The sequence below is a fragment of the Mesorhizobium sp. WSM4887 genome, from assembly GCF_029625865.1.
GTDB lineage: Bacteria > Pseudomonadota > Alphaproteobacteria > Rhizobiales > Rhizobiaceae > Mesorhizobium.
In genome coordinates, this window is the sequence record NZ_JARTVP010000001.1 from 747,308 (window position 1) to 802,766 (window position 55,459).

General features: G+C 63.7%; 58 protein-coding genes, 1 tRNA gene and 1 pseudogene (2 of these 60 cut by a window edge). 21 read left to right on the top strand and 39 right to left on the bottom strand.

Features of this window, described 5'->3' with window-relative positions; all coding sequences use genetic code 11:
• The 6 genes from cobM to P9230_RS03630 form a co-directional block, all read left to right on the top strand.
• Positions 1–196 carry the 3' portion of a precorrin-4 C(11)-methyltransferase gene (cobM, locus tag P9230_RS03605; protein ID WP_278117466.1) on the top strand. Its footprint begins 569 nt before the window's first position, so 196 of the gene's 765 nt are visible here — the last part of the coding sequence; its start codon lies beyond the left edge, outside the window; the stop codon is at positions 194–196.
• Positions 193–1,008: a uroporphyrinogen-III C-methyltransferase gene (gene cobA, locus P9230_RS03610; RefSeq protein ID WP_278087813.1), complete on the top strand. Its 816-nt coding sequence runs from the start codon at positions 193–195 to the stop codon at positions 1,006–1,008. Before cobM ends, cobA begins: the two co-directional genes overlap by 4 nt.
• Positions 1,005–2,321, top strand: coding sequence for a cobyrinate a,c-diamide synthase (locus P9230_RS03615; protein WP_278117468.1), 1,317 nt, complete (start codon positions 1,005–1,007; stop codon positions 2,319–2,321). Before cobA ends, P9230_RS03615 begins: the two co-directional genes overlap by 4 nt.
• Positions 2,318–3,088 carry an adenosylcobinamide-GDP ribazoletransferase gene (cobS, locus tag P9230_RS03620; RefSeq protein ID WP_095801996.1) on the top strand — a complete coding sequence of 257 codons (771 nt, stop codon included), beginning with the start codon at positions 2,318–2,320 and terminating at the stop codon, positions 3,086–3,088. The genes P9230_RS03615 and cobS overlap by 4 nt, the downstream gene beginning before the upstream one ends.
• A gap of 25 nt (positions 3,089–3,113) precedes the next feature.
• On the top strand, positions 3,114–4,139 hold the full coding sequence (cobT, locus tag P9230_RS03625; protein ID WP_095826218.1) for a nicotinate-nucleotide--dimethylbenzimidazole phosphoribosyltransferase: 1,026 nt from the start codon (positions 3,114–3,116) through the stop codon (positions 4,137–4,139).
• 92 nt (positions 4,140–4,231) lie between these two features.
• Entirely contained in the window at positions 4,232–4,624 is a 393-nt protein-coding gene (locus P9230_RS03630; RefSeq protein WP_278053081.1) for a hypothetical protein, read from the top strand.
• 48 nt (positions 4,625–4,672) lie between these two features.
• Here the strand turns inward: P9230_RS03630 and P9230_RS03635 are convergent.
• Positions 4,673–4,748: transfer RNA gene (locus P9230_RS03635), tRNA-Lys, on the bottom strand.
• Between the two features lie 105 nt (positions 4,749–4,853).
• On the bottom strand, positions 4,854–5,756 hold the full coding sequence (locus P9230_RS03640) for a PhzF family phenazine biosynthesis protein (protein ID WP_067323313.1): 903 nt from the start codon (positions 5,754–5,756) through the stop codon (positions 4,854–4,856).
• A gap of 132 nt (positions 5,757–5,888) precedes the next feature.
• Between P9230_RS03640 and P9230_RS03645 the strand changes: the two genes are divergently transcribed.
• The 3 genes from P9230_RS03645 to P9230_RS03655 are packed head-to-tail and all read left to right on the top strand — an operon-like array spanning position 5,889 to position 9,096.
• Positions 5,889–7,175 carry an efflux RND transporter periplasmic adaptor subunit gene (locus tag P9230_RS03645; RefSeq protein ID WP_278117472.1) on the top strand — a complete coding sequence of 429 codons (1,287 nt, stop codon included), beginning with the start codon at positions 5,889–5,891 and terminating at the stop codon, positions 7,173–7,175.
• Positions 7,172–7,882 (top strand): ABC transporter ATP-binding protein, encoded by a 711-nt coding sequence (locus P9230_RS03650; protein ID WP_278118328.1) that lies wholly within the window; start codon positions 7,172–7,174, stop codon positions 7,880–7,882. The genes P9230_RS03645 and P9230_RS03650 overlap by 4 nt, the downstream gene beginning before the upstream one ends.
• Complete coding sequence (locus tag P9230_RS03655) at positions 7,879–9,096, top strand: ABC transporter permease (RefSeq protein ID WP_067323304.1); 1,218 nt, start codon at positions 7,879–7,881, stop codon at positions 9,094–9,096. Before P9230_RS03650 ends, P9230_RS03655 begins: the two co-directional genes overlap by 4 nt.
• Before the next feature lie 28 nt (positions 9,097–9,124).
• Here the strand turns inward: P9230_RS03655 and P9230_RS03660 are convergent, their stop codons facing one another.
• Positions 9,125–9,844 carry a hypothetical protein gene (locus P9230_RS03660; protein ID WP_067323301.1) on the bottom strand — a complete coding sequence of 240 codons (720 nt, stop codon included), beginning with the start codon at positions 9,842–9,844 and terminating at the stop codon, positions 9,125–9,127.
• Positions 9,845–9,848: 4 nt separating this feature from the next.
• Positions 9,849–10,961: an endonuclease/exonuclease/phosphatase family protein gene (locus P9230_RS03665; protein WP_095802004.1), complete on the bottom strand. Its 1,113-nt coding sequence runs from the start codon at positions 10,959–10,961 to the stop codon at positions 9,849–9,851.
• Positions 10,962–11,123: 162 nt separating this feature from the next.
• Here P9230_RS03665 and P9230_RS03670 point away from each other — a divergent pair, with 162 nt between their 5' ends.
• Positions 11,124–11,720, top strand: a complete 597-nt coding sequence (locus P9230_RS03670) for a BA14K family protein (RefSeq protein ID WP_067323296.1) — start codon at positions 11,124–11,126, stop codon at positions 11,718–11,720.
• Positions 11,721–11,884: 164 nt separating this feature from the next.
• On the top strand, positions 11,885–12,169 hold the full coding sequence (locus P9230_RS03675; protein ID WP_067323293.1) for a PilZ domain-containing protein: 285 nt from the start codon (positions 11,885–11,887) through the stop codon (positions 12,167–12,169).
• A gap of 55 nt (positions 12,170–12,224) precedes the next feature.
• Here P9230_RS03675 and ilvC read toward each other — a convergent pair whose 3' ends face one another.
• From ilvC to P9230_RS03690, 3 genes are all read right to left on the bottom strand, one after another.
• Entirely contained in the window at positions 12,225–13,244 is a 1,020-nt protein-coding gene (gene ilvC, locus P9230_RS03680; protein ID WP_067323290.1) for a ketol-acid reductoisomerase, read from the bottom strand.
• A gap of 129 nt (positions 13,245–13,373) precedes the next feature.
• Complete coding sequence (locus tag P9230_RS03685) at positions 13,374–14,051, bottom strand: TetR/AcrR family transcriptional regulator (protein WP_278117474.1); 678 nt, start codon at positions 14,049–14,051, stop codon at positions 13,374–13,376.
• 127 nt (positions 14,052–14,178) lie between these two features.
• A complete protein-coding gene (locus P9230_RS03690; RefSeq protein ID WP_278117476.1) occupies positions 14,179–14,634 on the bottom strand; it encodes a MarR family winged helix-turn-helix transcriptional regulator in 456 nt (151 codons plus the stop codon).
• 95 nt (positions 14,635–14,729) lie between these two features.
• On the opposite strand from P9230_RS03690, the gene P9230_RS03695 reads away from it, so the two are divergent.
• Together P9230_RS03695 and P9230_RS03700 are read left to right on the top strand one after the other, a co-directional pair.
• On the top strand, positions 14,730–15,035 hold the full coding sequence (locus P9230_RS03695) for a Rieske (2Fe-2S) protein (RefSeq protein WP_278117478.1): 306 nt from the start codon (positions 14,730–14,732) through the stop codon (positions 15,033–15,035).
• A gap of 1 nt (position 15,036) precedes the next feature.
• Positions 15,037–15,756 carry a glutathione S-transferase family protein gene (locus P9230_RS03700; RefSeq protein ID WP_278117480.1) on the top strand — a complete coding sequence of 240 codons (720 nt, stop codon included), beginning with the start codon at positions 15,037–15,039 and terminating at the stop codon, positions 15,754–15,756.
• A 93-nt stretch (positions 15,757–15,849) separates the two neighbouring features.
• Here the strand turns inward: P9230_RS03700 and P9230_RS03705 are convergent, their stop codons facing one another.
• Complete coding sequence (locus tag P9230_RS03705) at positions 15,850–16,260, bottom strand: helix-turn-helix domain-containing protein (protein ID WP_066998811.1); 411 nt, start codon at positions 16,258–16,260, stop codon at positions 15,850–15,852.
• Between the two features lie 167 nt (positions 16,261–16,427).
• Between P9230_RS03705 and P9230_RS03710 the strand changes: the two genes are divergently transcribed.
• A complete protein-coding gene (locus P9230_RS03710; RefSeq protein WP_278087822.1) occupies positions 16,428–17,321 on the top strand; it encodes an SDR family oxidoreductase in 894 nt (297 codons plus the stop codon).
• Positions 17,322–17,358: 37 nt separating this feature from the next.
• Here the strand turns inward: P9230_RS03710 and P9230_RS03715 are convergent, their stop codons facing one another.
• The 4 genes from P9230_RS03715 to P9230_RS03730 all read right to left on the bottom strand — a co-directional run bounded on the left by P9230_RS03715 (position 17,359) and on the right by P9230_RS03730 (position 23,216).
• Positions 17,359–18,384, bottom strand: a complete 1,026-nt coding sequence (locus P9230_RS03715; RefSeq protein ID WP_245475182.1) for an aldehyde reductase — start codon at positions 18,382–18,384, stop codon at positions 17,359–17,361.
• 29 nt (positions 18,385–18,413) lie between these two features.
• Positions 18,414–20,330 (bottom strand): potassium transporter Kup, encoded by a 1,917-nt coding sequence (locus P9230_RS03720; protein ID WP_278117484.1) that lies wholly within the window; start codon positions 20,328–20,330, stop codon positions 18,414–18,416.
• A gap of 148 nt (positions 20,331–20,478) precedes the next feature.
• Positions 20,479–22,305 (bottom strand): potassium transporter Kup, encoded by a 1,827-nt coding sequence (locus tag P9230_RS03725; RefSeq protein WP_306462643.1) that lies wholly within the window; start codon positions 22,303–22,305, stop codon positions 20,479–20,481.
• Positions 22,306–22,475: 170 nt separating this feature from the next.
• Positions 22,476–23,216 (bottom strand): pyridoxine 5'-phosphate synthase, encoded by a 741-nt coding sequence (locus tag P9230_RS03730; RefSeq protein ID WP_095832122.1) that lies wholly within the window; start codon positions 23,214–23,216, stop codon positions 22,476–22,478.
• A 112-nt stretch (positions 23,217–23,328) separates the two neighbouring features.
• Between P9230_RS03730 and P9230_RS03735 the strand changes: the two genes are divergently transcribed.
• The gene (locus tag P9230_RS03735; protein WP_067323262.1) at positions 23,329–23,727 is read left to right on the top strand and encodes an STAS/SEC14 domain-containing protein; all 399 of its coding nucleotides are present in this window, start codon (positions 23,329–23,331) and stop codon (positions 23,725–23,727) included.
• Positions 23,728–23,832: 105 nt separating this feature from the next.
• Here the strand turns inward: P9230_RS03735 and P9230_RS03740 are convergent, their stop codons facing one another.
• The 11 genes from P9230_RS03740 to P9230_RS03790 form a co-directional block, all read right to left on the bottom strand.
• Positions 23,833–24,960, bottom strand: coding sequence for an ATP-dependent RecD-like DNA helicase (locus P9230_RS03740; protein ID WP_278117487.1), 1,128 nt, complete (start codon positions 24,958–24,960; stop codon positions 23,833–23,835).
• 143 nt (positions 24,961–25,103) lie between these two features.
• A complete protein-coding gene (locus P9230_RS03745; protein ID WP_082953815.1) occupies positions 25,104–25,454 on the bottom strand; it encodes a nitrile hydratase accessory protein in 351 nt (116 codons plus the stop codon).
• Positions 25,441–26,100 carry a nitrile hydratase subunit beta gene (gene nthB / locus P9230_RS03750; protein WP_095783766.1) on the bottom strand — a complete coding sequence of 220 codons (660 nt, stop codon included), beginning with the start codon at positions 26,098–26,100 and terminating at the stop codon, positions 25,441–25,443. Before nthB ends, P9230_RS03745 begins: the two co-directional genes overlap by 14 nt.
• Positions 26,097–26,702 (bottom strand): nitrile hydratase subunit alpha, encoded by a 606-nt coding sequence (gene nthA / locus P9230_RS03755; RefSeq protein WP_095802660.1) that lies wholly within the window; start codon positions 26,700–26,702, stop codon positions 26,097–26,099. The genes nthB and nthA overlap by 4 nt, the downstream gene beginning before the upstream one ends.
• A gap of 65 nt (positions 26,703–26,767) precedes the next feature.
• The gene (locus P9230_RS03760; protein ID WP_278117489.1) at positions 26,768–29,926 is read right to left on the bottom strand and encodes an efflux RND transporter permease subunit; all 3,159 of its coding nucleotides are present in this window, start codon (positions 29,924–29,926) and stop codon (positions 26,768–26,770) included.
• Positions 29,923–31,194, bottom strand: a complete 1,272-nt coding sequence (locus P9230_RS03765; protein WP_127245767.1) for an efflux RND transporter periplasmic adaptor subunit — start codon at positions 31,192–31,194, stop codon at positions 29,923–29,925. The genes P9230_RS03760 and P9230_RS03765 overlap by 4 nt, the downstream gene beginning before the upstream one ends.
• Before the next feature lie 192 nt (positions 31,195–31,386).
• Positions 31,387–31,983: a LysE family translocator gene (locus P9230_RS03770; RefSeq protein WP_278117491.1), complete on the bottom strand. Its 597-nt coding sequence runs from the start codon at positions 31,981–31,983 to the stop codon at positions 31,387–31,389.
• Between the two features lie 123 nt (positions 31,984–32,106).
• On the bottom strand, positions 32,107–32,679 hold the full coding sequence (gene ilvN / locus P9230_RS03775) for an acetolactate synthase small subunit (RefSeq protein WP_059185300.1): 573 nt from the start codon (positions 32,677–32,679) through the stop codon (positions 32,107–32,109).
• A 77-nt stretch (positions 32,680–32,756) separates the two neighbouring features.
• Positions 32,757–34,538: an acetolactate synthase 3 large subunit gene (locus P9230_RS03780; RefSeq protein ID WP_278117494.1), complete on the bottom strand. Its 1,782-nt coding sequence runs from the start codon at positions 34,536–34,538 to the stop codon at positions 32,757–32,759.
• A gap of 383 nt (positions 34,539–34,921) precedes the next feature.
• Positions 34,922–35,512: an HD domain-containing protein gene (locus P9230_RS03785; protein ID WP_067323236.1), complete on the bottom strand. Its 591-nt coding sequence runs from the start codon at positions 35,510–35,512 to the stop codon at positions 34,922–34,924.
• Positions 35,509–36,660, bottom strand: coding sequence for a gamma-butyrobetaine dioxygenase (locus P9230_RS03790; RefSeq protein WP_278117497.1), 1,152 nt, complete (start codon positions 36,658–36,660; stop codon positions 35,509–35,511). Before P9230_RS03790 ends, P9230_RS03785 begins: the two co-directional genes overlap by 4 nt.
• 134 nt (positions 36,661–36,794) lie before the next feature.
• Between P9230_RS03790 and P9230_RS03795 the strand changes: the two genes are divergently transcribed.
• Positions 36,795–37,655, top strand: coding sequence for a LysR family transcriptional regulator (locus P9230_RS03795; protein WP_164757270.1), 861 nt, complete (start codon positions 36,795–36,797; stop codon positions 37,653–37,655).
• Here the strand turns inward: P9230_RS03795 and P9230_RS03800 are convergent.
• Genes P9230_RS03800 through P9230_RS03810 form a run of 3 tightly spaced genes read right to left on the bottom strand, consistent with a single transcriptional unit; the run spans position 37,647 to position 39,103 of the window.
• Positions 37,647–38,186, bottom strand: a complete 540-nt coding sequence (locus tag P9230_RS03800) for a GNAT family N-acetyltransferase (RefSeq protein ID WP_278115840.1) — start codon at positions 38,184–38,186, stop codon at positions 37,647–37,649. The two genes, P9230_RS03795 and P9230_RS03800, sit on opposite strands and share 9 nt — an antisense overlap.
• A gap of 37 nt (positions 38,187–38,223) precedes the next feature.
• The gene (locus P9230_RS03805; RefSeq protein WP_127217415.1) at positions 38,224–38,532 is read right to left on the bottom strand and encodes a hypothetical protein; all 309 of its coding nucleotides are present in this window, start codon (positions 38,530–38,532) and stop codon (positions 38,224–38,226) included.
• A gap of 4 nt (positions 38,533–38,536) precedes the next feature.
• Positions 38,537–39,103 carry an XRE family transcriptional regulator gene (locus P9230_RS03810; protein ID WP_278115688.1) on the bottom strand — a complete coding sequence of 189 codons (567 nt, stop codon included), beginning with the start codon at positions 39,101–39,103 and terminating at the stop codon, positions 38,537–38,539.
• Between the two features lie 152 nt (positions 39,104–39,255).
• Between P9230_RS03810 and P9230_RS03815 the strand changes: the two genes are divergently transcribed.
• Complete coding sequence (locus tag P9230_RS03815) at positions 39,256–41,085, top strand: ATP-binding protein (protein ID WP_095802668.1); 1,830 nt, start codon at positions 39,256–39,258, stop codon at positions 41,083–41,085.
• A 208-nt stretch (positions 41,086–41,293) separates the two neighbouring features.
• On the opposite strand, the gene P9230_RS03820 is transcribed toward P9230_RS03815, so the two are convergent.
• On the bottom strand, positions 41,294–42,085 hold the full coding sequence (locus tag P9230_RS03820; protein WP_066990920.1) for a GGDEF domain-containing protein: 792 nt from the start codon (positions 42,083–42,085) through the stop codon (positions 41,294–41,296).
• 122 nt (positions 42,086–42,207) lie between these two features.
• Positions 42,208–43,152 carry a tRNA (adenosine(37)-N6)-dimethylallyltransferase MiaA gene (gene miaA / locus P9230_RS03825; RefSeq protein ID WP_278118330.1) on the bottom strand — a complete coding sequence of 315 codons (945 nt, stop codon included), beginning with the start codon at positions 43,150–43,152 and terminating at the stop codon, positions 42,208–42,210.
• Between miaA and serB the strand changes: the two genes are divergently transcribed.
• Positions 43,142–44,029, top strand: a complete 888-nt coding sequence (gene serB / locus P9230_RS03830) for a phosphoserine phosphatase SerB (RefSeq protein WP_127241927.1) — start codon at positions 43,142–43,144, stop codon at positions 44,027–44,029. The two genes, miaA and serB, sit on opposite strands and share 11 nt — an antisense overlap.
• Entirely contained in the window at positions 44,026–44,598 is a 573-nt protein-coding gene (locus P9230_RS03835) for a GNAT family N-acetyltransferase (protein ID WP_067323220.1), read from the top strand. Before serB ends, P9230_RS03835 begins: the two co-directional genes overlap by 4 nt.
• Before the next feature lie 41 nt (positions 44,599–44,639).
• On the opposite strand, the gene P9230_RS03840 is transcribed toward P9230_RS03835, so the two are convergent.
• The 6 genes from P9230_RS03840 to P9230_RS03865 form a co-directional block, all read right to left on the bottom strand.
• The gene (locus tag P9230_RS03840; RefSeq protein ID WP_067323217.1) at positions 44,640–46,151 is read right to left on the bottom strand and encodes a DegQ family serine endoprotease; all 1,512 of its coding nucleotides are present in this window, start codon (positions 46,149–46,151) and stop codon (positions 44,640–44,642) included.
• A gap of 143 nt (positions 46,152–46,294) precedes the next feature.
• Positions 46,295–46,480 (bottom strand): DUF2065 family protein, encoded by a 186-nt coding sequence (locus P9230_RS03845; protein WP_095783779.1) that lies wholly within the window; start codon positions 46,478–46,480, stop codon positions 46,295–46,297.
• A 6-nt stretch (positions 46,481–46,486) separates the two neighbouring features.
• Positions 46,487–47,449: a protease modulator HflC gene (locus P9230_RS03850; RefSeq protein WP_278087830.1), complete on the bottom strand. Its 963-nt coding sequence runs from the start codon at positions 47,447–47,449 to the stop codon at positions 46,487–46,489.
• Positions 47,449–48,546: an FtsH protease activity modulator HflK gene (gene hflK / locus P9230_RS03855; protein WP_095824892.1), complete on the bottom strand. Its 1,098-nt coding sequence runs from the start codon at positions 48,544–48,546 to the stop codon at positions 47,449–47,451. Before hflK ends, P9230_RS03850 begins: the two co-directional genes overlap by 1 nt.
• Positions 48,547–48,792: 246 nt before the next feature.
• On the bottom strand, positions 48,793–49,311 hold the full coding sequence (locus P9230_RS03860) for a dihydrofolate reductase (RefSeq protein ID WP_278053121.1): 519 nt from the start codon (positions 49,309–49,311) through the stop codon (positions 48,793–48,795).
• Positions 49,311–50,324: a DUF4424 domain-containing protein gene (locus P9230_RS03865; RefSeq protein ID WP_278117502.1), complete on the bottom strand. Its 1,014-nt coding sequence runs from the start codon at positions 50,322–50,324 to the stop codon at positions 49,311–49,313. Before P9230_RS03865 ends, P9230_RS03860 begins: the two co-directional genes overlap by 1 nt.
• Before the next feature lie 178 nt (positions 50,325–50,502).
• On the opposite strand from P9230_RS03865, the gene cobF reads away from it, so the two are divergent.
• Positions 50,503–51,276 (top strand): precorrin-6A synthase (deacetylating), encoded by a 774-nt coding sequence (gene cobF / locus P9230_RS03870; protein WP_278053124.1) that lies wholly within the window; start codon positions 50,503–50,505, stop codon positions 51,274–51,276.
• Between the two features lie 17 nt (positions 51,277–51,293).
• On the opposite strand, the gene P9230_RS03875 is transcribed toward cobF, so the two are convergent.
• The 4 genes from P9230_RS03875 to modA form a co-directional block, all read right to left on the bottom strand.
• Positions 51,294–51,635, bottom strand: a complete 342-nt coding sequence (locus P9230_RS03875; RefSeq protein WP_066990897.1) for a winged helix-turn-helix domain-containing protein — start codon at positions 51,633–51,635, stop codon at positions 51,294–51,296.
• A gap of 84 nt (positions 51,636–51,719) precedes the next feature.
• Entirely contained in the window at positions 51,720–52,832 is a 1,113-nt protein-coding gene (modC, locus tag P9230_RS03880; RefSeq protein ID WP_067323206.1) for a molybdenum ABC transporter ATP-binding protein, read from the bottom strand.
• A complete protein-coding gene (gene modB / locus P9230_RS03885) occupies positions 52,829–53,533 on the bottom strand; it encodes a molybdate ABC transporter permease subunit (protein WP_067323203.1) in 705 nt (234 codons plus the stop codon). The genes modC and modB overlap by 4 nt, the downstream gene beginning before the upstream one ends.
• Positions 53,534–53,552: 19 nt before the next feature.
• Positions 53,553–54,347: a molybdate ABC transporter substrate-binding protein gene (gene modA, locus P9230_RS03890; RefSeq protein ID WP_095802675.1), complete on the bottom strand. Its 795-nt coding sequence runs from the start codon at positions 54,345–54,347 to the stop codon at positions 53,553–53,555.
• 165 nt (positions 54,348–54,512) lie between these two features.
• Here modA and P9230_RS03895 point away from each other — a divergent pair.
• Positions 54,513–54,711 (top strand): annotated as a pseudogene (locus tag P9230_RS03895) (TOBE domain-containing protein).
• Positions 54,712–54,744: 33 nt separating this feature from the next.
• On the opposite strand, the gene P9230_RS03900 reads toward P9230_RS03895, so the two are convergent.
• Positions 54,745–55,459 carry the 3' portion of a thymidylate synthase gene (locus tag P9230_RS03900; RefSeq protein ID WP_067323197.1) on the bottom strand. Its footprint extends 80 nt past the window's final position, so 715 of the gene's 795 nt are visible here — the last part of the coding sequence; its start codon lies off the right edge, out of view; the stop codon is at positions 54,745–54,747.

A 55,459-nucleotide genomic window follows, 5' to 3' on the forward strand; every position in this document is an offset into this window, starting at 1 on the left:
CTTCCGCGCTTCCTGGCCGGACGAGAGCATTCTGACCGGCACGCTGGGCACGATCGAGGCGCAGCTTGCGCAAAATCCGATGGAGCGCACGGCGATCATCTTCGTCGGCAGCGCATTGGCCGCGCAGGATTTCGGCGAGAGCTCACTTTACGACGCCCACTACCAGCGGCGTTTTCGCGGACGGGACGGCTTGTGAACGCCAGCACCAACAGAAACGGACGGGCAACGGTGGAGCAGGCGCTGGCGCGGCTGAACTTCAAGCCGCGCGCGCTGGAGCCCGGCCATGTCTGGCTGGCCGGCGCCGGCCCCGGCGATCCCGGCTGCCTGACGCTCGAAGTGCTGGCGGCACTCGGGCAGTGCGATGCGCTGGTCTATGACGCGCTGGTCTCGCCCGATGTCGTCGCGGTTGCTGCAGGCGCGGAGCTCTTCTACGCCGGTAAACGCGGCGGCCAGCCCTCGATGAAGCAGGACGACATCAACGCCCTGCTCGTGCGGCTGGCGCGCGAGGGTCGCCGCGTCGTGCGGCTCAAGGGCGGCGATCCCTATATTTTCGGCCGCGGCGGCGAAGAGGCGTTGTCGCTGGCACGGGAAAACATACCATTTCGGGTGCTCTCCGGCCTCACCTCCGGTCTCAGCGCATTGGCCGCCACCGCCATCCCTGCCACCATGCGCGGCATCAACAAGGCGGTCATCCTTGCCACGGGCCATGCCGCCGGCACCGATGACGACATCGACTGGGACGCAATCGCGCGCACCGGCCAGCCGGTCGTCATCTATATGGGCATGGCCAATCTGCCGGTGATAGCGGCAAAGCTGCTCAGCGGTGGCCTCGCGCCGTCGACGCCTGCCGCCGTGATCGTCGCAGCGACCACGCCGCAGGAGCGCATCGTTGTCGCCACGCTCGCCACAATCGCCGAGGAGGCCGCTGCCGCCGGGCTCGCCTCCCCGGCGCTGATCGTCGTCGGCGGTATCGTCGCCATGCGCGCGGCACTGGCGGGCGGGGCATGACGGCGCGCGCGATCATCATCGGCGCGCCGCGCTCCGGCTCGGGCAAGACCAGCGTCACCATAGGCCTGTTGCGCGCGCTTGCCCGGCGCGGGCTGAAGGTGCGCGGCGCGAAGTCCGGACCGGACTATATCGATCCCGGCTTCCATACCGCCGCCACCGGCCTCTCCGGCGTCAATCTCGACAGCTGGGCGATGCCGCCTTCCCTGCTCAACGCGCTGGCGAACCAGGCAGCGTGTGGTGCCGAGTACGTCATTCTCGAAAGCGCGATGGGCCTTTTCGACGGCATTCCCGCGCCGGAAGGCCGTTCGGGTTCGGCCGCCGATCTCGCCCGGCTCTATGGCCTGCCGGTGCTTCTGGTGCTCGACGTTTCCGGTCAGTCGACCACGGCCGCCGCCGTCGCCAAGGGTTTTGCCACCTACGATCCGGATGTGCGCATGGCCGGCGTCGTGCTCAACCGCCTCGGCAGCGAGCGCCATCGCCGGCTGGCGGGCGACGCGATCGAGGCCATCGGCCTGCCGGTGGTCGGCGCCATCATGCGCGATCCGACGCTCAACCTGCCGGAGCGGCATCTCGGCCTCGTCCAAGCAGGGGAGCACGAGAACCTCATGGCGCATCTCGACCGGCTTGCCGACATGGTCGAGAAGTCGCTCGATATCGACGCCATTCTCGCGCTGGCGAGCCCGCTCGAACCCACGGCCGGCGACTTCGGCGAGGCGTTACAGCCGCCAAGCCAGCGCATTGCACTGGCCGAGGACGCCGCCTTCACCTTCCTCTACCCGCATGTCGCCTCATGCTGGCGAAACGCTGGCGCCGAGATCGTGCCCTTCTCACCGCTTGCCGACGAAGCGCCGAGCCAAGATTGCGATGTCTGCTGGCTGCCAGGCGGTTATCCAGAACTGCATGCCGGCAAGCTTGCGGCCGCTGGCAACTTCCGTGCGGGAATGGCCCTTTTCGCCGCGACCAAGCCAGTGCATGGCGAGTGCGGCGGCTTCATGGTGCTGGGCGAGGTGCTGGAGGATGCGGACGGCGAGAGCCATAAAATGCTTGGCCTGCTTGGCCATTCGACCAGCTTCGCCAGGCGCAAGATGAACCTCGGCTATCGCGAGGCGCGGCTGCGCGCCGGGTGTCCGCTTGGCAGCGAAGGCATGCTCATCCGCGGCCATGAGTTCCACTATGCGCAGATCGCCGCCACAGGCAATGACGAGCCGCTGGCGGACCTCGCCGACGGCCAGGGCAATCCGCTGGGCGCGTCGGGTTACCGGCGCGGCCATGTCAGCGGCACTTTCTTCCATGCCATTGCGAGGGGCGCATGAGCGGCGGCCTTTCCGAGCCTCGGCGATTGCTCGACGACATAGGCCTCAGCCTTGTCTTCTTGACGCGGCTGAGGCTGCCGTCGAGCGATTTCGGCGGCCGCAGCCTAGCCGAAGCGATCTGGGCGGCACCCTTTGCCGGTCTCGCCGTCGCCGTCATCGGCGCGCTTGTCTACGCCATCGTTGGCGCCCTGGGCCTTGCCGCCGGTCCGGCTGCGGCGCTCGCGCTTGCAGCGACGATGCTTGTCACCGGCTGCCTGCACGAGGACGGGCTCTCCGATATCGCCGATGGACTCGGCGGCGGCCGGACGCGCGAGAAGAAGCTGGAGATCATGCGCGACAGCCGCATCGGCGCCTATGGCGCCGCGGCGCTCGGCATCTCGCTGCTCATCCGCTGGAGCGCGCTTTCGGAACTGGCCGGCCCTGGCCACATCTTCCTGGCGCTTTTGGCAGCGCACGCCGCCTCGCGCGGCCTGTTCGGCGCCTTCATGCATCTTCTGCCGCCGGCGCGCTCCGATGGGCTGTCGGCCGACGCGGGCTCGGTCACTGCCGAAACCGCCGTCGTTGGTGCCGCGCTCGGAGCCGTGGCGCTGTTGGCGCTCGGCCTCGGCGGCGCAATTGCCGCGGTGATCCTGCTTGGCCTGCTGTTTGCCGCCTTTCGTGCGCTCTGCCTCAGCCAGATCGGCGGCCAGACCGGCGATACGATCGGAGCGCTGCAGCAGCTCGGCGAGATCGCCGTGCTGCTTGTCGCTTCCGCTTGCCTTTCCTGATTCTTCTTTCGGAGACCTTACCCTCATGTCCCCTCAAACAACGTCGTTCAAATCGCTCGAAGACCTTCGCGCCGCCTGCCTCGATCTGTCCGCCGGCAGCGATACGGCCGCCGCCGCCGTTGCCCGTCGCCAGGACACGCTGACCAAGCCGCAGGGCAGCCTTGGCCGTTTGGAAACGATCGCCGCCTGGTTGGCCCGCTGGCAGGGCCGCGACATGCCGAAGCTCGACGCGGTCAAAGTCTTCGTGTTTGCCGGCAATCACGGCGTCACCGCGCAGGGCGTTTCGGCCTATCCTTCGGAAGTCACGGTGCAGATGGTGGCGAACTTTGCCGGCGGCGGTGCTGCCATCAACCAGCTCGCCCGCGTCGCCGGCGCCAGGCTCGACGTCATCCCGCTCGATCTCGATCATCCGACAGGCGATTTCACGCAAGCGCCGGCGATGGACGAGCAGACCTTCCTCGCCGCGGTCTCGGCCGGCTACGACGCCGTGACCAACGATCTCGACCTCGTCTGTTTCGGCGAGATGGGCATCGGCAACACCACGCCGGCAGCAGCGATCTCGGCCGCTCTTTTCGGCGGCGGCGCGGAAAAATGGACCGGCCGCGGCACCGGCGTCGATGATGCCGGATTGATCCGCAAGATCACCGCCATAGAGGCGGGCCTCAAGCGCCATGCCGATTCGCTTTCCGACCCGCTGAAGATCGCCGCCGCCCTTGGCGGACGCGAGCTTGCGGCGATCTTCGGCGCCACGCTGGCCGCGCGCAAGAACAACGTGCCGGTGTTGCTCGACGGCTTCGTCTGCACCGCCGCCGTCGCGCCGCTGGCAAGGCTGCACCCGACCGGGCTGGCGCACACCGTCGCCGCCCATGTCTCGGCCGAAGCCGGTCATCGCCGCCTGCTCGAAGCGCTGGGCCTGCCGCCGCTGCTCGACCTCGGCATGCGGCTCGGCGAAGGCTCCGGCGCCTGCCTTGCCGTCAACATCGTCCGCTCGGCGCTGGAGTGTCATACGAGAATGGCGAGTTTCGCGGAAGCCGGCGTTTCGGAAAAATAATCTTCCTTCAAAATTTCAACGCTGTTGAAATGACGAAATAACGTCGTCTTGATTGATTCGTGCGACAGAGATGTTTCACGGGAGATCGAACGATGTATTTGAAGGGCCTAATATTTGTTACGTTTCTTGCTGGGATGGCACTGCCGGCCCTTGCCCAAGATCAATATGTTCGCCCGCTTCGCCCCGGCGAAGACGGATCTGCCAGAATCCAATCGTCGATTTCGATGACCCTTCCGGTCAAGGACGACGAGGACGCAGCCGCCCAGCAGCAGGCCGCACTTCGCTCTTTCTACAAGGTCGCGGCCGTCAGTTGCGCCATGGTGGCCGAGACTGTCGCCGACACCTGCGAAATCACCGGCATGACAACTAACGTCAATGCCCGGGACCGCAATGTCGGCGGCTATGGCGGATCGCAGGTTACGGTGACCGGCCAGATCACGATGAAGGTCAAGTTCAAGGCCAGCTTGAACAGGACAGCGCAGTAGGACTGGTGCCCATCTCGCTTGTTTTCTGGCCGCTTTATGGAAAGACTTTGGTGGGTGTGCACAGGATCGAACTGTGGACCCGCTGATTAAGAGTCAGCTGCTCTACCAACTGAGCTACACACCCACACCGCCGGGAAATCCAGCGTCGGCGGCGCATATAGCCGCCGGTTTGAACGATGTCCAGCCCTGCCGGATCATTTCCAGACAAATCGCCGAATTGCCGCAGGTGTCACACAAAAATCTGGCCTTCCGCCACTTTGATCGCATGGCCTCCGATGCGCGCGGAGGCCAGTTTTCCGCCGTCGACATTGAGCTCGAGCCGGATGCGCGAGGGTCTCCCCATTTCCAGCCCCTGCTCGATCCAAAGCTGCGAGATCCCGTCGGTTGGACCGTCGAAATGCATGATGGCGCCGGCAAAGGCCGCCGCCGCGGAGCCGGTCGCCGGATCTTCGTAGGAGGGATTGCCCGGCACGATCATGCGCACATGGAAGGCGCTGTCGTGATGCACCGTCTCGCGGCAATAGACGTACGGGCTGGCGAAGGCCCATTCGCTCTTGCGCGGCGCGAGTTCGGACCATGCCTGGTTGTCCAGCCTGACTTTTGCGGCGGCTTCGAGGCCGGCAACCGGAATGGTGACGTAGGGCACGCCGGCCGACCAGAAGGAGACGCGGTGATTCTCGAAGCCGAGCTCATGCGGGCCAAGGCCAAGCGCGGCGCCGATCATTTCCGGTTCGGCGGCGAGTTCCAGCCGCTCAGGCAGTTTCGCCAAGTCGAATTCGGCGAAGGTAGCGCCATCATGCTTGCTGACCGCGCAACGCACGGGGCCGATGTTCTCCTCCAGCACAAAGATGCCAGTCGCTTCGCCAGCCTGCTCCGCAAGCGCGATAGCCGACCCAACCGTCGGATGGCCCGCGAACGGCATCTCATAATCGGGCGTGAAGATGCGTATACGGTTGCGATGCTTGGGATTTTCGGGCGGCAGCACGAACACCGTCTCGGACAGGTTGAATTCGCGCGCGATCGTTTGCATGGCGGCCGTATCCAGCCCCTCGCTGTCGAGCACCACCGCCAGCGGATTCCCGGCCAGCCGCTCGGTCGTAAACACGTCGTAAAGCAAGTAGTCGCGCGTCATTTGGAAAACCTTCCGCCTCGTCCCGAATTTCTGCTCGATCCCAACATGAGGGAAATTTAATTTGAAATTCGAACGTCAAGGCATGATTTGTTCACGGATAGGGACATCAATTTGTCGTTATAGGGGTCCGTGGTGGACCAGCTTGTCAATCCGCCAAACGCAGAAACCGACACTTCCATCGAAACGGCCCTCGGGCTCGACCGCAAAGGCGTGAGCCGCAAGCGCCGCCGCTTCCGGCTCTACGCGCTGCTGGCGCTGGCTGTCGTGGCGGCCGCGATCGCCGGCTACCGCTGGAACGCCGTCTCGCCGCCCCGGATCGAATACACGACCGCGCCGGCGACGATTGCCGACCTGACCGTCAAGGTGTCGGCGACCGGCACGCTGCAGCCGCTGACGCAGGTCGACATCTCCAGCGAGCTTTCCGGCATCGTCCGCGCCGTCGCCGTCAACGAGAACCAGCAGGTCAAGAAGGGCGACGTGCTCGCGACGCTCGACACCGCCAAGCTCGAAGTCCAGATCGAGCGCGCCACCGCCTCGGCAAAGGCGGCGGCGGCCGCCGTCGAGGATGCCAAGGTCACGCTGCAGGAAAACCAGAACGCGGTGGTCCGCGCGAGCGCCCTCACCAAGCGCGGCATGGCGACGGATCAATCGCTTGAGGCCGCGACCGCGACACGCGATCGCTCCAAGGCCGCGCTCGACAGCGCCGAGGCCAATCTCGCCATCGCCGAAGCTGATCTGAAGGCCCAGCAGACCGACCTTGCCAAGAGCACCATCTACGCGCCGATCGACGGCATCGTGCTCACGCGCTCCGTCGATCCGGGGCAGACGGTCGCTTCTTCGCTGCAGGCGCCGGTGCTGTTCGTCATCGCTGCCGACTTGCGGAACATGGAGCTGCAGGCGGCGGTGGACGAGGCCGATATCGGCCAGGTCAAGCCCGGCCAGCATGCCCGCTTCACCGTCGATGCTTTCCCGGACCGTCCCTTCGACGCCGAGATCCGCGACATCTCCTATGCCTCCGTCACCACCGACGGCGTCGTCACTTACAATGCACGGCTGGAAGTCGACAACGGCGAACTTCTGCTCAGGCCAGGCATGACCGCCACGGTCGCGGTGGTGACCCGGCAGGCCAAGGGCGTGCTCACCGTGCCGGCCACAGCCTTCCGTTACCGCCCGGCGCAACAGGCGGCCCGCGGCTGGAGCCTGCGCGACCTCTTTACCGGCCGCATGGGGCGCCCCAACCGGCAGCGCGAGGCGATGAAAGCGCCGATCGACGGGTCGCGCACGCTCTATGTGCTGGACAACGGACGGCCGCATGCCCTCAACGTCAGGATCGGCTCGACCGACGGTGAACTGACCGAGATCACGTCCGGCCTCGAGGAAGGCGCGGAGGTCATCACCGGCTCGCAGCAACGGAGCTGACCGTGTCCGCTCCCCTGCTCATCACCTTCGACAGTGTATGGAAGAGCTATGGCGAGGGCGAAGCGTGCGTGCACGCACTTGCCGGCGTCGATCTTGCCATCCGCAGAAGTGAGTTCGTCGCCATCATGGGACAGTCCGGCTCGGGCAAGTCGACGGCGATGAACATCATCGGCTGTCTCGACACGCCGACGGCCGGAACCTACCGCTTCATGGGCGTCGATGCCGGCCGGCTCGACCGCAACCGCCGCGCCCTGCTGCGCAACCTTTATGTCGGCTTCGTCTTCCAGGGCTACAATCTCCTGCCCCGCACCACGGCGGCGGAAAATGTCGAGCTGCCGCTGATCTATCGCGGCGTTTCCGCCCGCGAGCGCCGGGAGCTGGCCATGCAGGCGCTCGCCCAAGTCGGACTTGTCGGGCGCGAACATCACACGCCGGCCGAACTCTCGGGCGGCCAGCAACAGCGCGTGGCGATAGCGCGTGCCATCGTCACCAAACCGACTCTGCTTGTTGCCGACGAGCCCACCGGAAATCTCGACACCGCGCGCACGCACGAAATAATGGAATTGCTGACCAGGCTGAACGCCGAACTCGGCCTCACCATCGTCATGGTCACGCACGAAGCCGACGTCGCGGCATATGCCGGGCGCACGGTGCGCTTCCTCGACGGCCACGTCGCTTCAGATACAGCGAAAGCCGAGGCAGCATGATTTGGGAAACCGTCCGCCTTTCGCTGATTTCCATCCGCCGGAACGTGCTGCGCTCGTTCCTGACCCTGCTCGGCATCGTCATCGGCGTCGCCGCGGTCATCGCCATGCTCACCATCGGCTCCGGCACCACCGAGAAGGTCAAGGCCGACATCTCGAAACTCGGCAGCAACCTGCTCGTCGTCCGCTCGGGCCGTCCGGCAGGGCCTGGCGGCCCGGGCGGGCTCGACCAGGTCACCCGACCGCTGGCCACCAAGGACCTCGAAGCACTGGTTGCCCATCTCAGCGGCGCACGCGCCATCGCACCGGCGTCGCAAAAACAGGTGCGGGTCATCTTCGGCACGGAGAGCCTGACGTCGGGCGTTACCGGCACCGACAGCGCCTATCTCGACGCGCGCGACTGGAAGCTGGTGTCGGGCCGTCCCTTCAGCGATTCCGAGACGCGCGCCGGCGCCGGCGTCTGCCTGATCGGCGAGACGGTGCGGCAGCAGTTCTTCGGCGCCGGCGATCCGGAGGGCGAGACGATCCGCGTCAACCGCACCTCCTGCCGGATCATCGGCCTGCTCGAGCCGAAGGGTTACACCGGCTTTGGCCAGGATCAGGACAATGTCGTGCTGATGCCGCTGGCCGCCTACCAGCGGCGCATCGCCGGCAACCGCGACATCGACTCGATCTACATCGCCGCCGACGACAGGACGCCGACCACCGAACTGCAGCCGCGCGTCGAGGACATCCTGCGCGACACGCGCCGCATCACGCCGGACCGCGATGCCGATTTCTCGATCCGCGACATGACCCAGATCGCCGACGCCATGGCCAGCGCCACCACCACCATGACCGGCATGCTGGGTGCCGTCGCCGGCGTCAGCCTTCTGGTCGGCGGCATCGGCATCATGAACATCATGCTGGTATCGGTCACTGAGCGCACGCGCGAGATCGGCATCAGGCTGGCGATCGGTGCGCACGAAAAACACATCCTGATCCAGTTCCTGGTCGAGGCGACGGTGCTGTCGCTGCTTGGCGGCATCATCGGCATCCTGATCGGACTGGCGCTCGCAGGCCTGGCCTCGGTGACGCTGACGATACCCTTCGCGCCGAGCCCGGCGGTCATCCTGCTCGCCGTCGGTTTTTCGGCGCTGATCGGCATGGTGTTCGGCTTCTTCCCGGCACTGCGCGGCGCGAGGCTCGATCCGATCGAGGCGCTAAGGCACGAGTGAACCGCCGCGTCGTCGGCCCGTGATCGAGTCAGACCAGCTCGTTGGCGAAATGCCACTTGATCAGCGGCCTCATATGGCCCATCAAGCCTTCCGGCAGGTCTGCGGCGTGCCGGATGATCACCGGACCTTCGATCTCCGGCTCTTTCTCGGCGGCAACGAAGGCTCTGATGCGCCGCGCAAGCTCTTCCGCCGGCTCGGGAACGTGATAGCGGCGGAAGATCACCGTGCCGCTCGAAGTCGACAGCGCATAGTAGCGCTGTCCGCGGGCGGCGCCCGACAGATCGATCCCGGTTTCCTCGCCCACCTCGCGGATCATGTTGAAATCGATATCGACGACGCCGTCGCGGAAATCGATCGGCTCGAAGGAGCCGGCGGCGAAATAGACGCGGCCAGCGTTCACCGTGTGCGAGCCCATCCGGATCGCCACCAGCGCATTGTCGCCGGCAACCAGCACGGCGTGCGCATAGGCATGTTCGGCGCCGCTCAGCTCCCGGTTTTTGCGCCACAGCATGAAAGTCGAGTACTTCACCGCATGACAGCGACCGATGAGCCGGCTGTCGCGATAGCTCAGCGCTGAAAGCAACACCACGGTGCCGTCATATAGCGCCGGCTTCATCTCCATTTCGCGGCGCCAGTTTTCCGCGATCGCTGTCTGATTGTCGCGCTCGAACGGATGCGGGCTGGCAACGAGCCGTACGTCGACCGCGTCGACCGGCAAAATGACATTGCGCGGCAGGTCGAAGCTCACGGGCTCAGGCCATGTCCAGGTTGATCACCACCGGGCAATGGTCGGAGGCCTTCGGCCTGTCCCACCCGGCACGCGGAAAACGCTCGACTTCCTGGCCAGGCGGAAAGATGGTGCGCCAAGGCTGACCGTTGCGGATGATCTCCGGAACCGCGGTGGCGTTCTTCGCCGCCAAGGCCTTCGACAGCAGGATATAGTCCAATTGGCACAAATGCCGCTCTTGCGGGCCGCGCGTGTGATAAAAACTCCAGCGGTCCATCTCGGGCCGCCGCTCGACGACATTTTCGCAAAAGCCGCCGGCGGTCAGAACGTTGATCGAGGACTGCGCTTCGTCGACGACCTGGAAGCGATAGCCGTCGAAGCTGTCGCCTTCGATCTTCACGCGCTGCCGATAATCATTCATGTCGCCGCAGATTGCCCAGCGCTTGTCGGCCGCATGGTCCTTGCCGAAGCGGTCCTCGATGATGCGGCGCACGGCCTGCGCCTCGGCGATGCGCAGTGGCATCGTCGCCTCGCGGCCATCGAGACCGTTGCGCGGCGAGCCCATTGACTTGAAATGCACGAGGTACAGCGTAAGCGGCACGCCGCCGACCGTTATGTCGATTTCCAGGCAGTCGCGCCGGAAGACGCGTTCGGTGGCCAGGTGCCCGAACGCCGCCAGTTCCGGCGTGAACAGTCCGAACTGCTCGAACGTGACATAGGCATGGCTGGTCATGCGCACGAATTCGATCGGCTGCCCCTGCGCGGTCTCGTTGCGCATCATCACGGCGACGTCGATGCCGCGGGAGTCGTTGCCGGCGGTGGTGTATTTCTGACGGTAGCCCTGCCCGATCATCTTGAAGAGATAGCCATATTCGAAGGCCTTCAGCCCCTCGATATTGTCCACCTCCTGCATGCAGATGACGTCGGCGCGTGTCGCGGCTATGGCGAGCGCGGTAAGCTGGCGGGTGTCATCGGACTGGGCGATGGCGCGCGCCTGTTCGAGCAGCCTGTATTCTGCTTCGCTCTGGATGTCGAACAGCGCCAGCGTTCGGTCCTCGTTGAGCTGGTTGCGATAGCCGGAGAAGTCGAACCTGTTCATCAGGTTCTCGACATTGAAGGTGGCGAGGCGCAGCGACATGGCCGAGACCTTTGCCCGCAAGCAATGGCGAACACAAGAGCATACGCACGCCCGTTATGGTTGACGGAACCTTTCTGTTCATCTTCCGTTCAGATGGAAAGTTCCATCAATAGGCCTATTCCCGAGCGTTTTGGGCGTGGGGCCTTACTCGTGGAGAGTGAAATGAAACCGCTCTTGTCTTCCCTTGGATCCGGGCTTCTGGCCTTGGGTCTCTCCGCTGGGCTGACGGTGCCGTCGATTGCCGGCCCGGTCCTGCAGCCCGATATGTCGACCGTGACCAGCACGGCCGCATCCACCATCATCCCCGTTCGCGACAGCTGGGCCGGCGGCAACGACCGGCGGCAGATGTATGACTGGCGCTGGCGGCGCGGCGGTGACTGGCGCGGCCGCGATTTTAGATGGCGTGACGGCGACTTCCGCGCACGTCATTTCTCCCGCAACTGGGACGGAGATCGCAATTGGCGCTGGCGGCATCATCGCCATCATCGCCATCGCCACTTCGACAGCGGGGGCGCGGCCATCCTTGGGCTCGGCCTAGGCCTCGGTCTCGGCAGCCTCGCCTACAACAATTTCTACAATCCCTATTATTACGATCCCTATCCGCGCTACTATCAGCCGCGGCGCATTTACCGGACCGAGCGGCTTTCCAGGGCCCATGTCCAATGGTGCCACGACCGCTACCGGTCCTATCGGGCCTGGGACAACACGTTCCAGCCCTATAACGGCCCGCGCCGGCAGTGCATTTCGCCCTATATCTGAGCCCCTCGGCACGAAGCTCAACGGCGCCCGGCGGGCGCCGTTTCTTTTTGGCAAGGCGCGCCCGACGGCGACGCGATAACCTTAAATTTAGCAGATGCGTCTATCCGTGATGCGGTGCCCCATATGACGATCGCCAAGCTGCGATCCGCTAGGACGACTCCGCCATGACCGAGAACGAGTTGAGAGGCAAGCGCCGGCAACGCGTGCTGAAGGGCGCGGCGATCCTGACCGGCATCAACAATTCCGGGGTCATGTGCACGGTGCGCAACATGCATCCTGGCGGCGCCGAACTGAAGCTGCCGATCGAGGCGCATGTGCCCGACGAATTCCTGCTTTACGTGACGAAGGACCGGATTGGCTACAAGGCGATCGTCCGCTGGCGCCGCGACGACCGCATCGGCGTGGAATTCGCGGGCACCGAGCCGAAGCCGCATTGGCATTACGGCTGAGCGTGAGAGAAGCCGGCGGATCGCTCCGCCGGCTTTCACGCATGAATAGACCGAATTAGTTTTTCGCCTTGTCGACCAGCTTGTTCTTGGCGATCCACGGCATCATCGCGCGCAGCTTCGCGCCAACCTCTTCGATCTGATGACTGTCGTTGTTGCGGCGGATGCCCTTGAAGCGCGACAGGCCGGCGCGATATTCCTGCATCCATTCCGAGGTGAATTTTCCGGTCTGGATATCCTTCAGGATGCGCTTCATCTCGGCCTTGGTGTCGGCCGTGATGATACGCGGACCGGAGACATATTCGCCCCATTCGGCGGTATTCGAGATCGAGTAGTTCATGTTGGCGATGCCGCCCTCATAGATGAGGTCGACGATCAGCTTCACCTCGTGCAGACACTCGAAGTAGGCCATCTCCGGCGCGTAGCCGGCTTCCACCAGCGTCTCGAAGCCGGCGCGGATCAGCTCGACCAGGCCGCCGCACAGCACCACCTGCTCGCCGAACAGATCGGTCTCGCATTCCTCGCGGAAATTGGTCTCGATGATGCCGGAACGGCCGCCGCCGACGCCGCAGGCATAGGAGAGCGCCAGGTCGAGCGCATTGCCCGAGGCGTCCTGGTTGACGGCAACCAGGCACGGCACGCCGCCGCCCTTCTGATATTCGCCGCGCACGGTATGGCCGGGGCCCTTCGGCGCGATCATGACCACGTCGACCGAAGCCTTCGGCTCGATCAGGCCGAAATGCACATTGAGGCCGTGCGCGAAGGCGATGGCGGCGCCGTCGCGGATGTTCGGCGCGATCTCTGATCTGTAGATGTCGGCCTGCAATTCGTCGGGCGTTGCCATCATCATCAGGTCTGCCCACTTGGCGGCATCCGCCACGCTCATCACCTTCAGTCCGTCGGCCTCGACCTTGTTGGCGGTCGCCGAGCCGGCCTTCAGGCCGATGGCGATCTCCTTGACGCCGGAATCCTTGAGGTTGAGCGCATGCGCCCGGCCCTGGCTGCCATAGCCGATGATGGCGACCTTCTTACCCTTGATCAGATTGAGATCGGCGTCACGATCGTAATAGACACGCATTTCGTCTTCCTTCCCGTTTTGAAGATCAGAGCATGATGCCGAAAAGTGTGAAGCGGTTTTCGGACGACATCATGCTCTATCTCTTGGATTTGGAGCCGGATTCAGATTTCAGGTCGACTTGACCTGAAATCATCCGGCTCCGGGGCCTTGCGGCCGGTTGTTTGCTCTCCCGGTCCTTGAGCCGTAAAGAGCGAGAAACTGCTGCGTCGCGCGGGCGGCATCGCCGCCGATCGTCGCCTCGGTCAATTGCAGCCGGTCGCCGAGCAGAAGCCGCATCTGCACGTCGCGGCCGACCAGCCCGAAAAACGTCCGGAACGCCGTCTCGGCGTCCTCTAAGTCGAGCAGCCCGGCCTCGCGTCCCGCTTCGAGCACGGGCTTCAGACGCCTGGCCAGCGCGAAACGCCCATTCTGCAGCACGATCGCGCCAAGGTCATCCTTCCCTGAGCCGGCATGGCCGACCGCGACACGGTTGAGCGCGATAGACGTATCGCTGGAGATGACCCTCAGCCAGTCGGAAGCGAAGCGTTCGAGGCTTGCGGTCAGCCAAGCGAGGTCGAGGCCTTTGCGGTCGACCGGCGCCACGCGCACTTTCGAGGCCTGCCATTGCACTGTCGCCGTCAGCAGCCCGTCGCGGTCGCCGAACCATTTGTAGAGTGTTTCCTTGGAGCAGCTTGCCCGCCGCGCCACCGCGGTCATGGTCAGGTTGTCGCCCTCTTCGACCAGTAGGCGAAGTGCTGCGTCCAGAACGGCCTGCTGCCGCTCGGTGAGCGTTTCGCTGCTGTCGGTGTCGGCGGCGGCTTGCAACACGTTTCACCAGTTCCCGGTCGCTCAATAATGCGTACCGTACGTTACGGTTCGGCTTATTGCGCATTCGGGTTTCCAACGCAAGGGGCTGCGGCGAAAAAATCTGACGGTACCCACAAACACTCGTGAGCTAATCGCCGGCCGGTGGCTCGCGCAACCGCCCGAGCAGTGCAGCCAGCGTTTCCAGCTCCTTGGCGGAAAGCTTGTCGCCCATCAGTTCGGCTATGGACGCGCCATAGACCGCCCAGATGCGGCGGCGCATCTCCCGGCCGCTTGGCGTGATGCGCACTGTCTGGCCACGGCCGTCATCCGAGACAGGCAGCTTTTCCAGCAGGCCATCCGCTTCCAGCCGGGCCAGCAGTCGCGACACGCTGTACTGCGCCAACAGAACGCGATCGATCAGCTCGAACGGCCGCAAGCCGCCCTCGCCCGCCTCGGCAAGCTCGTGCAGCACGTCGTACCAGGCGAGCGGCGGCAAGCCGCCGGCTTTCAGGGCATACTCGGTCTTTTCGACCAGCTGGCGCGACACGCGCATCAGGCGGCCCCAGGCTTTGACGGCCTCGGGCGGAGGAGATTTTCTCGTCATCGAGGAACTTTATTCGATAGATGCAATTGCATCAAGCTTGACGGTCGATGCAAATGCATTCATATAGATGCAATTGCATCGATAAGGAGTTCCCGATGAAACATGAGATCTGTAAAGTGGCCGACATCCCGCAGACCGGCAGCCTGATCGCGCCTTTCTTCGGCCGCGAGGTCCACGTCTGGCGCAGCGGCGAGCGTGTCCGTGCCGCAGCCAATGCCTGCCTGCATTTCGGCGGGCCACTCGACTGCAAGGACGGCGCCTTCATCTGCCAGTGGCACGGCGCCCGCTTCGACATGCAAAGCGGCGAGCGCCTCATAGGCCCGGCGCCGAAGGGCTCGCGCCTGATGTTCCTGTCGACCCGCGTCGAGGACGGCGCGCTGAACTATGTCTGGGGAGAATAAGATGACGGCCAAACTCACCCTCGTCAGCCATCACCTTTGCCCCTACGTCCAGCGTGCGGCAATTGCCCTCGCCGAGAAAGGCGTGCCGTTCGAGCGCGTCAATGTCGACCTTGCCAGCAAGCCCGACTGGTTCAAGGCTATCTCGCCGCTCGGCAAAGTACCGCTGCTCCGCGTTCGAAACGGCAGCAAGGAGGAGATCATTTTCGAATCCGCAGTCATCCTCGAATTCCTCGAGGAGACGCAGGCCAATCCGTTGCATCCGGCCGATCCGCTCATGCGGGCCAGGCACCGCTCCTGGGTCGAATTCGGTTCGGCCATCCTCAACGCCATCGGGCGCTTCTATTCCGCCGCCGATGAGGCCTGCTTCCTCAAGGAAAGCAGCGGCTTGTCGGAACTGTTTGAGCGTGTCGAGGCAGAACTGTCGGCAAGGCGGAGCGGTCCGTGGTTCGCCGGGAAGCGCTTCTCGCTGGTCGACGCCGTCTACGGGCCGATCTTCCGCTACTTCGACACGTTCGACGAGATCGGCGCTTGCGGCATCCTGGACGGTAAGCCTCTCGTCCAGGCCTGGCGCAAGGCGTTGAGCGACCGGCAATCGGTGAAGGAGGCTGTCAGTCCGGACTATCCGCTGCGGCTGCACGCCTTCCTGCGGGCAAAGGCATCCTATCTGTCGCGAATGATCCGGCTGCAGGCCATTGCGATTCCGCAAGCCCGATCGGCCTGAACGGGTCGATCACCGTTCCCGCGACCATGGCGGCGAGCAACTGCGGCACCGGCGCAAGCGGCGCTTTGACGCTTGTATCGGGGAAGGAAAGGCTCAGGCCTGCGCGGCATCGAAGGCGACGCGCGCCTCACGAACGGCATCGTGGTTGAGTTCGGCCCATTGGATCAGCATCTGCAACGGCGCGAACATCGAGCGGCCGAGATCGGTGAGGCTGTATTCAACGCTCGGCGGCTTGGTCGGAAAGACTTCGCGATGCACATAGCCGTCGCGCTGCAGGTCGTAGAGCGTCTGCGTCAGCATACGCTGCGAAATGTCGGGCACCAGGCGGCGCAACTCCCCGAACCGGTACGGCTTCTCGGCCAAAGCCATGACCAGCAGCGAGCTCCATTTGCCGCTGATGCCCTGGATCACATCGCGGACCGGGCAGTCGGCGAAATTGCCGCCGCCGGTCATGGCTTTGTAGACCTCGAGCTTCGATTTCAGACTGAAGATCTTGCTGTCCATCGCGACATCCATTGATCGAAGCGGCGACCCGCCGGTGGTTCCCCGGCTGTGCCTACCTCCCGGAAAACTGCCTTCTTTACGGCCCCTGGTCAATTCTTATTTTAGTGCTGGTCTCTTTTTGAGACCATCGGTCAAATCCCTTCGACGCAATTTTTCAGGAACCTCCCATGACCGAAACTCTCCTTGTCACCGGCGCTTCCGGCCATCTCGGCCGCGCCGTGATCAACCATCTGCTCGATGCGCAGAAAGTCGCGCCGGCAAATATCATCGCAACCACGCGCAATCCCGAAAATCTCCGCGACCTGGCAGCCCTCGGCATTGTCGTCAGGCCGGCCGATTTCGACGATCCGGCCTCGCTGGAGCGCGCGTTCAAAGGCGCCGACCGAGTGCTGATCGTCTCGACCGGTGAGCTCGACCTGAAGAGGGACCGGCGCCTCAAGCAACATCAGGCCGCGGTGGCCGCAGCCAAGGCGGCAAGCGTCTCGCACCTCCTCTACACCTCGATGCCCAATCCCGAGCCGGTCTCGCCGGTGCTGTTTGCCGGCGACCACTACGGCACCGAGCAGGCCATCAAGGCGAGCGGCATTGCCTACACCATCTTCCGCAACGGCTGGTACCAGGAGAACCTTTTCATGGCGCTGCCGCACGCCATTTCGTCGGGCAAGTGGTACACCTCGGCCGGTGACGGTCGGATCGCGCACGCCGCGCGCGACGACATGGCCGCCGCGATCGCCGCGAGCCTCGCTTCCGGCTCGACGGAGAGCCGCGTCTACACGCTGACCGGCCCGCATGCCTACACGACGAACGAAATTGCCGCTCTGGTGAGCGAAGTCACTGGCAAGCCGCTGGAGGTTATCCAATTACCTGACGAGGCTTTGACCGAGGGCGTCAAGGCGGCCGGCCTTCCCGAGGACTTTGCGCGCATTGTCGTATCCTTCGACGCCAACACACGCTCCGGCCGTATCGGCATGGTAACCGACGCTATCGAGACGTTGTCGGGCCGCAAGCCGAAGACGCTGAAGCAGTTCCTGGAAGGGAACAAAGCCGCACTGCTTGGCTGAACCGTTGCGCCTGGGGGGGGGTACTCTCCCGGGCGCGTCACCTCGACTTTTTGAGCAATCCGAGCCGGACCAGGCTTTCGCCGGTGGCGACGAGCGCTTCTTCGCGCGATCGCGGCGCCCAGCCGAGCATGCGCATGGCCTTGGCCCCGGTTGCGTTTCTGGCCTTGCCCAGTTCCGTCACGATCTGGGCTGCTTGCCCGTCGAACAGTCCGACGGTCCGGACCAGCCAGTCCGGCAGCATTCTCGTCGTAACGCGCGACGCAACGCTGCCCAGCCGCGATTTCAACGTTTGTGCGATCCCCAGCGTCGTCATGAAATCGCCGCTGATGGCGAGGAACCGCTCCCCCTTGGCGGCGGGACTGGTCATGGCGCGCAGATGCAGGTCCGCCACGTCCCGCGCGTCGACCACGCCGAACACCATGCGCGGCAGACCCGGCATCTCGCCGTCCAGCAAGCGCTTGATGAAGTCCGTCGAGGTCGAATGATCCGGCCCCAGGACCGGTCCAAAGATCCCGACCGGATTGACGACCGTCAGTTCCAGCGCTCCGCCCTGGCTGGCAATGAAATCCCAGGCCGCACGTTCCGCCAGCGTTTTCGACTTCACATAGGCGCTTACCTTGGCCGCCAGGTTGGTCCAGTTCTCTTCCGTGAACGGACTGCCCGGAATTGGCCTCTGGCCATAGCCGATGGGGGCAAAGGACGAGGTGAGCACCACCCGTTTGACGCCCGCATCGCGCGCGGCCCGCAGCACGCGCAGCGCACCCTCGCGCGCAGGAACGATCAGATCGTCCTCGTGTTTCGGCACGCCCGGCGGGAACGGCGAAGCGACATGAAGAACGTCCTGGCATCCCGCGACCGCTTCCAGCCAGCCGGGGTCTGTCATCAGATCGGCGTAGGCGAAGGAAAGCGCATCGCCCGGCTCGGCACCGCCGACCCTCAGCATGGCGAGAACATCGGCTTCGCGCTTGGCGGATCGCACTGTTGTGCGGACGCGGTAGCCTGCCTGCAACAGGGCTAGAACGCAGTGCGCGCCGAGGAACCCGGAGCCGCCGGTAACGAGCACCAACTCACCGCTTTAGGCGTTGCAGTCCCTCAAATGGCGACCTGCGTACCGATCTCGACCACGCGCCCGGTGGGGATCTGGAAATACTCCGTCGCATCCGCCGCCGTCTTCGCAAGGCCGATGAACAGCCTGTCCTGCCAGATCGGCATGCCGGAATTGGGCGAGGCCTTCAGCGAGCGCCGCGACAGGAAGAAGGACGTCGTCATGATGTCGAACTTCCACCCCTGCTTGCGGCAGATCGCCAGTGCGCGCGGAATGTTCGGCTGCTCCATGTAGCCGAAGGTCAGCGTGACCCGCATGAACAGCTCGTTGACCGTCTCCATCTTCACCCGCTCGTTGTCCGGCACCACCGGCTGCGGCGCGGTCACCACCGAAAGAATGACGTTCTTTTCGTGCAGCACCTTGTAGTGCTTAAGGCTGTGCATGAGCGCGGTCGGCGCGCTCAGCGGATCGCTGGTCAAGAACACGGCGGTGCCGGACACCAGCTGCGGCTTTTTCTTCGAAAGGTTCGCCGCCAGGAAGTCGAGCGGGATTTCGTTGCGGCGCGTCTTGTCGAACAGGTAGCGGCTGCCGCGCACCCAGGTCCACATGCCGAGGATGATGGCGAAAGCCACGGCGAGCGACGCCCAGCCGCCTTCGAACACCTTGACGATGTTGGAGGCAAAGAAGCCGACATCGATGAAGGCAAACAGAGCCGTTAACGACACCGCGACCCAGAGCTGCCATTTCCAGATACGGGTCATGACGACGAAGAGGAGCACCGTCGTCACCAGCATATTGCCGGTCACCGAGATCCCGTAGGCCGAGGCAAGTCTGCTGGACGCGCCGAAACCGACCACCAGAAGCATCACCACCAGCGCCAGCAGCATGTTGACGCGCGGCATGTAGATCTGGCCCGACTGTTTTTCGGACGTATGCAGGATCTCCAGCCGCGGCAGCATGTTGAGCTGCACCGCCTGCCTGGTCAGCGAAAAGGCACCGGAGATCACCGCCTGGCTGGCGATAACCGTCGCTGCCGTCGCCAGAATCACCATCGGGATCAGCGCCCAGCCTTCATTCATCTCGAAAAACGGATGGCCGACGACGCCGTTCTTGGCGAGCACGAAAGCGCCCTGCCCGGCATAGTTCAATAGCAGGCAGGGAAATACGATCGCCAGCCATGCCAGCACGATCGGCTTGCGGCCGAAATGGCCGAGGTCGGCGTAGAGTGCCTCCGCGCCGGTGACGGCCAGGAAAATGGCGCCGATCGTGACAAAAGCCACGTCCGGCGAGTGGATCAGGAAGGCGACGATGTAGTGCGGGCTGATCGCCCAAAGGATTTCAGGATCGGCAATGATGTGATTCAGCCCGGACAGGCCGATGGCGAGGAACCACACGGCGGTGATCGGCCCGAAGATCAAGGCGACACCACCTGTGCCGAACCGCTGCACCGCAAACAGAATGGCCAAGATGAGCAGCGTCAGCGGCACCACATAAGGCTGAAAGGCGGGTGTCACGACATTCATGCCTTCGACGGCCGAAAGCACGGAGATGGCCGGGGTGATCACGGCGTCGCCAAAGAAAAGCGAGGCGCCGGCGATGCCGATGGCCAGGATGACCGCCGAACGCGTCGCGAAAGTGCTGCGCGCCAGCGCCATCAGCGAGAGCACGCCGCCTTCGCCACGGTTGTCGGCGCGCAGCACGAACATGATGTATTTGATCGTGACGATGATCGTCAGCGACCAGATGATCAGCGACAGCACGCCAAGGATATCGCCGCGATCGGCGACCTCACCGCGCGAGGAAGCAACGAGCGCCTCGCGGAACGCGTAGATCGGGCTGGTGCCGATATCACCATAGACGACACCCAGCGCGCCCAGCATCAGCACCTTGGTGCTGTGCTGCTCTATTTCCGGATGCCCGGTTTGCTCGACGGGTTCTGCCTCAGCACCATTGGCAAGGGCCATGACGACACTCCGATAAAATGCGCGGTGCTCTACGCTTGCTGCAGTGCAATATCAAGTGCCCTGGCGTTAGGGCTCCCATACCGCCAGTGCAAGGCTCGACCTGCAGAGGTGCATTCAAATCTATGGCACAATGTGGATGCTTGAAGCGTCAGATCGCGACCTGCGTACCGATCTCGACCACGCGCCCGGTGGGGATCTGGAAATACTCCGTCGCATCCGCCGCCGTCTTCGCAAGGCCGATGAACAGCCTGTCCTGCCAGATCGGCATGCCGGAATTGGGCGAGGCCTTCAGCGAGCGCCGCGACAGGAAGAAGGACGTCGTCATGATGTCGAACTTCCACCCCTGCTTGCGGCAGATCGCCAGTGCGCGCGGAATGTTCGGCTGCTCCATGTAGCCGAAGGTCAGCGTGACCCGCATGAACAGCTCGTTGACCGTCTCCATCTTCACCCGCTCGTTGTCCGGCACCACCGGCTGCGGCGCGGTCACCACCGAAAGAATGACGTTCTTTTCGTGCAGCACCTTGTAGTGCTTAAGGCTGTGCATGAGCGCGGTCGGCGCGCTCAGCGGATCGCTGGTCAAGAACACGGCGGTGCCGGACACCAGCTGCGGCTTCTTCTTGAGGAGGTTCATCGCCAGAAAGTCGAGCGGGATTTCGTTGCGGCGCGTCTTGTCGAATAGGTAGCGGGTGCCGCGAATCCAAGTCCACATGATCAGCCCCATGATCAAAGCGACAGTGATCGACACCCAACCGCCTTCGACCATCTTGACGACATTGGCCGAGAAGAAGCCGAGGTCGATGACGCCGAAGAGCAGCGCCAGCGCCAATGCGAGCGCCAGCTGCCATTTCCAGAGCCAGCGCATGACGACAAACAAGAGGATCGTCGTCATCAGCATCTCACCGGTCACCGAAATGCCATAGGCGGAGGCGAGCGCGCTCGAGTTGCCAAAGCCGACGACCAGAAGCATCACGCCGAGCGCGACCAGCAGATTGACCCTCGGCATATAGATCTGGCCGCTTTGCATCTCGGATGTGTGCTGCACCTCGATGCGCGGCAGAAGATTGAGCTGCACCGCCTGTCTGGTCAGCGAGAAGGCGCCGGAGATCACCGCCTGGCTGGCGATGACCGTCGCCGCCGTTGCCAGGGCGACCATCGGCATCAGCCCCCATTCGGGAAGCATCTGGAAGAACGGGTTGGTCGGCTTGCCGCCGTGCGAGAGCACGAAGGCGCCCTGCCCGAAATAGTTGAGGAGCAGGCAAGGGAAAACGATGGAAAACCAGGCCAGCACGATTGGCTTGCGGCCGAAATGGCCAAGGTCGACATAGAGCGCCTCGGCGCCGGTGACCGCGAGGAAAACCGCGCCGACGGTGACGAAGGCGCCCGTCGGCGTGGTGGCCAGGAAATAGACCGCATAGTAGGGGTTTATAGCCAACAGGACGGACCAGTCGTCGACGATGTGATAGAGGCCGGCAACGCCGATCGCCACGAACCATGTCGCCGTGATGGGTCCAAACACTGCCGCCACCTTGCCCGTGCCGAAACGCTGCACGGCGAAAAGCACCGCCAGAATCACCAGCGTGATCGGAACGACATAGGCATCGAGCGCCGGCGTGATGACTTCCAGGCCTTCAACCGCCGAAAGCACGGAGATCGCCGGCGTGATGATCGAATCGCCGAAGAAGAGGGCCGCGCCGCAGAGGCCGATCACGAGGATCAGGCTGGAGCCCTGCGGATAGGCGCTCCTTGCCAGCGCCATCAGCGACAGCGTGCCGCCCTCGCCCTTATTGTCGGCCCTCAGCACGAAGGCGACATATTTGATCGTGACGATGATGGTGAGCGCCCAGACGATCAGCGACAGCACGCCGAGCACATCGTTGCGGGCAACCACTCCCCCTGAAGCATGGAGAGCCTCTCGAAAGGCGTAGATCGGGCTCGTGCCGATATCGCCGTAGACGACGCCGAGCGCGCCGAGCATCAGAACCTTGGTGCTGTGCTGCCGCTCGGTTTCGGCATGGCCCGAAGGTTCGAGGGATTCTGTTTCGCTGGCGTTGGCTAGCACCATGAACCCCACTTCATCAGATTCGCCACGCTCCGAGGCTGCCGCAAAGCGCGGAACACGCCGGAGCTACGCAAGGCATCCTCGCCCTACCATCCGCAGGCCTTCAAGAACCGCCCAACCGTGCCGGCCATGCCATACTCCAGCGCATCCGCTGTCAACCCATGTCCGATCGATACTTCGGCCAATGCGGGGATGCGTTTGATCAATGCCGGCAGATTGTTCACGGTCAAATCGTGGCCGGCATTGACCTGGAGCCCCGCCGCGAGTGCCGCGTCCGCGGTTTTTCCCAGTCTTTCCAATTCCTTGGCTGCCTTGGCGGAATCGGAATGGTAACCGCCATACGGCCCGGTATAGAGTTCGATCCGGTCGGCGCCGGTATCGCGCGCGGCATTCACGCCGGCCGCATCGGCGTCGGAAAACAGCGACACGCGAAATCCGCCCTTCTTCAGCCGCTTGACGATCGGTGTCAGGAACGCGGCCTGCGCGACGAAGTTCCAGCCGTGGTCCGACGTCGCCTGCGCCGGATCGTCGGGCACCAGTGTCACCTGCTCCGGCTGGTTCTTCTCGACAAGCGCCAGGAAATCCTCTGTCGGATAGCCCTCGATGTTGAATTCCGTCTTGGGGAACTCATCGTCGAGCAGCGCCCTGATCTCCGGCAGGTCGGAATGTCTCGTATGCCGCTCATCGGGACGTGGATGGACGGTCAACCCATGCGCGCCGGCGGCAAGAGCGATGCGCCCCAGCCCCGTGACGCTCGGCCACGGCAGGTCGCGGCGGTTGCGCAGCATGGCGACAGCGTTGAGGTTGACCGAAAGCTTTGCAGGCATGAATTGGCATCCAGCTTGGTTTTGGCGGGCATCTATAGCGCCTTTGCAGGGAACAGATAGTGGGTTTCCGGTGTTCCAGAGACTAGCTGATGGCCAACACAAGGATTTGCCAGTGAATTTCCTCGAGGCGGTGCCGGCGATACGCCGCATTGAAACCAACCGTGACGCGCTTTTTGCCATCGACGTCGTCGGCGATGTCTCGCCGGCGGATGCGGAAAACCTGTTCGGCCTGCTGGAAGCTGCCTATGCCCTGCACCCGAGGATCGACGTGCTGGTGCGGCTGACTGACGAGGAGAGCGTCGATTGGGCCAACATCTCGCAAGAGACGCTGCAGCAAGGTGTGGCCGACGCGCTGGAGCATGTCGTCCGTTGCGCAGCTATCGGCGAACCGCGCTGGGCATCGCTTGTCGGCGACTTCTTTCCGAAGGTTCTGCCGTTCGAATTCCGGCATTTCCCCAGTCAGGACGAAGCCGCGGCATGGCAATGGCTCGATGCGAGGCCCGCGGAATAAGCGGACTGGAGCATTTCCAGGAAAGGTGAGAACGGCTTTCCGTTCGGAATTGCGCCAAAGCAACGAGCTAGAGGGGTTTACCGTTTCCTGACCCGGTGAACCGCTCTATCGCACGATCGTCAGCCGCTCGGCCGCACGCGTGATGGCCGTATAGAGCCAGCGCTGCCGGGTCTCCTTGAAGGCCCAGCTCTCGTCGAACAACACGACGTCGTTCCACTGCGAGCCCTGCGCCTTGTGCGCGGTCAGCGCATAGCCGTAGTCGAAATCGTCGAATCGCTTCTTCTGCTGCCATGGAATCTCGGCATCCGGATCCTCGAACGCCGCCTTCAGCAGCTTGATCTTGGCAACGCCGCGGTCGGGATCGTCCTCCTCCGGCGAGACCAGCAGGTTGATGCCGGGCTTCACCGTCTCGCGCGACGAGGTCATCACTTTCCACAGCGATCCGTTGAGCAGCCCCTTGGCCGGATCGTTGCGCAGGCAAACCAGCTTGTCGCCGGCCTGCGGATAATCGGCGGAAAAGCCCTTCAGCTCGCGCAGGCGCTGGTTGTAGCGCCGCCGCGTGCGGTTGGTGCCGACCAGCACCTGATCGGCTTTCATCACCAGATCCTGCGTGACCCCTTCCCTGCCGATCACCTGCGCCGTGCCGTAGTCGCCGTGCATGAACTCGCGGCCTTCTCGCACGTCGAGCGCCAGCCGGATGATCGGGTTGTCGCGAGCCTGGCGATGGATCTCGGTGAGCAGCACATCCGGCTCGTGCTCGGTGAAGAAGCCGCCGCCCGAGATCGGCGGCAACTGCGCCGGATCACCGAGCACTAGGATCGGCGTGCCGAAGCTCTGCAGGTCGCGGCCGAGTTGCTCGTCGACCATCGAACATTCGTCGATGACGACGAGCTTGGCGTGCGCGATCGGACTTTGCCGGTTGAGTGAAAAGGTCGGCGACATCGACGTCTTGCCGGTCACCTGGTCCTCGACCGATTCCTCGCCCTTCGGCCTGTAGATCAGCGAATGGATGGTGCGGGCGTTGGTCGCTCCCTTGGAGCGCAGCACCTGGGCAGCCTTGCCGGTGAAGGCCGCGAATTGCACCTGCCCGTCGACGTGCTCGGCGAAATAGCGCGCAAGCGTCGTCTTGCCGGTGCCGGCATAGCCGAACAGGCGGAAGATCTGCGGCCGCCCGTCCTTCAGCCAGCGGCCGACCGCCTTCAAAGCCTCGTCCTGTTGGGGAGAGAATTCCATCAGTTCGACAGACCGGATTCGCGAGCGAAACACAAGGTTGGCGTGCCATCACCGGCGTCGTCGGCGACGGTCTCATTCATTATCAGCTCGGCACGCTATCAGGCGCAAACAAGAACGTAAAGGGAACGAAGTTTGAGTCCGGGCTACCGGTGGGCTCCGGGATCATTCTCCAGCAGGATCGGCTTGCCGTGCGGCGTGGCGTGGGCGGCACGCTCCCAGGCGGCCGCGAGCGCATCGATCTCGTGCTTGCCGGCGACGCCCTTGGTCGCCAGCAATTTTTCCAGCGCCGACAGCCAGTGCTCGTAATAGTCGTGGCCGTCCCTCGCGGCGTCCGGCTTCTTCACTTCGGCGGACAGGGCGTCCGCCCATTCGTTCCACGAAAACAAGCCGCTGTCGTGCAGCGCGACCGTGATGGCGAAAGCCTCCGCCTGCCACGGTTCGGCGAACACCGGATCGTCGAAGCCGCCCGGCAGTTCGGTCTCATGCGGGCTCAAGGTAGCTCTCCCAGGCATCGATCGAGACCTCAAGCGTCGGGTCGGCGCCCTCGCCCCAGATCTCGGCGCCGTCGAAAACCACGGTATAGACCCATTGCGGGTTCTCGCCCTTGCCATGCGCGTTGCTGTCCGGGAACACGAAGCCATCGCGAACGGCCTCGATCCTTCCGTTCTTGCCGCGCGCGTAGCGCGGCAGGCGCGTATGGCCGGTCGGACTGAAATTCTTCGTCCGCACGCGGTCGCCCGCCTGGAAGCGCGCCGGCGCAGCCACGGGACGGTCGCAAGGCCCACCTTTGGCGAGCACGGCAGGCACATCGGCAGCCTTCAGCACGCGTTTGGGTGTCGACGCCGGATCGACAGCCTTGCCGGCGGCAAGGTCGCGTTCCGTCACGAAGCCATGGCGCTTCAGGAGTACCTCAAGCGCCTGGATCCAGATCTGGTAATAGCTCGACGAATAATAATCGGCGGGATGCAGCGACTCTCGCGCATGCCGGCTCTCGTCGATGTTCCAGGCACCCATGGCGCCGGCAGTGAGCGTGACGCCAAGCGCCCGCCGCTCCCAGGCAGCATGGAAGTAAGGCTCGTCCGTCTCGGGCGCGACCGGCCCGAACCCCATCTGCCCGCCGAGATCTTGCGGCCCGTTCATGCCGGCTCCTTCGCCAGCGCAGTGCCGATCATCGAATCGCGGCTGACCAGGCCGGCGAGTTGCTCCTCGCTCCAGCCCTCGGTGCCTTTCGGCCGCATCGGCACCACCAGATAGCGAAGCTCGGCCGTCGAATCCCAGACGCGGATTTTCCTGCCCGCGGGCAAGGTTAGCCCGAATTCTTCCAGCACGCCGCGCGGATCGATAACAGCCCGCGAACGATAGGGCGGCGCCTTGTACCAGACCGGCGGCAGGCCGAGCACGGACCACGGATAGCAGGAGCAGAGCGTGCAGACGACGAGGTTGTGCGTCTCCTGCGTGTTGAACACCGCCTGCATGTGCTCGCCCTGACGCCCGGTATAGCCGAGCGAGGCAATTGCCGCCGTCGCGTCGCGCTTCAGCCATTCGGCATAGGCCGGATCGTTCCAGGCCTTCGCCACCACCCTGGCGCCGTTGCGTGGGCCGATTTTCGTCTCGTAGGTATCGACGATGACGTCGATGGCCGCCGGATCGATCAGGCCCTTCTCGGTAAGGATCGTTTCCAATGCGCGCACGCGCGCCGCAAACGGATCGAGCTCGTTGTCGTGGTCGTGATCATGGGACATGGCGCAAGGTTACGATCGTGCGCACGCCCCCGCAAGCTCGGCAACTTGGGCCAGAGCCGGGCCGCCTATTCGGCGGCCAATTTTTTCGGTTCGGCATTTTCTCCGGGGTCGAAGAGCGAGGGCTGCTCGACCGGCTCGACCGCATGCAACGCCGGCCGGCTCTTCTTCGAGGAGAAGCTGAGCAGCCAGCCGGAGAAATGCTCGAAATAGACATAGATGACCGGCGTGACGAACAGGGTCAGCGCCTGGGATGCGAGCAGGCCGCCGACCACCGCAACGCCGAGCGGCTGGCGCAGCTCGGCGCTGGCGCCGGTGCCGAGCGCGATCGGGAACGTGCCCATCAAGGCCGCCAGCGTCGTCATCATGATCGGCCGGAAACGCATCAGGCACGCCTTGTGGATGGAGTCCAGCGCCGACATGCCCTCGCGCCTCAACTCCAGCGCCACGTCGATCATCATGATGCCGTTTTTCTTGACGATGCCGATCAGCATCAGGATGCCGATCACGGCTATGACCGACAGGTCCATGCCGAAGAGCCGCAATGCAACCACCGCGCCCAGTACCGCCGATGGCAGGCCCGTCAGAATGGTCAGCGGATGAATGAAGCTCTCGTAGAGCATGCCGAGCACGATGTAGATCGTGAGGATCGCGCCCCCGATCAGCAGCCCTTGATTGGCAAGCGAATCCTGGAACGTCTTGGCCGTGCCGGCGAAGGTGGTGCCGATTGCCTGCGGCATGCCGATCTGGTCCTTGAGCTGGTTGATGCGGGTCACCGTGTCGCCGAGCGAGACACCCTGCGGCAGGTTGTAGGAGATCGTGACCGCCGGCAACTGGCCAAGCTGGTTGACCGTCAAGGCGCCGGCTGTGCGATCGACCCGGGCGAAGGCACCGAGAGGAACGAGGCTGCCGCTTCCCGTTCTCACCTGAATGGCCAGCATGCGCTCCGGCGACCACTCGATCTTCGGATCGAGCTCGGTGATGACTTCGTAACTGTCGGCCGAGCCGAAAATGGTTGAGACCTGATCGGTGCCGAAGCCGCCATAGAGGGCGGAGCGCAGCGTGTCCGTGTCGATGCCGAGCTGAGCGGCCTTGTCGCGATCGACGACCAGCGACGCCTGCAGCGCGTTGTTCTGCAAATCACTTGTGACGTCGGTGAAGAATTTATGATCGGCGGCCATGGCGTCGTTCAATTTCTGCGCCCAGGCGTCCGTCGCGCCGTTATCGAGGCCTTGGACGACCAACTGATAGGCGCTGGCCGAGGACCGCGAGCCGAGCCTGAGGTTCTGCACCGGTTGCATATAGGTTTCGATGCCGGCGACGCCGGACAGCTGCCGCCTCAAATCGGAAAGCACCTTCTCTATGTCGGGACGCTTGTCCTTGTCCTTCAGTTGCACGAACAACTGTCCCTGATTGAGCGCATTATTGCCGCTGCCCACCGACCAGGCGACGTGATCGACGTAAGTCGAATGCGAGAAGACGTCGGCGACCTGGCTCTGCAGCTTCGTCATCGCGTCGAAGGAGATGTCCTGGCGGGCGATGGTGGTTACCGAGATCTGGCCTATGTCTTCTTGCGGGAAGAAGCCCTTCGGCGAAACCTGGATCAGCCAGACGGAGGCCGCCGCGGTGCCGACGAAGACCAGGAACACCAGGAAGGTGTGGCGCAGGCAGAAGCTCAGGATCCAGTCATAGCCACGCGTGATGAGATCATGTCTGTGACCGTCGGCATGCGCCTCGCGATCGGCCTTGGTCACCGACAAAAGCCGCGAGCACAGCATCGGGGTCAGGGTCAGCGACACGAACATCGACGCCAGGATGGCGACCGTTACCACGACGGCGAATTCGTTGAAGATACGGCCGATGACGCCGCCCATCAGAAGCACGGGGATGAACACCGCCACCAGCGAAATCGAAATCGATATGATGGTGAAGCCGATCTCACGCGCGCCCTTGAGCGCGGCGTCGAAAGCCGACAGCCCGTCCTCCTCCATGTGGCGGAAGATGTTTTCGAGCATGACGATCGCGTCGTCGACGACGAGGCCGACGGCCAGCGTCAGACCCATCAGAGATATGTTGTCGATCGAAAAGCCGAACAGGAACATCGCGCCGAGTGTGGCGATCAGCGAAATCGGCACGGCCACCGCCGGGATGATCGTTGCCGTGACGCGGCGCAGGAACACGAAGATCACCATCACCACCAACGCGATGGTCAGGAGCAGCGTGAACTGCACGTCGTCGACGGCCTGGCGGATCGAGGTGGATCGGTCGTTGAGCAGTTTGATGCTCGCGGCAGCCGGCATCTGGTCCTGGAAGGACGGCAGCATCGCCTTGACCTTGTCGACGACGTCGACCGTATTGGCGTCGGGCTGACGCTGCACGGCCATGATAATGGCGCGCGTGCCGTCATACCAACTCGCCGTCGTCGTGGTTTCGACCGAGTCGATGACGCGCGTGACCTCGCCCAGCCGCACCGGATGGCCGTTCTTGGTGGCGATGATAATGTTTGAAAAATCGGCGGCGTTCATCAACTGAGTGTTGGCCGTGATCGTCAGCTGCTGCTTGTCGTTCTGCAGCACGCCGAGCGGGGTGTTGCTGTTGGCCGAGGCCACGGCCGTCTGCAACTGGTCGATCGAGATGCCGCGCGCGGCGAGCGCGGTCGGATCGATCTGGATGCGCACCGCATATTTTTGCTGTCCGTAGATCGAAACCTGCGCAACGCCATCGATGGTCGATAGCGAGGGCGAGATGACGTTTTCGGCGAAGGCGTCGAGGTCGGTGAGTGGAACGGTGTCGCTGACCAGCGACATCAGAAGAATCGGCGCATCGGCCGGATTGACCTTGCGATAGCTTGGCGGCGCCGTCATTTGCGGCGGCAGCGATTTTTGCGTGCGCGCAATGGCTGCCTGAACGTCCGCGGCAGCCGCGTCGATGTCGCGGTTGAGCACGAACTGGATGGCGATCGAGGTCTGGCCCAGCGAGTTGGTGGTCGAAATCGAATCGATGCCGGCAATGGTTGCGAACTGCTTGATCAGCGGCGTCGCGACCGAGGTCGCCATGGTCTCCGGCGAAGCGCCGGCCAGTTGGGCCGAGACATTCACCACCGGGAACTCCGCGCTGGGCAGCGCGGCAACCGGCAGGAACTTGTAAGCGAACAGTCCGCCCAGCACGAGGGCGAACGACATCAGCAGCGTGGCGACGGGCTTTCGTATGCAGAATTCGGAAATCATGGGCGGGCCTCGCCGGCCTTGTCGGCTTGTGCGACCTTAGGCGAATTTTGATCGCCACTGTTGCTCGCTGTCTTGCCTTCGTGCACCGTCGCGCCGTCCTTTAGCCTTGTCTGGCCTTCGACCACCACTTTCTCGCCGCCCTTGAGGCCTTGGCTGATGGCGCTGTTATCGCCCTCCGTCAGCGCCACCTGCACCGGCCGCATCTCGACCGTGTTGTCCGGCTTGACCACATAGACGAAGGGACCTTTCTGGCTCGGCTGCACCGCGACCGTCGGCACCGAGGTCATTTGCGGCATCGTGCCGGCATCAAGGATGACGTTCACATACTGCCCCGGCCAAAGCGAAAGATCGGAGTTCGGTATGCTCGCCCGCGTGGCGATGGTGCCGGAGGCGGTGTCGACGCTGGAATCGACGAAATCGAGCGTGCCCTTGCCGATCGGCGTCGGATCGCCGTCCTTGGTCAGCGTCACGTCGCCTTGCTGTGGGCTCGCCAACGCCTTGTGCAATAAAGCAAGGTTGCTTTCCGGCAGAGTGAAATTCACCTGCAGCGGGTCCATCTGTGTGATGGTCACAAGCGGCGTCGTGGTGCTTGAGCCGTTGCTGGTGGTGACGAGATCCCCGACCGAGACATTGACCGCCCCCAGCCTGCCTGAGATGGGCGCGCTGATGGTCGCGTAGCTTAACTGGACCGTATCGGCGTCGATCGTCGCCTTGTCGGCATCGATGGTGGCGGCCGCGGCCTTCTGCGCCGCCAGTGCCTGGTCGTAAGTCTGCTGCGTGCCAGCCTGCTTGGCGACAAGGTCCTTGGCGCGCTGAAGATCCGCCGTGGCGCTCACCAGCAGGGCCTGGTCCTTGACGAGCGTCGCCTGATCCTTGGCAAGCTGCGCCTTCAGTGCGCGGTCATCGAGCGAGAAGAGAAGGTCGCCGGCCTTGACCATTTGCCCGTCCTTCACCGCGATCGACACGATCTGGCTGGAGACACGGGCATTTACGCTGACCACCGACGGTGAGGAGACGAAGCCGATGGCGTAGCGACGGATCGGAAAATCGGCGGTCGTCGCAGTTGCCGAAACGATCGAGGCGGAACGCGCGCCGCCAGCGCCGCCCTTCTGGCTGCCCGATGCCTTGGTCGTGTCGGCGCCGGCTGTGTCGGCCTGCTGGCCGGAGATCAGCTGCTGCACCCTGCCCATCGTGGCGGGCGACAGATAAAGGCCGACACCTGCAAGGCAGGCCAGAGCAACGACTGTGAAGGCGATTTTTCCGCGCATCGACAACTGGCCCTCTATCCGACACGCCGAAACCGGTGGTCTATTCTCAGCTCATTTCACGGCCGTTGCCGCGAATTTCGCCGAATAGATAAGACAAGGCTTTGGCGGAAAAGGGCCAAAACGCGGGATTACGAAGATTTAATATGCACTGCACAATTGTTGTGCAGCCGGCTAACGTGCCGTGGCGATCCCTTAACGCAGCATCGGCCAGAGCGTCGCTGCGAGCAGCAGACCCATTCCTATGTTGAACCATTTCAGCCGCACGGGATCCGAAAGGAAGCCGCGCAGCGCGGTGCCGAACCCGGCCCACACCGAAACGCTGGGCAGGTTGACGATGGTGAAGGCGATCGAAATCAGCGCCACCGAGACGAACGGATGATCCGGATTGGTGTAGACGGCCATGGCAGTGATCGCCATCACCCACGCCTTCGGGTTGACCCATTGGAACGCGGCGGCATCGATGAAGCGCATCAGACGCGCCTTCGCCCCGTCCTTGCCACCCATCGAACGCGACATGGCGATCTTCCAGGCGAGATAGAGCAAATAGGCGGCGCCGGCGATTTTCAGCGCCATATGCAGCACCGGAAACGCTGTCAGCACCGCGCCGAGTCCGAAGCCGACGGCCAGCAGCAGAACCAGAAAACCGATGCTGATGCCCAGCATATGCGGAACCGTTCTGAGGATGCCGAAATTGACGCCGGAGGCCAGCAGCATGAGATTGTTCGGCCCCGGCGTGATCGACGTCACGAAGGCATAGACCAGGAGTGCAAGGAACGCGTTGACGGACATCATATCCTCCCGCGGATAGGTCAGCTATCTTGTCCTTTTCCGGCAGGCGCGCAAAAGCCACGGACGGGCGACTGCCGGACCAGCAAGGAGAATTTGAAGCAGTCGGAGCGGTGGGTAGCGCGCCTACATCCCCTGCGGGCCACGGTTCATGGCTGCGACACCGGTGCGGCAGATCTCGACCAGGCCGAGCGGCTTCATGATGGCAATGAACTGGTCGAGCTTGGAACCCTTGCCGGTGATCTCGAAGATGAAATGCTCGGTGTTGGCGTCGATGACCGACGCGCGGAAGGCATCGGCCAGCCGCAGCGCCTCGACGCGGGCGTCGCCGGTGCCGGCGACCTTGACGAGCGCAAGCTCGCGCTCCAGCGGCCGCTCCTGGCCGAGTTCGTGCGAGCGCACGGTGAGATCGACCACGCGGTGCACCGGCACGATCCGCTCGAGCTGGTGCTTGATCTGCTCCAGCACATGCGGCGTGCCGCGCGTCACGATGGTGATGCGCGACAAATGCTTCTCGTGCTCGGTCTCGGACACCGTGAGGCTTTCGATGTTGTAACCGCGCCCCGAGAACAAGCCGATGACTCGGGCAAGCACGCCCGGTTCGTTGTCGACCAGCACGGAAAGCGTGTGCGTTTCCGGCTTTTCGGTTTCCTTGGCGATGAAGTAGGCGGAGCCGGTCGGCTGGAGCTGTGCGTTCATGACGTGAATCTCGATTTCAAACTTTGGCGCTAATTATCTGTTTCCACACGGCTTCCCGCCGCAGACGCTGCCTGCCGCTACACCAGTTCCCTGCCCTTGGCGTCGATGGCGTTGGCCACCACCTCGTCGGTCGCCTCGTCAGGCAGGAGCATCTCGTTGTGCGCCTTGCCGGACGGAATCATCGGGAAGCAGTTGGCGAGAGTCGCCACGCGGCAGTCGAATAGCACCGGCTTCTTCACCGAAATCATCTCGCGGATCGCGTCATCCAACTCGTCCGGCTTGTCGCAGCGTATGCCATGGCCGCCATAGGCGTCCGCCAGCTTGACGAAATCCGGCATCGCCTCGGTGTAGGAATGCGACAGCCGGTTGCCGTGCAGCAGCTGCTGCCACTGGCGCACCATGCCCATATACTGGTTGTTCAGGATAAAGATCTTGATCGGCGCGTCGTACTGCACGGCCGAGCTCATCTCCTGCATCGTCATCTGCACCGAAGCGTCGCCGGCGATGTCGATGACCAGCGCATTCGGATGTGCGATCTGCACGCCGAGCGCCGCCGGCAGGCCATATCCCATCGTGCCTAGGCCGCCCGAGGTCATCCAGCGGTTAGGCTTGTCGAAGTGATAGTGCTGCGCCGCCCACATCTGGTGCTGGCCGACTTCGGTGGTGATGTAGGTGTCCATATCCTTGGTCAGCGCATAGAGCCGCTGGATCGCGTATTGCGGCATGATCACGTCGTTGTTCATCCTATAGGCGAGCGAGTCCCGCGCGCGCCATTTCGCGATCTGCTCCCACCATGGATAGAGCGCCTTCTTGTCGGCCTTGGCAGTCGCCCGCCACAGCCGCACCAGATCCTCGAGCACGCGGCCGACATCGCCCAGGATCGGCACGTCGGCATGGACATTCTTGTTGATCGAGGACGGATCGATGTCGATATGGATCTTCTTCGAGTTCGGCGAGAACGCGGTCAGCCGGCCGGTGATGCGGTCGTCGAACCGCGCGCCGATGCAGATCATCACGTCGCAATCATGCATGGCCATGTTGGCTTCGTAGGTGCCATGCATGCCGAGCATGCCGATCCAGTTCTTGCCAGAAGCCGGATAGGCACCGAGACCCATCAGCGTCGAGGTGATCGGGAAGCCGGTGAGGTCGACCAGCTCGCGCAGCAGATGGCTGGCTTCCGGACCTGAATTGATGACGCCGCCGCCGCTGTAGATGATCGGCCTCTTCGCGCCGGCCATCAATTCGACGGCGGCCTTCACCTTCTCCAGATCGCCCTGGACCTTCGGCTGATAGCTGGTGCGCGGCGCCGTTTGCGGCGGCACGTAGATGCCTTTGGCGAACTGCACGTCCTTCGGAATGTCGACGACGACCGGGCCCGGCCGCCCGGTGGTCGCGACATGGAAGGCTTCGTGGATGGTGGCGGCGAGCTCGTTGACGTCCTTCACCAGCCAATTGTGCTTGGTGCAGGGGCGCGTGATGCCGACGGTGTCGCATTCCTGGAAGGCGTCGGAGCCGATCAGCGAGGTCGGCACCTGACCGGTGAGACAGACCAGCGGAATGGAATCCATCAGCGCGTCCTGCAGCGGCGTCACCGCATTGGTGGCACCGGGGCCGGACGTGACCAGCAGCACGCCGGCCTTGCCGGTCGAACGCGCATAACCTTCGGCGGCATGGCCGGCACCCTGCTCGTGCCTGACCAGAATGTGCTCGACCTCATCCTGCTGGAAGATCTCGTCATAGATCGGAAGGACCGCGCCGCCCGGATAGCCGAAGACATGCTTGACGCCGTTGTCCTTCAGCGCCTGCACCACCATTTCGGCGCCCGTCATTTCGCGCCGCTCGTTATGTCCGTTGCTCATCGGTCTGGTCCCGTACTGTTCGCCATCTGGCGATTTGCTGGTCGTTTAGTTGGGTTTTGGGCAATAAAAAAGGCCCCCGAGGGAGCCTGTGGGATGCGCATGGGAGGTTTTCGCCCGGCGGTTACACCGCCTTGCCCACGCGCCAGCCTACGAGAATGAGTGCTGTTTTCATGGGCGCGGACAATAAGGTCGGTTCCGCGCCGCTGTCAACGGGCAATCTGTCGGTCCCATTGTTCAGCGGCGCGGATTGTTCAGGCCGCCAGCACCACACCCCTTGCCTGGTTGCCGCCAACGCATTTTGCCGGGTATGTCGAGACGCATGATGTTGCCGAGAAACGGCGCACTATTGTAGGCAAGTGTGCCGGGTGGGGCGGCGCCGGTGATCACGTCGCGCTTTGGGCCGCGAACTTTTTCACCACCCGCTCCAGCAGCGGCACGTAGTCGCGAAAGGCGCGCGTCTTCATGTTGGCGACCTTGCCACCCTCGTCCCAGATGCGCACACGCACGGCTTCCTGATGGAATGGATTGCTGCGGAACTCCGCCACCTCCTCCGCGCTCATCGGCCCGCCTTGCAGCGACAGCGTATGAACCGAGGCCGGCGACAGCTTGCCGAAATAGGACGGATCGGTGGCGCAGAGATAACGCTTGGCCGCAACATGCAGCCTGACGCATTCGACGATGACCGGCGGAAAGAACGGCGCCAGCACCTCGCCCCCCGCCTCGTCGTGGTGCTTGTCCTCGACGTCGTCGGGCGAATAGGTGCCGAACTCGCTGGTGTAGTGGCCGATGTCGTGCAGCAGCGCCGCAGCCACAAGCTCCTCCGGCGCGCCATCCTGCTCGGCTAGCCACGCGCCCTGCAGCATATGCTCGGACATGGTGACCGGCTCGCCGAGATAGGATTCCGCGCCGCGACGCTCGAAAATTTCGGCGATGAACTCGACGATGTTGCCGGTGTTCAGTTCATTCGATTTCATTCGGCCGCCTCTCTGACATCGTGTTCGATTGCCGCCAGCGTCGACAGCAGGCCGTCCTTGTCGGTGTAGCAGCCCTGCAGCCAGCGCTTGCCGCTGCCGGAAAAGGCCTTGCGCGCATGCATGACGCGCGTGTTGTCGACGATGAACGACTGGCCCGCCTCGAGCTTGAAGGTCACCTCGAAGGCCGGATCCTCGATCAGTTCGGCGAACCGGCGATAGGCGGCGTAATATGCGTTCATTTCGGCGAACGGCACGTCGATGGTCGGCGCCAGCGAGCGGTTGTTGAAGCGCACGCAGATGAGCTCGCCATCCGGTCCGAGCTCGATCATCGGGCGCTTGGACTGCAGCCGCACGCCCGATGAGCCGGCATATTCGAAGCGCGCCGGATAGGAGGAAAGCAACCGGAAGCCGTTCGAACTCTCCGCCTGCAGCGCGGCCGCCACCGCGAATCCGTCGACGACGCTGGATTCGCCGCCTTCCACCGTATTCTCGATGCAGGCCAGGATCTGCAGCGTCGGCACCGGGTCGCGGTAGGGATTGTCGGTATGCGCCTGCAGGCCAAGGTTGGTGTAGGCAAGATTGTTCGGATTGACCTCGGCGCGCACCTCGAACCAGCGCCCGTAATTGGTCTCCCTGATATATCCGAAGAGATCGGCCACATTGCATAATGCCCCGGATTCGGCCGGCAGACCGTCCATGACGGCAAAGCCAAAGCTCCGTACCGCCGTCAGCCATTGCCGCAGAACATTCCTGTCGTGCCGCGCCTCACCATAGGCCGCGCGCGGCACCGAACTCTGCATCGTCGCCTTGGTCCACCGCCGAATGTCGCTGCCGGTCCAGCCGGGCTGCCGATTTTCTTCGCGGTCGTAAGTATGGGCGCGAAGCCAGCTTGCGGGAAAGCTGACGGTCTTGTCTTCAGGCACGAACGTGACCACCAGCGCCTCGCCCTTGATCGAGGCCTCTCCGATCCGTGTCTCGCCCGGAATGTCCAAAATGGTGACCAGCCGCTGGCCGTTACCGGCGCTGCGGGTCCTGTCGTCCAGTGCGTTGTCGCGCAGCCACATGGCATGGAATCGGCTGCGTGTCCCATCGTCCCAGCCAAGCGCGATCGTTCGCCCTTCGTCGCCAAGGTTTGCTCTCGTCAGCACGTTTCTGAAACTCCCGTCTTCGGGCCGGCGCCGCGGTACCGATTGCATGCTGTCTTTGCCAAAGGCATAATTCAAATTATTGTTTTTCAGCCAATGCCGCCAAAAACCTAATGACTGGAAAAGCTGCCGATCCCATGCCTCCGCTCGACTGGCTACGCAGTTTCGAAGCGGCTGCGCGCCTGTCGAATTTCACCGCCGCGGCCGCCGAGCTCGGGCTCACGCAAGCCGCCGTCAGCCAGCACATCCGCTTTCTGGAAGAGCGTCTCAAGACGCGACTGTTCGCGCGGCTGGCACGCGGCGTGGCGTTGTCGCCGGAGGGCGCCGCCTATCTTCCCCATATCCAGTCGGCATTCGCGATCATCGGCAGCAGCACGCGCGAGTTGTTCGAGCCACGCGTTTTGCAAACCGTCACCATTCGCGTTCCGATTTCTTTCGCGCTGCTGGTGCTGGTCCCGGCTCTTCCCGATCTCGCAAAGGCGCTGCCGTGGATCAGGCTCGATCTGGTGACCATCCATCGGCCGACGGACTACGACGAGGCAGGCTCGACGCTCGACATCCGCTTCGGCAACAGTTCATTTTCCGGGCGCGACGCCGACCGGTTGACGGTCGAGCGGCTCGTTCCGGTCGCGGCCCCGACCTTGGCCGGAAATGCCGAATGGACATCGCTGCCGCTGCTGTTGGTGGCGGGCGCGCGCGAGATGTGGGCGGAATGGTTCGCAGCCTCCGGCCTTGCCGGACACTCCCAACGCTCGCATCGCTTCGACAGTTTTGTCGCCGCGATGGAGGCGGCGAAGTCCGGCGCCGGAGCGCTGCTGGGCTCGCGGCCGCTCATCGAGGCCGCGCTAAAGGACAATCTCCTTGTCAGGCTTTCCGATTTCGAGCTCTCGAGCCCATCGGGTCACTTCCTAACATGGCCATCGTCATCGCGGCTGTCCGGCGCCGAACAGGATTTTCGCCGCTGGCTTTTGTCGCGTCTCGCCAGCATTTCAGCATAGCGCCCGGGCTGGCTCCCCTATCCGCTTCCAATAGATGAGCGTGCCGGTGAGCCCACCATGGGGTTTTAGCGCATAGTCCGGAATCTCGCCGGTCAGCGAGAAGTCGAGTTTTTCGTAAAGGCCCCCGGCCCCCTCTTCGCTTGCTGTGTCCAACACCAGCAGGGTGCGCCCTTTTTTGACCGCCAGTTCCTCGGCGGCCCGCATCAGGCCGGTGGCAATACCTTTGCCGCGATAGTCGAGGCGGGTCATCAGCTTGGCAATCTCGGCGCGGTGCGGTTGGTTGGGCGGGCAGTCGAGAAGCAGTGAGACGGTGCCGGCAAGCGTCTTGCCATCCCATGCGCCCAGCACCGCCCGTTCTCCGCGCGCCGCGGCAGCGAGCGATTTGCGCCAGAACTCATGGGCCGCATCGGGAGACAAGGGATGCATGAAGCTTACCGATCCGCCGGCGGCGACTGTCTCGATCAGCAGGTCGGCAAGCATCCCGCTGGTTTTTGCGTCGTCGTTCAACGCCCTGATTTCAAGGGGTTTCATGTCGGGGGTCTCCAGGTGATAAGGTGTCGGGCCGCGGTCATGCGAAATGACTGCTCCGACTTCGGCGGCGCGCCCTTCGGATTTCCGCGATCCGCTCGGCATCGTCCTCGCTGAGGTGCCGCCCGCGCTCCAGGATCTCGAGCGTGTATTCCTCATAGGTGAGCCCAAGCCGCTCGGCCTTTTTCAGCCGCATCAGCATGACGGCATGGCTCGGCGCCTTCCAGGCTTTGTCGTGGGCGGTGCGCCAGGCAAGAAAGATGTAGGGGTCGCCCTTGCCCCAGGGCGGACCTTCGTAGTCGTCGAGAGGCGGCCCGCCATTGTGAGACCGTTCAGGCCGGCGTGCCATGCGATCAGCCCCGGACCAGCGCCACCAGATACTCGGCGGCTTCCGGTCCCGGAGCGTGGAAGGTGCAGTCCGACGGGGCTCCGAGCGCCAGGCAGTCGCCCGGCTCCAGCCTGTGCACGACATTGCCTTCGGTGAAGTCCAGGCGGCCGCCGATCAGCCAGATCTGCTGCTTGATGAAGGCATAGGACGCTGCCGGGAAATCGACCTTGGCGCCTGCCGGCAGGCTGACCCGGATCAGCTCGAGCGGCATTTGCGTTGCAGGCGACAGATGGCGTCGCACATAGCCGGTCGCCGGATCCTGCCAGACCGGCTGCTCGTCCTTGCGGGACACGCTGCCGCCCTGCATTTCGGCGCGGGTAATCAGCGTCGAGAGCGTCATGCCGAAAGCCGACGCGATGCGCACGAGGAGCGCCGCGGTCGGACTTGTCAGGCCGCGCTCCATGGCGCTCAGCATCGCCTTGGAAACGTCGGAACGCTCGGCCAACTCGGCCAGCGACCATCCCCGCAAATCACGCTCGGAGCGTATCCGCCTGCCGATCGTGGACGTGATGTCGTTCGATATATCAGTCATTCATCCAATATATCGAAATTCCGGGATGAAGGAAGAGGCTGGTCGATCGCATTTTCGCGAGTGGTTTAACGGGACCTACACCATCCGACCTCACGCGGCTTTAACCCCGATTGGGATAGCTTTGACCCCGAGGGGAATGGGACAGGTAACCGATGTTTGTTGAACGCGAAGCCTCCATTGGGGAGCCGACCTCGCAGGAGCGCCGCGACGCCCAGCAGAGCGACAAGCGCATCCTGGGCAACGTCGTGCAATGCGACGGTGCGCGCGCTACCATCAGCGCCTATGCCGAAGATGCCGAAGGCACGGTGACCGGCCTGTGGACCGTCGGCAAGATGATTTCCATCAACCTTGGCGCGACGCGAACCGTTGGCCTTGTCTATGCGATCGGCAAGTCTGACCGCGCCTGGAGCAATGAGGGTCAGAACGCAATCGAGGTCAGCATCGAGCTGATCGGCGAGGTGCGCGACGGCACCGAGCCCGGCGCCAAACCGGTCTTCGACCGCGGCATCACCACCTATCCGCATATCGGCGCGGTTGCCCACCGTATCCGCAGCCGCGACCTGCAGGCCGTCTACGATCTCGCCGGCCGCCATTCGATCACCATCGGCACACTGTCCCAGGACGAGGCGATCGCCGCCAACATCGCTGTCGACGACACGTTGGCGCGCCATTTCGCCATTGTCGGCACGACCGGCGTCGGCAAATCCACGGCTGTCTCGCTGCTGTTGCGCAAATCGATCGAGGCGCGGCCCGATCTGCGCGTGCTGATCCTCGACCCGCACAACGAGTTTGCCGCCTCGCTTCCGGAATACTGCGTGAAGGTTGATTCCAAGACGCTCGACCTGCCGTTCTGGATGTTCAGACTGGAAGAATTCGCCGAAGTTCTGTTTCGCGGTCGCGAGACCGTTCCGGAGGAAGTCGACGTCCTGCGCGACCTCATCCCGGCCGCCAAGAACCTCTATCGCAACCCGAGCTCCGGCTCGTATATCAGGCGCGGCAGCGATGCGCTGACGGCGGACACGCCGGTGCCTTACCGCATCGCCGATCTGCTCAAGCAGATCGACGAGCGCATGGGTCTGCTCGAAAGCAAGAACGATCGGCCGACACTGAAGTCGTTGAGGACGCGCATCGAATCGGCCGCTTCCGACCCGCGCTACCGTTTCATGTTCAATTCGCGGCTGATCGAGGACACCATCCACGAGACGATCGGCAACATCTTCCGCGTACCGAACCATGGACGTCCGGTGACCTGCTTCGAGATGGCGGGCATGCCGTCCGAAGTCGTCAATTCGGTCTGCTCGGTGCTGGCGCGCCTCGCCTTCGACCTTGCGCTCTGGAGCGAGGGCCGGCTGCGGCTGCTCCTGCTTTGCGAGGAAGCGCACCGCTACATGCCTGCCGATCCGCGTCTCGGCTTCGCGCCGACCAGGCACGCTTTGTCGCGCATCGCCAAGGAAGGCCGCAAATATGGCTGCTATCTCGGCGTTGTGACCCAGCGTCCAGGCGAGCTCGATCCGACCATCCTGTCGCAATGCTCGACTTTCTTCGCCATGCGGCTCGCCAACGAGCAGGACCAGGCGATCATCCGCTCGGCGATCGCCGATTCCTCGGCCTCGACGCTGGCGTTCCTGTCCTCCATGGGCCAGCGCGAAGCCATTGCCTTCGGCGAAGGCGTGGCGACGACCATGCGGCTCAAATTCGAGAAACTGTCCCAGGAATTCATTCCCGGCACAGCGAAGCGGGAGCAGGCCTTGCCCGCGGATTCCGGCGACGATGTCGATCTCGCCGGAATTGTCGAGCGTCTGCGCAACGTGCCGAAACCGCAGCAGTCGATAGCGTTCGCCGAAGCCGTCGATACCGGGCGCCAGGCTGGCGACCCCGACTACCGCAAGCCATCGGCGCCGCGCGTGCAACCGGACGACGATTTCGACATGCGTTACGGCCTGAGGCCCTCGACCTTCGGCATGCGCCAGCAGAACGACTAATCGTTCTGCATCTTCGCGCCGACTGAGTCCCGGGCTGAGTCGACTGAAGTCGCTTTCGAGAACCGGAGCGGACATATAGTCCGTGAGCACGCGCATGACCCCGAAAATCGAGAACGCTTTTCGGAAAGGATCATAGGAGACGCGCGGCGCGGTAGAAGCGCAGAACACGGCTCCAGGCGGCCAGCGTCAAGAATTTGATCATGGAATTTCAGGCGCAGACGCGGTTGCGGCCCTGCTTCTTCGCCTCGTAGAGCTGCCGGTCGGCGCGGCGATAGAAGTCCTCGGCACTCTCCTTGCGGTCCCAGACGGCGAGGCCGACGCTGGTGGTGACCTTCAGCCGCACATTGCCCGACATGATCGACAGGTTGGCGATCGCCTTGCGGATGCGCTCGGCGAACCGCGCGAGCAGTTCCGCATCCATGTTGGGCGTGACCACGGCGAACTCCTCGCCGCCCAGCCTCGCCACCACATCGTGATAGCGGGTCATGCCCCGTACGCACTGCGCGACGGACCGCAGAACCTCGTCGCCGACATCGTGGCCATGCGTGTCGTTGACCTGCTTGAAATGATCGAGATCGAGGATCATCAGGCCCACCGGCTTGTCGATGCGGCCGAACTCGTCGAGATATTCCCGCAACGCGTCATCGAAGTAGCGGCGGTTCTGCATTCCGGTCAGGCCGTCGGTGAGTGCTGCGTGCTCAAGCGTTTGCGAACGGGCGCTCAGCGACACCGTCATGGCGCGCAACTTGCCCTCTTCCCTCACCTGGCCGCGGATCAGCGGGTAGATGAAGAAGGTTCCAAAGAACAAGGCAGCAGCCAGCAGCGCACCGGTCACGAACAGCAATTTGTTGAGATAGGCGATTCTGTCGAGACGCGATGCGGTGTCGAGAGCGGTCGCGATATCCTGCAATTGGCCATAGGCGTGAAAGGTCACCAGGCCGGCGGCCAGGATCACGAAGATAAAGACGAAAAACGCCGATTCCGCCTTGTGAAAACGCATAACGCCCCGCGGTACTGCGACCGTCGCCGTTATGGCATGCCAGGCCTTACGGACGGTTAACCCGGACAACCGTGACGGGAAGCTGCGCTCACAATTCCAAGCCCTGATCAAATCGCATTCTATCAGTCCCCGATTGACCATTTCTCGCCCGGGCGTAACCTTTGCCACTCCGGCCCCAGTTGGTGTTTGAACCAGGTCGTCTGCCGCTTGGCATATTGGCGCGTCGCGATCTTGGCTCGCTCAATCGCTTGGGGAAAGCCCATGTGTCCGGCCATCGCGGCCTGCAGCTCGCGCACGCCGATCGCCTTCATCGCCGGCAGGTTCGGATCGAGGTCGAGTGCCATCAACTGCCTGACCTCGTCGAGCGCGCCCTTGTCGAGCATTTGATCGAAACGCGCCCCGATACGCGCCACCAGTTCGCCGCGATCCGGCTCGATCACCAGGAAGCGTGCGCTGTCGCGGTCGATGAGCGACTGGCCGCGTGCCGCTTGCCATTCAAGGATCGACCGTCCCGACGCGTCGAGCACCTCCAGCGCCCGCACAATGCGCTGGCCATCGGTCGGCCGGAGCTGCATGGCGACAGCCGAATCCTGATGCATCAGTACACGGTGCAGCCGTTCTGCCCCTTGTTCCTTGAGTTCGTAGCGCCAGCGCTCACGCACCGAAGGCGGAATGTCGGGCATGTCCGAGATGCCTTCGGCTAAAGCTCGGAAATAGAGCCCGGTGCCGCCGACGAAGACAGCCGGCCGGCCGGAGAAAATACCTTCCGGGATCAGCCCGGTGACGTCGCGCAGCCAGGCGCCGGTCGAGTAGGCTGTCGAAGGATGCACGTGACCGTACAGATAATGCGGCACGCGCGCCGTTTCGGCCGCGCTCGGACGCGCCGTCAGCACGTCAAGAACCGAATAGCCCTGCATGGAATCGGTGTTGACGATGACGCCGCCCTTGCGCTCGGCGATGTCCAGCGCCAGCGCCGACTTGCCGCTGGCGGTCGGCCCCGCTATCAGGATGGCGTTTTTCACGCGGCCTTCGCCCGCCTGCCTGCCGGAATTTTCGATGCCTCTGATCGCCACGCTTGTGTCCAATCCCAAAGACCGCCGAGTGTCGGTCCCGCTTGCGAATATCGCCTCGCGAGCGGCAGGCGCAAGCGCCGTTCATTGGCTGGCCGAGGATGTCGCCTGCGATCTGGTTTTGCCGGAGACGCCCGACATCGGCGCATTGACGGCCAATCTGCGCGCGGCATTGGCCTCCGAGCCGGTCGACATCATCGTCCAGCCGGCTGAAGGCCGGAGGAAGAGGATCCTGCTTGCCGATATGGATTCGACCATGATCGCTCAGGAATGCATCGACGAGCTTGCCGACGAGATCGGCGTCAAGGACCGTGTCGCTGCGATCACCGCGCGGTCGATGAATGGCGAGATCGCATTCGAGCCGGCCTTGCGCGAACGCGTCGCCTTGCTGAAGGGCCTCGACACGGCGGTGGTCGACCGCATCATCGCCAACCGGCTGACGCTGGCCGCCGGCGGCCGCGCGCTGGTGCAGACCATGCGTGCCAACGGCGCCTGGACGGCGCTGGTCTCAGGCGGCTTCGACGTCTTCACCAACCGCATCGCCGCAATGCTGGGCTTCCAGGAGAATCGCGCCAACCGGCTGATCGAGGATGGCGGCAGATTCACCGGCACGGTGGCCGAGCCTATCCTCGGCCGCGCCGCCAAGGCCGAGGCGCTGCTCGACATCGCGGCAAGGCTGGGCGTGACGACGCAGGATGCCGTTGCCGTGGGCGACGGCGCCAACGACCTCGACATGATCCGCCTGGCCGGCACCGGCGTCGCGCTGCACGCCAAGCCGGCGGTGGCTGAGCAGGCAAGGATCCGCATCGACCACGGCGATCTGACCGCGCTGCTTTACCTCCAGGGCTATCGCCAGGGCGAGTTCGTGCAATGAAGCCGATCCGCACCGAGCGCCTCATCCTGCGCAATTGGGAACAGCGCGACCGCGCGCTCTTCCATCGCATCAACTCGGACGAGCGCGTGATGGAATTTTTTCCGTTCCGCCGCGACCGGGCCGCGGCGGACGCAAAGATGGACGAGCTCCGCGCCTGGATCGATGAGGATGGCTACGGTTTCGCCGCCGCCGAGATTGCCGCCACCGGCGAGTGCATCGGCTTCGTCGGCCTCCTCCAAACCGATCATGTGCCTTCCCTGCCGGCCGGCACGATCGAGATCGGCTGGCGGCTGGCACCGGAATACTGGCGCAAGGGCTATGTCACCGAGGCATCCGAAGCCTGGCTCTCCTTCGGTTTCGAAACGCTGGAGCTGGACGAAATCGTCTCCTTTGCCGTCGTGGAAAACCATCGTTCGATCGCCGTCATGAAGCGGCTCGGCATGCGCGCCGACCCGGGCGCCGATTTCGACCATCCCGCCGTGCCGGACAGCCACCCTCATCTTAAGCGGCATGCGCTGTACCGGCTGTCGCGCGACGACTGGCAGGCGCGAAAAAGGGCGGCCCGCTAGCCGCCCATTCTTGCAAATCAACCCGTTCGGGCTCTCCGGAATCAGTCCATCCGGATCGTCACGAAGCGCAACTCGCCGGATTTCGAGGCGAGCATCAGCAGCGCGTTCTTGCGGCCCTGCTCTTTCAGCGCCCCGATCCGGTCCATGACATCCTTTGGCGTGCCGACCGATTCCTGCGCGATCTCGGTGATCACCTCGCCGGGCTGGATGCCGCGTTCGGCGGCGGCCGAATCCTTGGCGACGTCGGTGATGACCACGCCCGACACATCGGCCGCGATGCCGAATTTCTGTCTGGTCTGCTCGTTGAGCTCGCCAACGGTCATGCCGAGCACCGAAGCCGTCGACACAGGAGCCGCCTTGTCGCCCTTGTCCTCGCCGGTACTGCCGTTCTCGCCGCTGGCCAGCTTCTCGCCGTCCTCGAGCCGGCCGAGCGTCACCTTCACTGTCTGCTCGACGCCCTTGCGCACGATGACGACGTCGACGGCCTTGCCGACCGGGCTTTCGGCGACGACGCGCGGCAGGTCGCGCATTTCGTGGATGTCCTTGCCGTCGAATTTGATGATGACGTCGCCGGCTTGAACCGTGCCGTTGTCGACCGGTCCGCCCTTGATGACACCGGCCACCAGCGCGCCCTTGGCCGTCGCCATGCCAAGGCTTTCGGCGATGTCGTCCGTCACCGGCTGGATGCGCACGCCAAGCCAGCCGCGCCGCGTTTCGCCGAACTGGCGAAGCTGATCGACGACGCCCGCGGCGAGCTGCGAGGGAATGGAAAAGCCGATGCCGATCGAGCCGCCGGACGGCGAGATGATCGCCGTGTTGATGCCGATGACCTCGCCACTGCTGTTGAACAGCGGACCGCCGGAATTGCCGCGATTGATGGCGGCGTCGGTCTGGATGAAGTCGTCATAGGGGCCGGAATTGATGTCGCGGTTGCGCGCCGAGACGATGCCGACCGTGACCGTGCCGCCAAGACCGAACGGATTGCCGATCGCCATCACCCAGTCGCCGACGCGCATCTTGGTGGAATCGCCGAACTTCACCGCCGTTAATTTGTGGCCCTTCGGATCGACCTTCAGCAACGCGACGTCGGTCTTTGTATCAGTGCCGACAAGCGTCGCCTTCAGCGTCACGCCGTCGGAGAAATTGACCTCGATGTCGTCGGCATCGGCGATGACGTGATTGTTGGTCACCACGATGCCCTGCTCGGCATCGATGACGAAGCCGGAGCCAAGCGACTGCACCTTCTGCCCGCCGCCCTTGTCGCCGCCGCGGTTCTTGAAGAAGTCATCGAAAAAGTCCTGGAAGGGCGAGCCTTCCGGAAGCTGTGGCATCGGCACCGCACCGGGGCCTTCCGTGCCTTTGACGGTTTGCGAGGTCGAGATGTTGACCACCGCGCCGAGCAGGCGTTCGGCGAGGTCGGCGACGGAAGGCGGCGCGTCGGAGGCGATCGTGGGCGTGACGAAGGACGGGACGGCAACTATGCCGACGACAAATGCGGTGGCGCCGGCGAAAAACCTGCGCCGCGCCGCGCGCAACAGGGTGTCGGATATCATCGTGGCCTCCCGGCGTTTTGAAAAAGAAAGGCGCTTCCGCAAAGGCGCCCGTCAATTCATGTTGGCAAGAAATAAGGCACGTTTGCGGCTATAGCTATCGGCGGAAGATAAATCGTCAATCGCCTCGGCACCAAGGAATTTCATCAGCCGCGAACCAGCCAGACGATGGCGACGCCAAGGGCGATTGCAGCCAATCCGGCGATCCGCAGCACATTCTCCGGCAACGACAGCACCTCCGCCGCCAGTTTCCTGGCCAGAGCCGGAAACCCGCCATAGACCAGGCCCTCGATGACGAGGACCAGGCCGATAGCCGCGAGGAAATCCTGCACCGTCCGCTACTGGGCGCTGCCGGGTTGCGTGGCCGGGGCTGCCGGCGCCGCGGGCGCGGGCTGCGGTGCCGCCGGCTGTCCGGGCTCGGGCTTGCTTTCCGGATCGCGGAAGAAACGGAAGAACTCGGAGTCGGGCGACAGCACCATGGTGGTTCCGGTGCTGTCCAAGGCCGTGCCGTAAGCATTCATCGAGCGATAGAAATCGAAGAAGCCCGGGTCTCGCTTATAGGCTTCAGCAAAGGTGGCGCTGCGCTGCGCCTCGCCCTCGCCGCGCAGGATCTCCGATTCCTTCTGCGCCTCGGCGATGATCTCGACGACCTCGCGGTCGGCCCTGGCTTTGATACGCTGCGCCGCCTCGTTGCCGCGAGCTCTCAGCCGCTCGGCTTCCGCCAGGCGTTCGGCTTTCATGCGATCGTAGGTCTGCTGCGATACTTCGGCGGTCAGATCCGTCCGGCGGATGCGCACATCTTCGATGTCGAGGCCGAGCGACGTCGCGTCCGGACGCAGTTGGTCACGCACCTCGCGCATCATGACGCCGCGTTCTTCGGAAAGTGCCGCCTCGAAATCGCGCAGACCATAGACGCGGCGCAGCGCCGCATCGAGCCGCGTCTTCAGCCGGGCTTCGGCGAGTTCCACCTGCCCCGATACCGCCGCGCGGAACGTGCGCGGATCCGAAATGCGGTAGGCGATGAAGGCATCGACCTCGTAGAACTTGCCGCCGGAGACCTGAACGCGGATATTGTCGAGGTCGAAGCGCATGACTTTTTTCTCGATCGTCTGAACGCTGTCGGCATCGAAGAAGGCGAATGGCGCCTTGAAATAGATGCCCGGCTCGGTCTTGACGTCGATGATCTCGCCGAACCTCAGCACGATTGCCTGCTCGCCCGCCTTGACGACGAACACCGACGAATAGAGCAGAAACAGAAGGACGGCCGCGATGACCGCGATGATGGGAAGACGGTTGGCCATCACTGGTTACCTCCCAGCGCAGGCGCGGGCGGCGCCTTGGGCTGCAGTGCCGGCAGCGGCAGATAAGGAAGCACACCCTGCCCGTTGCCCTGCTCGACGACGACCTTGTTCGAGTCCTTCAGGATCCTCTCCATTGTTTCCAGGTAAAGGCGCTTGCGCGTCACGTCGGGCGCCTTGGCGTATTCGTTGTAAACGGAGATGAAGCGCTGCGCCTCACCTTCGGCTTCCTGCACGACCCGGTTCTTGTAGGCGGCGGCATCTTCGCGGATCTGGGCCGCCTCACCGCGCGCCTGGCCGAGCTTCTGGTTGGAATATTGATTGGCCTGCTCGACGAACTTGTCCTCGTCCTGCTCGGCGCGCTGCACTTCGTCGAAAGCATCGGCGACCTCGCGCGGCGGGGCGGCGTCCTCGATGGAGATTGCGTTGACTTGCAGACCCGTCTTGTAACCATCGAGCGTGTTTTGGACGATCTCACGCACCGATGTGGCAATACCCTGGCGATCGTCGCGGAAAATATCCTGCGCGGGGCGCCGGCCGACGACCTCGCGCATGGCGCTTTCGGCCACCTGCGTCAGCATGCCGTCGGGATCTGAGACGTCGAAAAGATAGGCCCTTGGATCGGAAACCTGGTAGGCGACCGAGAACTGCACATTGACGATGTTCTGGTCGCCGGAGAGCATCAGCCCGGAGCCGCTGCTCGCCCCGCCGCCGATGCTGACGAGCTGCTCGGAAATCTTTGCCGTTTCGACCGTTTCGATCGGCCACCAGTGGAAATGCAGGCCTGGCTGCGAGAGCTCGGCCTTCGGCTTGCCGAAGCGCAATTCGACCGCGACCTCGTCAGGCTGCACGGTATAGATGGCCTTGAAAGCCCAAAGCACGACAAGCGCGAGCGCGATCAGCCCGAGGACGGCCGGGCTGGCGCCGCCGCCTCCCGGAAGAGCGCGCCGCAGCCTGTCCTGGCCGCGGCGGATGATGTCCTCGAGATCGGGAGGCGAACCGGGCGGGCCGCTCGGGCCTTTCGGTCCCTGTCCCCAGGGCCCCTGATTGCCGCCGCCGCCCCATGGGCCGCCGCCACCGCTCTTGTCGTTCCAGGGCATGAATGTCCTTTCGCTTCGGTTCCCTCAGGCCTTGCGGCGCGATCCTAGCGCATGACCTCGAAAACCGATATCGGTTTTCCGAAAGGAATCATGCGCCAAATCAAAGTTTTACGGCGGCCTTCTTGCGCGTCCGGTTGGAAGCGTGGCGCTGTACCCTCGTTCTTCTATAGGGACGCCGTGACGCGCTTTCAACGCGATCCGCTGCGCGCACCTGCGATTTGAGCCGTCAGCGACCCTTTGTCCTCGTCAGTGACCGTCGCCGCGGCGCTCGTAAACGGTATAGCGTGTCGCGTGGCTGTCCTTTTCGCCCGCCGGAAAATCCTCGGATCGGACGATCCGCCAGATCGCGGGGTCGATCGGCGGAAAATGAGCGTCGCCATCGACCGCGGCCAGCACATGGGTGACGTGGAGACGATCGGCCAGCGGCAGGGCCTGGGCATAGATCTCGCCGCCGCCGACGACGCAGATCTCCTCGGCACCTGCCGTGCAGCGGCCGCGCACCTTGGCCAGCGTGATGGCATCGTCGAGCGAATGGGCGACTTCGGTGCCCTCGGATCGCCAGTCTCTGGCTCGCGTCACCACGATGTTGAGCCTGCCGGGCAGCGGCCGGCCGATGCCCTCATAGGTCTTGCGGCCCATGATGAGCGGCTTGCCCATCGTGTCGGCCTTGAAGCGTTTCAGGTCGCTGGAAAGCCGCCACGGCAGCCCGCCTTCGCGTCCGATCACGCCGTTCTCGGCAATGGCCACGTAGATCGCGATGTCCATCAGCCGCCGTTCCCACTATTGTCCGACGGCTCAAGCAGCAAGATGCCGATATCGTGCTCCGGATAAAAATCCTTGGCCGTCATCTCGAACGTCGTCGGACCCACCTTGCGGACATTGTCGCCGCAGAAGGAGACCAGATTCTTTGGGCTGCCCTTGTCGATGGTAAGCTTGAAGTTGCCGATACTGCCGGACGCCCAGTTGCCGCCGGTGGTCAGGACATAGGCGATGCGGCTCTCGAAATATTTGGGATAGCCGTCGGGATTTTCGTTCGCTGCCTTGCGCACAGCGTTCTCGAACGCGCCGTCCATGCAGTAGCGGGTCTTGTAAGTGTCGTACTGCCCCTGGAACTTGCCGTCGTAATAGAAGCTGACCGATGACGTGCCGCCGACGCTCGGCTTGTAGCGGTGCCAGACATGGATTTGCTTGTTGGCCGGGAAGGTGGAGCGCCACCAATAGGTCGAGCGCAACTGCCAGAACGGCGCGTAAGCGGTTTGCATGCCCGAACCATCATCGGCGGTGTCTTCGACGATGATGCCGCGATCTTCCCAATCCTCGGCGACGTCCTTGGGCAGCTTTGCCAGCGCCGCCTTGGCGGCGTCGCCGAACGGATAGAGCGGCACGTCGTGCGCCTTGAGTTCCGCGGTGATGTCGATGCCCAGCGCGAACGCCTTTTGTTCGAGCTGCGGGTTGGCGTCGACGCCGTCGATCGTCACCTCGAAGCCGAGGAAATTGTCGCTCTGCGCTTCCGGGATCGCCGGCATCTCGTTCGGGTCGCCCTCGATGTCCGGCATCGGGAAGGCGACGATCGCGCTGACGTCCTTGTCGGTAGTGTTGCGGAAAACGTAGTCGAAGGTCACCTTTTCCGGCGAGATGAAGAGATCCTCGCTTTCCATGGCAACCGCATCGCTGCGCGACAGGATCAGCCCGCCGGTGCCAAGCTCGGCAACGGAATCGTTGGCGAAGGCAGGTGCAACCGAGAATGCCAGCGCTGCGGTCAGGATAGTGCGTGTCATGGCTCCCCTCTCTCGACGGCATGACCGGGATCATGCGGATGCGCTTCCATCTAGAGCAATTCCAGGAGAAGTAGCTAGAGGCGTTCAGCGTTTCTGCCGACCGGCCGAGTTTTGCGTTCCCGCGTGCCTGCCTGCCCCCGTCTGGACACCGGCCGCCCGATCGGGCAGGAGGACGCCTATGCGCAAGCTTCTCGTCATCGGCATCGGCGCCGGCAATCCCGACCACATGACCGTACAGGCCATCAACGGCCTGAACCGGGCCGACGTGCTGTTCGTTCCCGACAAAGGCGCGAGGAAGAACGACCTCGCGGAACTCCGTCGGCAGATCTGCGACCGCTTCGTCACAAACCCGAAGTCGCGCCGCGTCGAATTCGACGTCCCGGTTCGGGCCGAGCCGACATCGTCCTATCGCGTGACCGTCGACGACTGGCACGAGGCGATCGCCGAAATCTATGAAGGGCTGATCGGCAACGAGCTTGCCGAGGACGGCTGCGGCGCGTTCCTGATCTGGGGCGACCCCTCGCTCTACGACAGCGCGCTGCGCATACTGGAGCGCGTGCGCCTGAGGGGCAATGTCGGTTTCGAGCTCGAGGTCATTCCGGGCATCACCGCGATCCAGGCGCTGGCCGCCTCCCACGCCACGGCGCTCAACCGCATCGGCGATTCGATCCTGGTCACCACCGGCCGCCGGCTCACTGAGGAAGGCCTTCCCGCGAATGCCGGGAGCACAGTTGTCATGCTGGACGGCAAGTGCGCCTTCAACACACTGGTCGACCAAGATGTTTTCATTCAGTGGGGCGCTTATCTCGGCACGGCGGACGAGATCATCCTTTCCGGCCGCCTCGGCGATGTCGGCGCCGAAATCGAGAAGGTCCGAGAGGAAGCTCGGCGCAAAAAGGGCTGGATCATGGACACCTATTTGCTCCGCAAGCCCGGGGAGCCGGAGGAATAGGCCCCTTACAGGCCCAATCAACCGGCGTCGATCTCGGCCTGCAACGCCTGCATATGGACGGCCGCCGCTGAAGCCGCCGCGCGCTCGATCGCTCTGAAACGGCTGACGACGGCGAGACCCACGGCGGTCAATTGCGCGCCGCCGCCTTTTCGGCCGCCGGTCTGCGCCGCCACCAGCGGCTTGCCGAACACCCGGTTCATGTCCTCGACCAGGTCCCAGGCATGCTTGTAGGACATCTCCATGCCGCGCGCCGCGGCCGAAATCGAGCCGAAAGCGGCGATCTGCTCCAACAATTCGATCTTGCCCGGACCAATTCGTCCGTCAGGGTCGAGATTTATCCGCAGGCTCAGCGATGGCATCCTTTGTCCTCTGCGATCATGTCGAGATTACCCTCTCCGCCGCCACATCGCTATTCCAAACCAACATAGCGATATTGCCCTTCGTCAACCATCGGCCTCCACCGGCAGCCCAGCACCTGTCGTCGCGCTGTCAAAGCTCACCGTCTTGATCACCGCGAAGACCTCGCGGCCGAGCGCGAGCCGAAGGCTCTGCTTCGACTGTTTGGTGACGCGCGCCAGCACCGTTGCTCCGTTGCAGTCGATGGCGATCTCCACCGTAGGCCCGACGCCCGGCCTGACTGCGGCGATTTTGCCCGGCAGTATGTTGAGCGCGCTAAGACCCGACGGCTGTTCGGTCGCGATCATGACATCGCGGGCGCGGATGCGGAGCCGCACCAGAGCTCCCGCCGGGCGTGAAACGCGTGGCACGCGGATCTCGCCGGCCGGCGAGCCGAGCACAGTCATGCCGAAAGCCTCGTCGTGACGCAAAACCCTGGTGTCGAGCACCGCGCCGCCCTCGCCGCGCTCCTCCGCCGGCAAGAGGTCGAGCCGCTGCATGATCGCCTCGGTCGGGCCGAAAGCCGCGATCTTGCCTTGGGACAGCACCGCCACGTCGGTCGCCAGCCGCGCCACCTCGGCGACGGAATGGCTGACATAGGCGATCGGGATCTTCGTCTCATCGCGCAGCCGCTCGATATAGGGCAGGATTTCGGCCTTTCGCGCCTCGTCGAGCGAGGCGAGAGGCTCGTCCATCAAAAGCAGTTTCGGGCTGGCAAGGAGCGCGCGGCCGATCGCCACGCGCTGCTTTTCACCACCCGACAATTTCGCCGGCCGCCGGTCGAGCAGGGGACCGATGCCAAGAAGTTCGACCACCGCATCCATACTGGCGTAGCGCTCGGCAACCGGCGTGAACCAGCGGCCATAGCGCAGATTGCCGGCGACGCTCAAATGCGGGAAGAGCCGCGCATCCTGGAACACCATGCCGATCCGTCGCTTGTGCATCGGCACGAAGATGCCGGCGGCGGTGTCGACCAGCACGCGCCCGTCCACCGCGATCCGCCCTTTCCGCGGCCGGATCAGCCCGGCGATCACATTGATCAGCGTCGACTTGCCCGAGCCCGAAGGCCCGAACAGCGCCGTCAGCCGGCCGGCGCTTTCGAAACTCGCCTCGATGGCGAAATCGCCGAGACGATGACTGACGTCCACCGAGAGCGTCATTCGATGTCCATCCGCTGGCCGATCCGGCGCGCCAGAACCTCGGAGGCCACCAGCGCCACCATCGAGATGACGATCGAAATCAGCGTCAGGCGCAGCGCTCCGGGATCGCCGCCCGGCACCTGCGTGAAGGTGTAGATCGCCGAGGGCAGCGTCTGCGTCTCGTTGGGGATGTTGGAGACGAAAGTAATGGTCGCGCCGAACTCGCCCATCGCCTTGGCGAAGGACAGGATCGCGCCGGCGATCAGGCCGGGCAGGATCAGCGGCAGCGTGATTGTGGCAAACACCCAGATCGGGTTGGCGCCGAGCGTGCCGGCGGCCGCCTCCATCTTGCGGTCGACCGCCTCGATCGACAGCCGGATCGCCCGCACCATCAGCGGAAACCCCATCACCCCGCAGGCAAGTGCTGCCCCCGTCCAGCGGAAGGAAAAAACGATGCCGAAATGCTCGGCGAGGAAGGCGCCGGCGGGCCCGCGCCGGCCGAAGGTGAGCAGCAGCAGATAACCGGTCACCACCGGCGGCAGGATCAACGGCAAATGCACCAGCCCGTTGAGCAAGGTCTTGCCCCAGAACCGCCCCCGGGCCAGGACCAGCGCGATCAGGATGCCGGGCGGCAGGCTGGCGATCATCGCCACAGTCGCCACCTTGATCGACAGCCGGACCGCATTCCATTCGTCGGGAGTGAGGTCCAGCAGCCAGTTCATTTGCGGTGTTAGGTCTTTCTCAGTTGCTCGGCGCGAGCACCGTAAAACCCTGTTCCTTGAAGAGCGCGGCGGCCTTGGCTGACTCGACGCATTTCAGGAAGGCAGCCGTATCCTTGTCCTTCGAATCCGCGGTCTGGGCAATCGGGTAGATGATCGGCGGGTGCGAATCCTCGGGGAAGGTGCCGACGACCTTGACGCCCTTTTCGGCATGGGCGTCGGTGGCGTAGACGATGCCGAGCGCGGCCTCGCCCGTCGACACCAGCTTGAGCGCGGCGCGGACATTCTCGGCCTGCGCGACCTTGCCTTCGACGGAGGACCAGACGCCCAGCCATTCCAGCGCCGCCTTGCCGTATTTGCCGGCGGGCACCGCCTTGAAATCCCCCATGGCGAGCCGACCGTCGCGGATGAGCCCGGCGAGATCGAAGCCCTTCTCGACCTTCGCCTCGACCTTGGAATCTTGCGGCGCCACGAGCACGATCTGGTTGCCGAGCAGCTTCACCTCGGTGTCGGGCCTGGTCAGCTTCTTGTCAGACAGATACTTCATCCAGTCGAGGTCTGCCGAGACGAAGACATCGGCTGGCGCGCCGCCCTCGATCTGCTTGGCCAGCGCCGAGCTTGCCGCATAGGAAATCGTGGCCGCTTCGCCGACCTCGGGCTCGCAGGCCTTGTTGACCACATCGAGCGCGTCCTTGAGGCTGGCCGCGGCGAACACGATCACCTTGTCGTCGGCGTGGGCTGCCGGCACAGCCGCCATCAACGCTGCCGTCAGTCCGCCAATGGCCATCGCCTTCAATCCAAAACCCTTGCCCGTCATGAAACCTCGCCCTCTTCTGAAAATCCGTTCGGTTCGAGCCCTGATTCGATATATCCGGATGAACATAACAAGAAAAGGACTTTTAGGCTCCGCGCCGTTGTACGTCAGGATCCCACCAGCACACGGTGAAGTCCGTTCGATACAGCGAGGCATAGGCAGATGTAGATCAGCGCCGGCAATGTCCTAAAGGGCAAGGTCACGGAAATCGTCGAGGGATCGACCACCTCGCATGCCAGGATAGCTATCGGCGGCGGCGTCCTCGACACGGCTTCGATCCCCAACGAAGCGGTTGCCGATCTGCGACTGGGCAAGTAGGGCCTATGAAGTGATCAAGGCCTCCGACGTCATCGTCGGGACTGGCTGACGGCTTGAGCGCTGGCAGCGCTCAAAGCGGGCCTTATACCGCGATCGGCGCCTTGATATTGGCGTCCGCAAAATAGTTCTCGAGGCGGAAATCCTCGAAGCGGAAGGCAAAAAGATCCTTCACATCCGGGTTGATCCACATCGTCGGCAGCGACTTCGGCGTGCGCCGCATCTGCTCGCGCGCCTGCTCGAAATGGTTCGAGTAAAGATGCGCATCGCCGAGCGTGTGGACGAAATCGCCAGGCTTCAGGCCGGTGACCTGCGCCACCATCAGGGTCAGCAGGGCGTAGGATGCGATGTTGAACGGCACGCCCAGGAAAATGTCGGCCGAGCGCTGGTAGAGGTGGCAGGAGAGCCGGCCTTCCGAAACGTAGAACTGGAACAGGCAATGGCAGGGCGGCAGCGCCATCGCCTCCACTTGGGCCGGATTCCAGGCTGAGACGATCAGCCGGCGCGAATTGGGATTCTTGCGTACCTCCTTGAGAAGGGCGGCGATCTGGTCGATCTCGCCGCCGTGCCCATCCGGCCATGAGCGCCACTGCTTGCCGTAGACAGGGCCGAGATCGCCGTTCTCGTCGGCCCATTCGTCCCAGATGGTGACGCCGTTGTCGTTGAGATATTTGATGTTGGTGTCGCCGGCCAGGAACCACAGCAACTCGTGGATGATCGACTTCAGATGCAGCTTCTTGGTGGTGGTAACCGGGAAGCCGCGCGAAAGGTCGAAGCGCATTTGGTAGCCGAACACCGAC

Excerpts from the sequence above, each read along its gene's own strand:
- P9230_RS03615 (WP_278117468.1), top strand. The coding sequence starts at position 1,005 with ATGACGGCGCGCGCGATCATCATCGGCGCGCCGCGCTCCGGCTCGGGC.
- cobS (WP_095801996.1), top strand. The coding sequence starts at position 2,318 with ATGAGCGGCGGCCTTTCCGAGCCTCGGCGATTGCTCGACGACATAGGC.
- cobT (WP_095826218.1), top strand. The coding sequence starts at position 3,114 with ATGTCCCCTCAAACAACGTCGTTCAAATCGCTCGAAGACCTTCGCGCC.
- P9230_RS03630 (WP_278053081.1), top strand. The coding sequence starts at position 4,232 with ATGTATTTGAAGGGCCTAATATTTGTTACGTTTCTTGCTGGGATGGCA.
- P9230_RS03640 (WP_067323313.1), bottom strand. The coding sequence starts at position 5,756 with ATGACGCGCGACTACTTGCTTTACGACGTGTTTACGACCGAGCGGCTG.
- P9230_RS03655 (WP_067323304.1), top strand. The coding sequence starts at position 7,879 with ATGATTTGGGAAACCGTCCGCCTTTCGCTGATTTCCATCCGCCGGAAC.
- P9230_RS03665 (WP_095802004.1), bottom strand. The coding sequence starts at position 10,961 with ATGTCGCTGCGCCTCGCCACCTTCAATGTCGAGAACCTGATGAACAGG.
- P9230_RS03670 (WP_067323296.1), top strand. The coding sequence starts at position 11,124 with ATGAAACCGCTCTTGTCTTCCCTTGGATCCGGGCTTCTGGCCTTGGGT.
- P9230_RS03675 (WP_067323293.1), top strand. The coding sequence starts at position 11,885 with ATGACCGAGAACGAGTTGAGAGGCAAGCGCCGGCAACGCGTGCTGAAG.
- ilvC (WP_067323290.1), bottom strand. The coding sequence starts at position 13,244 with ATGCGTGTCTATTACGATCGTGACGCCGATCTCAATCTGATCAAGGGT.
- P9230_RS03690 (WP_278117476.1), bottom strand. The coding sequence starts at position 14,634 with ATGACGAGAAAATCTCCTCCGCCCGAGGCCGTCAAAGCCTGGGGCCGC.
- P9230_RS03695 (WP_278117478.1), top strand. The coding sequence starts at position 14,730 with ATGAAACATGAGATCTGTAAAGTGGCCGACATCCCGCAGACCGGCAGC.
- P9230_RS03700 (WP_278117480.1), top strand. The coding sequence starts at position 15,037 with ATGACGGCCAAACTCACCCTCGTCAGCCATCACCTTTGCCCCTACGTC.
- P9230_RS03705 (WP_066998811.1), bottom strand. The coding sequence starts at position 16,260 with ATGGACAGCAAGATCTTCAGTCTGAAATCGAAGCTCGAGGTCTACAAA.
- P9230_RS03710 (WP_278087822.1), top strand. The coding sequence starts at position 16,428 with ATGACCGAAACTCTCCTTGTCACCGGCGCTTCCGGCCATCTCGGCCGC.
- P9230_RS03720 (WP_278117484.1), bottom strand. The coding sequence starts at position 20,330 with ATGGCCCTTGCCAATGGTGCTGAGGCAGAACCCGTCGAGCAAACCGGG.
- P9230_RS03725 (WP_306462643.1), bottom strand. The coding sequence starts at position 22,305 with ATGCTCGGCGCGCTCGGCGTCGTCTACGGCGATATCGGCACGAGCCCG.
- P9230_RS03730 (WP_095832122.1), bottom strand. The coding sequence starts at position 23,216 with ATGCCTGCAAAGCTTTCGGTCAACCTCAACGCTGTCGCCATGCTGCGC.
- P9230_RS03740 (WP_278117487.1), bottom strand. The coding sequence starts at position 24,960 with ATGGAATTCTCTCCCCAACAGGACGAGGCTTTGAAGGCGGTCGGCCGC.
- nthB (WP_095783766.1), bottom strand. The coding sequence starts at position 26,100 with ATGAACGGGCCGCAAGATCTCGGCGGGCAGATGGGGTTCGGGCCGGTC.
- nthA (WP_095802660.1), bottom strand. The coding sequence starts at position 26,702 with ATGTCCCATGATCACGACCACGACAACGAGCTCGATCCGTTTGCGGCG.
- P9230_RS03760 (WP_278117489.1), bottom strand. The coding sequence starts at position 29,926 with ATGATTTCCGAATTCTGCATACGAAAGCCCGTCGCCACGCTGCTGATG.
- P9230_RS03765 (WP_127245767.1), bottom strand. The coding sequence starts at position 31,194 with ATGCGCGGAAAAATCGCCTTCACAGTCGTTGCTCTGGCCTGCCTTGCA.
- P9230_RS03770 (WP_278117491.1), bottom strand. The coding sequence starts at position 31,983 with ATGTCCGTCAACGCGTTCCTTGCACTCCTGGTCTATGCCTTCGTGACG.
- ilvN (WP_059185300.1), bottom strand. The coding sequence starts at position 32,679 with ATGAACGCACAGCTCCAGCCGACCGGCTCCGCCTACTTCATCGCCAAG.
- P9230_RS03780 (WP_278117494.1), bottom strand. The coding sequence starts at position 34,538 with ATGAGCAACGGACATAACGAGCGGCGCGAAATGACGGGCGCCGAAATG.
- P9230_RS03785 (WP_067323236.1), bottom strand. The coding sequence starts at position 35,512 with ATGAAATCGAATGAACTGAACACCGGCAACATCGTCGAGTTCATCGCC.
- P9230_RS03795 (WP_164757270.1), top strand. The coding sequence starts at position 36,795 with ATGCCTCCGCTCGACTGGCTACGCAGTTTCGAAGCGGCTGCGCGCCTG.
- P9230_RS03800 (WP_278115840.1), bottom strand. The coding sequence starts at position 38,186 with ATGAAACCCCTTGAAATCAGGGCGTTGAACGACGACGCAAAAACCAGC.
- P9230_RS03805 (WP_127217415.1), bottom strand. The coding sequence starts at position 38,532 with ATGGCACGCCGGCCTGAACGGTCTCACAATGGCGGGCCGCCTCTCGAC.
- P9230_RS03810 (WP_278115688.1), bottom strand. The coding sequence starts at position 39,103 with ATGACTGATATATCGAACGACATCACGTCCACGATCGGCAGGCGGATA.
- P9230_RS03815 (WP_095802668.1), top strand. The coding sequence starts at position 39,256 with ATGTTTGTTGAACGCGAAGCCTCCATTGGGGAGCCGACCTCGCAGGAG.
- P9230_RS03820 (WP_066990920.1), bottom strand. The coding sequence starts at position 42,085 with ATGCGTTTTCACAAGGCGGAATCGGCGTTTTTCGTCTTTATCTTCGTG.
- serB (WP_127241927.1), top strand. The coding sequence starts at position 43,142 with ATGCCTCTGATCGCCACGCTTGTGTCCAATCCCAAAGACCGCCGAGTG.
- P9230_RS03835 (WP_067323220.1), top strand. The coding sequence starts at position 44,026 with ATGAAGCCGATCCGCACCGAGCGCCTCATCCTGCGCAATTGGGAACAG.
- P9230_RS03840 (WP_067323217.1), bottom strand. The coding sequence starts at position 46,151 with ATGATATCCGACACCCTGTTGCGCGCGGCGCGGCGCAGGTTTTTCGCC.
- P9230_RS03850 (WP_278087830.1), bottom strand. The coding sequence starts at position 47,449 with ATGGCCAACCGTCTTCCCATCATCGCGGTCATCGCGGCCGTCCTTCTG.
- hflK (WP_095824892.1), bottom strand. The coding sequence starts at position 48,546 with ATGCCCTGGAACGACAAGAGCGGTGGCGGCGGCCCATGGGGCGGCGGC.
- P9230_RS03860 (WP_278053121.1), bottom strand. The coding sequence starts at position 49,311 with ATGGACATCGCGATCTACGTGGCCATTGCCGAGAACGGCGTGATCGGA.
- P9230_RS03865 (WP_278117502.1), bottom strand. The coding sequence starts at position 50,324 with ATGACACGCACTATCCTGACCGCAGCGCTGGCATTCTCGGTTGCACCT.
- cobF (WP_278053124.1), top strand. The coding sequence starts at position 50,503 with ATGCGCAAGCTTCTCGTCATCGGCATCGGCGCCGGCAATCCCGACCAC.
- P9230_RS03875 (WP_066990897.1), bottom strand. The coding sequence starts at position 51,635 with ATGCCATCGCTGAGCCTGCGGATAAATCTCGACCCTGACGGACGAATT.
- modC (WP_067323206.1), bottom strand. The coding sequence starts at position 52,832 with ATGACGCTCTCGGTGGACGTCAGTCATCGTCTCGGCGATTTCGCCATC.
- modB (WP_067323203.1), bottom strand. The coding sequence starts at position 53,533 with ATGAACTGGCTGCTGGACCTCACTCCCGACGAATGGAATGCGGTCCGG.
- modA (WP_095802675.1), bottom strand. The coding sequence starts at position 54,347 with ATGACGGGCAAGGGTTTTGGATTGAAGGCGATGGCCATTGGCGGACTG.